General features: G+C 60.9%; 56 protein-coding genes (2 of these 56 cut by a window edge). 21 read left to right on the top strand and 35 right to left on the bottom strand.

What is annotated here, in order from left to right; translation table 11 throughout:
* The 14 genes from flgH to motA form a co-directional block, all read right to left on the bottom strand.
* Positions 1 to 441 carry the 5' portion of a flagellar basal body L-ring protein FlgH gene (gene flgH, locus CHC01_RS06590; protein WP_089263698.1) on the bottom strand. The gene continues 255 nt to the left of window position 1, outside the view, so the window shows 441 of its 696 coding nt (coding positions 1-441); its start codon is at positions 439 to 441; its stop codon lies beyond the left edge, outside the window.
* A 5-nt stretch (positions 442 to 446) separates the two neighbouring features.
* Positions 447 to 1,103: a MotE family protein gene (locus CHC01_RS06585; RefSeq protein ID WP_244558224.1), complete on the bottom strand. Its 657-nt coding sequence runs from the start codon at positions 1,101 to 1,103 to the stop codon at positions 447 to 449.
* A 66-nt stretch (positions 1,104 to 1,169) separates the two neighbouring features.
* Entirely contained in the window at positions 1,170 to 2,270 is a 1,101-nt protein-coding gene (gene flgI / locus CHC01_RS06580) for a flagellar basal body P-ring protein FlgI (RefSeq protein ID WP_176454519.1), read from the bottom strand.
* Positions 2,270 to 2,746 carry a flagellar basal body P-ring formation chaperone FlgA gene (flgA, locus tag CHC01_RS06575; RefSeq protein WP_089263433.1) on the bottom strand — a complete coding sequence of 159 codons (477 nt, stop codon included), beginning with the start codon at positions 2,744 to 2,746 and terminating at the stop codon, positions 2,270 to 2,272. The genes flgI and flgA overlap by 1 nt, the downstream gene beginning before the upstream one ends.
* Before the next feature lie 24 nt (positions 2,747 to 2,770).
* Positions 2,771 to 3,559: a flagellar basal-body rod protein FlgG gene (flgG, locus tag CHC01_RS06570; RefSeq protein ID WP_089263432.1), complete on the bottom strand. Its 789-nt coding sequence runs from the start codon at positions 3,557 to 3,559 to the stop codon at positions 2,771 to 2,773.
* 9 nt (positions 3,560 to 3,568) lie between these two features.
* A complete protein-coding gene (gene fliE, locus CHC01_RS06565; RefSeq protein ID WP_068729891.1) occupies positions 3,569 to 3,889 on the bottom strand; it encodes a flagellar hook-basal body complex protein FliE in 321 nt (106 codons plus the stop codon).
* Between the two features lie 2 nt (positions 3,890 to 3,891).
* Positions 3,892 to 4,308, bottom strand: coding sequence for a flagellar basal body rod protein FlgC (gene flgC, locus CHC01_RS06560; protein WP_089263697.1), 417 nt, complete (start codon positions 4,306 to 4,308; stop codon positions 3,892 to 3,894).
* Positions 4,309 to 4,319: 11 nt separating this feature from the next.
* On the bottom strand, positions 4,320 to 4,697 hold the full coding sequence (flgB, locus tag CHC01_RS06555; RefSeq protein WP_089263431.1) for a flagellar basal body rod protein FlgB: 378 nt from the start codon (positions 4,695 to 4,697) through the stop codon (positions 4,320 to 4,322).
* A gap of 93 nt (positions 4,698 to 4,790) precedes the next feature.
* Positions 4,791 to 5,867, bottom strand: coding sequence for a flagellar biosynthesis protein FlhB (flhB, locus tag CHC01_RS06550; protein WP_089263430.1), 1,077 nt, complete (start codon positions 5,865 to 5,867; stop codon positions 4,791 to 4,793).
* A 12-nt stretch (positions 5,868 to 5,879) separates the two neighbouring features.
* Entirely contained in the window at positions 5,880 to 6,917 is a 1,038-nt protein-coding gene (locus CHC01_RS06545; RefSeq protein ID WP_089263429.1) for a flagellar motor switch protein FliG, read from the bottom strand.
* Positions 6,918 to 6,929: 12 nt separating this feature from the next.
* Positions 6,930 to 7,328 (bottom strand): flagellar motor switch protein FliN, encoded by a 399-nt coding sequence (fliN, locus tag CHC01_RS06540; RefSeq protein WP_089263428.1) that lies wholly within the window; start codon positions 7,326 to 7,328, stop codon positions 6,930 to 6,932.
* Positions 7,329 to 7,361: 33 nt separating this feature from the next.
* Positions 7,362 to 7,646: a hypothetical protein gene (locus CHC01_RS06535; protein WP_089263427.1), complete on the bottom strand. Its 285-nt coding sequence runs from the start codon at positions 7,644 to 7,646 to the stop codon at positions 7,362 to 7,364.
* On the bottom strand, positions 7,627 to 8,562 hold the full coding sequence (locus CHC01_RS06530) for a FliM/FliN family flagellar motor switch protein (RefSeq protein ID WP_089263426.1): 936 nt from the start codon (positions 8,560 to 8,562) through the stop codon (positions 7,627 to 7,629). Before CHC01_RS06530 ends, CHC01_RS06535 begins: the two co-directional genes overlap by 20 nt.
* The gene (gene motA / locus CHC01_RS06525) at positions 8,562 to 9,467 is read right to left on the bottom strand and encodes a flagellar motor stator protein MotA (protein WP_256461226.1); all 906 of its coding nucleotides are present in this window, start codon (positions 9,465 to 9,467) and stop codon (positions 8,562 to 8,564) included. Before motA ends, CHC01_RS06530 begins: the two co-directional genes overlap by 1 nt.
* Positions 9,468 to 9,621: 154 nt before the next feature.
* On the opposite strand from motA, the gene CHC01_RS06520 reads away from it, so the two are divergent.
* From CHC01_RS06520 to fliI, 3 genes are read left to right on the top strand one after another with little or no spacing between them, the layout of a single operon-like run.
* Positions 9,622 to 10,404, top strand: coding sequence for a DUF1217 domain-containing protein (locus CHC01_RS06520; protein ID WP_089263696.1), 783 nt, complete (start codon positions 9,622 to 9,624; stop codon positions 10,402 to 10,404).
* A 1-nt stretch (position 10,405) separates the two neighbouring features.
* On the top strand, positions 10,406 to 11,176 hold the full coding sequence (gene flgF / locus CHC01_RS06515; RefSeq protein ID WP_089263424.1) for a flagellar basal-body rod protein FlgF: 771 nt from the start codon (positions 10,406 to 10,408) through the stop codon (positions 11,174 to 11,176).
* 28 nt (positions 11,177 to 11,204) lie between these two features.
* Positions 11,205 to 12,536, top strand: a complete 1,332-nt coding sequence (gene fliI, locus CHC01_RS06510; RefSeq protein ID WP_089263423.1) for a flagellar protein export ATPase FliI — start codon at positions 11,205 to 11,207, stop codon at positions 12,534 to 12,536.
* Between the two features lie 15 nt (positions 12,537 to 12,551).
* On the opposite strand, the gene hutH is transcribed toward fliI, so the two are convergent.
* Complete coding sequence (hutH, locus tag CHC01_RS06505) at positions 12,552 to 14,078, bottom strand: histidine ammonia-lyase (RefSeq protein WP_089263422.1); 1,527 nt, start codon at positions 14,076 to 14,078, stop codon at positions 12,552 to 12,554.
* Between the two features lie 160 nt (positions 14,079 to 14,238).
* Positions 14,239 to 14,568, bottom strand: coding sequence for a GCG_CRPN prefix-to-repeats domain-containing protein (locus tag CHC01_RS06500; protein ID WP_244558223.1), 330 nt, complete (start codon positions 14,566 to 14,568; stop codon positions 14,239 to 14,241).
* Between the two features lie 425 nt (positions 14,569 to 14,993).
* On the opposite strand from CHC01_RS06500, the gene CHC01_RS06495 reads away from it, so the two are divergent.
* On the top strand, positions 14,994 to 15,674 hold the full coding sequence (locus CHC01_RS06495; RefSeq protein WP_068729912.1) for a spermidine synthase: 681 nt from the start codon (positions 14,994 to 14,996) through the stop codon (positions 15,672 to 15,674).
* Positions 15,675 to 15,698: 24 nt separating this feature from the next.
* On the opposite strand, the gene CHC01_RS06490 is transcribed toward CHC01_RS06495, so the two are convergent.
* Together CHC01_RS06490 and CHC01_RS06485 are read right to left on the bottom strand one after the other, a co-directional pair.
* Positions 15,699 to 15,956: a DUF3551 domain-containing protein gene (locus CHC01_RS06490; RefSeq protein WP_089263421.1), complete on the bottom strand. Its 258-nt coding sequence runs from the start codon at positions 15,954 to 15,956 to the stop codon at positions 15,699 to 15,701.
* Positions 15,957 to 16,114: 158 nt separating this feature from the next.
* A complete protein-coding gene (locus CHC01_RS06485; RefSeq protein WP_089263420.1) occupies positions 16,115 to 17,104 on the bottom strand; it encodes a Bug family tripartite tricarboxylate transporter substrate binding protein in 990 nt (329 codons plus the stop codon).
* Between the two features lie 154 nt (positions 17,105 to 17,258).
* Between CHC01_RS06485 and CHC01_RS06480 the strand changes: the two genes are divergently transcribed.
* Together CHC01_RS06480 and CHC01_RS06475 are read left to right on the top strand one after the other, a co-directional pair.
* A complete protein-coding gene (locus CHC01_RS06480; protein WP_089263419.1) occupies positions 17,259 to 17,672 on the top strand; it encodes a VOC family protein in 414 nt (137 codons plus the stop codon).
* 122 nt (positions 17,673 to 17,794) lie between these two features.
* Positions 17,795 to 19,390 (top strand): AMP-binding protein, encoded by a 1,596-nt coding sequence (locus tag CHC01_RS06475; protein WP_089263418.1) that lies wholly within the window; start codon positions 17,795 to 17,797, stop codon positions 19,388 to 19,390.
* 12 nt (positions 19,391 to 19,402) lie between these two features.
* Here the strand turns inward: CHC01_RS06475 and CHC01_RS06470 are convergent, their stop codons facing one another.
* Positions 19,403 to 20,497: an HD-GYP domain-containing protein gene (locus tag CHC01_RS06470; RefSeq protein WP_089263417.1), complete on the bottom strand. Its 1,095-nt coding sequence runs from the start codon at positions 20,495 to 20,497 to the stop codon at positions 19,403 to 19,405.
* 214 nt (positions 20,498 to 20,711) lie between these two features.
* Between CHC01_RS06470 and CHC01_RS06465 the strand changes: the two genes are divergently transcribed.
* Together CHC01_RS06465 and CHC01_RS06460 are read left to right on the top strand one after the other, a co-directional pair.
* On the top strand, positions 20,712 to 21,053 hold the full coding sequence (locus tag CHC01_RS06465; protein ID WP_089263416.1) for a hypothetical protein: 342 nt from the start codon (positions 20,712 to 20,714) through the stop codon (positions 21,051 to 21,053).
* 75 nt (positions 21,054 to 21,128) lie between these two features.
* A complete protein-coding gene (locus CHC01_RS06460; protein WP_089263694.1) occupies positions 21,129 to 21,800 on the top strand; it encodes a dienelactone hydrolase family protein in 672 nt (223 codons plus the stop codon).
* 162 nt (positions 21,801 to 21,962) lie between these two features.
* On the opposite strand, the gene CHC01_RS06455 is transcribed toward CHC01_RS06460, so the two are convergent.
* The 4 genes from CHC01_RS06455 to CHC01_RS06440 all read right to left on the bottom strand — a co-directional run bounded on the left by CHC01_RS06455 (position 21,963) and on the right by CHC01_RS06440 (position 25,153).
* On the bottom strand, positions 21,963 to 22,961 hold the full coding sequence (locus CHC01_RS06455) for a Bug family tripartite tricarboxylate transporter substrate binding protein (protein ID WP_089263415.1): 999 nt from the start codon (positions 22,959 to 22,961) through the stop codon (positions 21,963 to 21,965).
* Positions 22,962 to 23,187: 226 nt separating this feature from the next.
* Positions 23,188 to 23,814: a polysaccharide biosynthesis/export family protein gene (locus CHC01_RS06450; protein ID WP_089263414.1), complete on the bottom strand. Its 627-nt coding sequence runs from the start codon at positions 23,812 to 23,814 to the stop codon at positions 23,188 to 23,190.
* 183 nt (positions 23,815 to 23,997) lie between these two features.
* Complete coding sequence (msrA, locus tag CHC01_RS06445; RefSeq protein ID WP_089263413.1) at positions 23,998 to 24,654, bottom strand: peptide-methionine (S)-S-oxide reductase MsrA; 657 nt, start codon at positions 24,652 to 24,654, stop codon at positions 23,998 to 24,000.
* Between the two features lie 184 nt (positions 24,655 to 24,838).
* Complete coding sequence (locus CHC01_RS06440; protein ID WP_068729932.1) at positions 24,839 to 25,153, bottom strand: hypothetical protein; 315 nt, start codon at positions 25,151 to 25,153, stop codon at positions 24,839 to 24,841.
* A gap of 355 nt (positions 25,154 to 25,508) precedes the next feature.
* On the opposite strand from CHC01_RS06440, the gene rpsT reads away from it, so the two are divergent.
* The 7 genes from rpsT (at position 25,509) to gyrB (ending at position 37,354) form a co-directional block, all read left to right on the top strand.
* Positions 25,509 to 25,775, top strand: coding sequence for a 30S ribosomal protein S20 (gene rpsT, locus CHC01_RS06435; RefSeq protein WP_068729934.1), 267 nt, complete (start codon positions 25,509 to 25,511; stop codon positions 25,773 to 25,775).
* Positions 25,776 to 27,000: 1,225 nt separating this feature from the next.
* Entirely contained in the window at positions 27,001 to 28,434 is a 1,434-nt protein-coding gene (gene dnaA, locus CHC01_RS06430; RefSeq protein ID WP_089263412.1) for a chromosomal replication initiator protein DnaA, read from the top strand.
* Between the two features lie 243 nt (positions 28,435 to 28,677).
* Positions 28,678 to 29,796 (top strand): DNA polymerase III subunit beta, encoded by a 1,119-nt coding sequence (gene dnaN / locus CHC01_RS06425; RefSeq protein ID WP_089263411.1) that lies wholly within the window; start codon positions 28,678 to 28,680, stop codon positions 29,794 to 29,796.
* 210 nt (positions 29,797 to 30,006) lie between these two features.
* Positions 30,007 to 31,155, top strand: coding sequence for a DNA replication/repair protein RecF (recF, locus tag CHC01_RS06420; RefSeq protein WP_089263410.1), 1,149 nt, complete (start codon positions 30,007 to 30,009; stop codon positions 31,153 to 31,155).
* A gap of 160 nt (positions 31,156 to 31,315) precedes the next feature.
* On the top strand, positions 31,316 to 33,433 hold the full coding sequence (locus CHC01_RS06415; RefSeq protein ID WP_089263409.1) for a hypothetical protein: 2,118 nt from the start codon (positions 31,316 to 31,318) through the stop codon (positions 33,431 to 33,433).
* Positions 33,434 to 33,591: 158 nt separating this feature from the next.
* A complete protein-coding gene (locus CHC01_RS06410; protein WP_210421649.1) occupies positions 33,592 to 34,686 on the top strand; it encodes an FUSC family protein in 1,095 nt (364 codons plus the stop codon).
* A gap of 226 nt (positions 34,687 to 34,912) precedes the next feature.
* Positions 34,913 to 37,354, top strand: coding sequence for a DNA topoisomerase (ATP-hydrolyzing) subunit B (gyrB, locus tag CHC01_RS06405; protein WP_089263407.1), 2,442 nt, complete (start codon positions 34,913 to 34,915; stop codon positions 37,352 to 37,354).
* Positions 37,355 to 37,420: 66 nt separating this feature from the next.
* On the opposite strand, the gene CHC01_RS06400 is transcribed toward gyrB, so the two are convergent.
* From CHC01_RS06400 to CHC01_RS06385, 4 genes are all read right to left on the bottom strand, one after another.
* Positions 37,421 to 38,647, bottom strand: a complete 1,227-nt coding sequence (locus CHC01_RS06400) for an ABC transporter substrate-binding protein (protein ID WP_089263406.1) — start codon at positions 38,645 to 38,647, stop codon at positions 37,421 to 37,423.
* A 76-nt stretch (positions 38,648 to 38,723) separates the two neighbouring features.
* Positions 38,724 to 39,482 (bottom strand): enoyl-CoA hydratase/isomerase family protein, encoded by a 759-nt coding sequence (locus tag CHC01_RS06395; RefSeq protein WP_089263405.1) that lies wholly within the window; start codon positions 39,480 to 39,482, stop codon positions 38,724 to 38,726.
* Positions 39,482 to 40,720, bottom strand: a complete 1,239-nt coding sequence (locus tag CHC01_RS06390; protein WP_244558221.1) for a CaiB/BaiF CoA transferase family protein — start codon at positions 40,718 to 40,720, stop codon at positions 39,482 to 39,484. Before CHC01_RS06390 ends, CHC01_RS06395 begins: the two co-directional genes overlap by 1 nt.
* Before the next feature lie 164 nt (positions 40,721 to 40,884).
* The gene (locus tag CHC01_RS06385; RefSeq protein ID WP_089263403.1) at positions 40,885 to 42,195 is read right to left on the bottom strand and encodes a hydroxymethylglutaryl-CoA reductase, degradative; all 1,311 of its coding nucleotides are present in this window, start codon (positions 42,193 to 42,195) and stop codon (positions 40,885 to 40,887) included.
* 273 nt (positions 42,196 to 42,468) lie between these two features.
* Between CHC01_RS06385 and CHC01_RS06380 the strand changes: the two genes are divergently transcribed.
* Positions 42,469 to 43,863: an aminotransferase-like domain-containing protein gene (locus tag CHC01_RS06380; RefSeq protein WP_089263402.1), complete on the top strand. Its 1,395-nt coding sequence runs from the start codon at positions 42,469 to 42,471 to the stop codon at positions 43,861 to 43,863.
* Positions 43,864 to 43,877: 14 nt separating this feature from the next.
* Here the strand turns inward: CHC01_RS06380 and CHC01_RS06375 are convergent, their stop codons facing one another.
* The gene (locus CHC01_RS06375) at positions 43,878 to 44,579 is read right to left on the bottom strand and encodes a GntR family transcriptional regulator (RefSeq protein ID WP_089263401.1); all 702 of its coding nucleotides are present in this window, start codon (positions 44,577 to 44,579) and stop codon (positions 43,878 to 43,880) included.
* A gap of 165 nt (positions 44,580 to 44,744) precedes the next feature.
* Here CHC01_RS06375 and CHC01_RS06370 point away from each other — a divergent pair, with 165 nt between their 5' ends.
* Genes CHC01_RS06370 through CHC01_RS06355 form a run of 4 tightly spaced genes read left to right on the top strand, consistent with a single transcriptional unit; the run spans position 44,745 to position 48,882 of the window.
* Positions 44,745 to 45,599 (top strand): ABC transporter ATP-binding protein, encoded by an 855-nt coding sequence (locus tag CHC01_RS06370; RefSeq protein ID WP_089263400.1) that lies wholly within the window; start codon positions 44,745 to 44,747, stop codon positions 45,597 to 45,599.
* Between the two features lie 3 nt (positions 45,600 to 45,602).
* Positions 45,603 to 46,376, top strand: coding sequence for an ABC transporter permease (locus CHC01_RS06365; RefSeq protein WP_089263399.1), 774 nt, complete (start codon positions 45,603 to 45,605; stop codon positions 46,374 to 46,376).
* Positions 46,377 to 46,403: 27 nt separating this feature from the next.
* Positions 46,404 to 47,429 (top strand): ABC transporter substrate-binding protein, encoded by a 1,026-nt coding sequence (locus tag CHC01_RS06360; protein WP_089263398.1) that lies wholly within the window; start codon positions 46,404 to 46,406, stop codon positions 47,427 to 47,429.
* Between the two features lie 13 nt (positions 47,430 to 47,442).
* Positions 47,443 to 48,882, top strand: coding sequence for an amidohydrolase family protein (locus CHC01_RS06355; protein WP_089263397.1), 1,440 nt, complete (start codon positions 47,443 to 47,445; stop codon positions 48,880 to 48,882).
* Positions 48,883 to 48,921: 39 nt separating this feature from the next.
* Here CHC01_RS06355 and CHC01_RS06350 read toward each other — a convergent pair whose 3' ends face one another.
* The 7 genes from CHC01_RS06350 to cyoA form a co-directional block, all read right to left on the bottom strand.
* Positions 48,922 to 49,455, bottom strand: a complete 534-nt coding sequence (locus CHC01_RS06350) for a response regulator transcription factor (RefSeq protein ID WP_089263395.1) — start codon at positions 49,453 to 49,455, stop codon at positions 48,922 to 48,924.
* Positions 49,445 to 50,818: an ATP-binding protein gene (locus CHC01_RS06345; protein WP_502695632.1), complete on the bottom strand. Its 1,374-nt coding sequence runs from the start codon at positions 50,816 to 50,818 to the stop codon at positions 49,445 to 49,447. Before CHC01_RS06345 ends, CHC01_RS06350 begins: the two co-directional genes overlap by 11 nt.
* Before the next feature lie 84 nt (positions 50,819 to 50,902).
* Complete coding sequence (locus CHC01_RS06340; RefSeq protein WP_502695631.1) at positions 50,903 to 51,724, bottom strand: SURF1 family protein; 822 nt, start codon at positions 51,722 to 51,724, stop codon at positions 50,903 to 50,905.
* Complete coding sequence (cyoD, locus tag CHC01_RS06335) at positions 51,724 to 52,113, bottom strand: cytochrome o ubiquinol oxidase subunit IV (protein ID WP_089263391.1); 390 nt, start codon at positions 52,111 to 52,113, stop codon at positions 51,724 to 51,726. Before cyoD ends, CHC01_RS06340 begins: the two co-directional genes overlap by 1 nt.
* Complete coding sequence (gene cyoC, locus CHC01_RS06330) at positions 52,110 to 52,742, bottom strand: cytochrome o ubiquinol oxidase subunit III (RefSeq protein ID WP_089263389.1); 633 nt, start codon at positions 52,740 to 52,742, stop codon at positions 52,110 to 52,112. The genes cyoD and cyoC overlap by 4 nt, the downstream gene beginning before the upstream one ends.
* Positions 52,739 to 54,763: a cytochrome o ubiquinol oxidase subunit I gene (gene cyoB, locus CHC01_RS06325; RefSeq protein ID WP_089263387.1), complete on the bottom strand. Its 2,025-nt coding sequence runs from the start codon at positions 54,761 to 54,763 to the stop codon at positions 52,739 to 52,741. Before cyoB ends, cyoC begins: the two co-directional genes overlap by 4 nt.
* A 14-nt stretch (positions 54,764 to 54,777) precedes the next feature.
* Positions 54,778 to 55,941 (bottom strand): ubiquinol oxidase subunit II, encoded by a 1,164-nt coding sequence (gene cyoA / locus CHC01_RS06320; RefSeq protein ID WP_176454518.1) that lies wholly within the window; start codon positions 55,939 to 55,941, stop codon positions 54,778 to 54,780.
* 178 nt (positions 55,942 to 56,119) lie between these two features.
* Between cyoA and CHC01_RS06315 the strand changes: the two genes are divergently transcribed.
* Positions 56,120 to 57,300, top strand: the 5' portion of a protein-coding gene (locus CHC01_RS06315) for an MFS transporter (RefSeq protein ID WP_089263383.1). The gene runs 154 nt beyond the window's last position; 1,181 of the gene's 1,335 nt are visible here — the first part of the coding sequence; it begins with the start codon at positions 56,120 to 56,122; its stop codon lies beyond the right edge, outside the window.

Below are 57,300 nucleotides of genomic sequence, written 5' to 3'. Positions count from 1 at the left end.
CACCGAGAAGCGCACTTCTTCATTGCGGTCGATCTTGCCAGCGCCCTTGTTCGATGATTGGGATTTGACGTTGGTGTCGAAATTTCCGGCCGATAGCCATTTGGCAATATTGGCCGAATAGTCGGACTCCACCTTGATCTGCGAGTCCCGCGACCGATCCGTCTTGTTGTCGAGAATCGCCTTGTCGTTCATCAGAATATTCACGGTCAGAAGATCGCCGACCCGCGTTGCCCGGGAATCGCGGTAGAGGTCCTTGCGGTCATTCCAGATCGAGTGAGGGCCCGCGCTACGATACGCGCGCCGCTCGATCGGAATTGCGCGCGCATCGACCTGCATACCGTTGCCGATCGGCGACATGTAGGGCGCCTGGCCAACCTCGGCGAGATTACTGGCGCAACCGGTCAGGCACGACAGTGCGACCGGAATCAGAATCACTCTCAACCACATCATTTCTTGGCTTTCCCGTCGTCGGTGCGACGCATCCCGGCAAGCGTGTCAGCGAGATGTGCGCCACGTGCCGGTTCCATTTCATTGAGGATCGCGCTGGCAACGCGAACGCGCAGCTTGGCGAGAACAGCAGCTGCCGTGTCATCAGCCATGCTGGCAATCTGCTGCGCCGCAGCTTCCGGATTCATGCGCGAGTAGATTTCGACGACGTTATCTTCCGCCTTTTTGAGGAATTCTTCGCGCAACTTCAGCCATTCCTCATATTCGGCACGCTTGGCCTCAAGTTCGGCAATGCGCAGCTTCAGCTTGGATTCCGTCGCTTCCAGCTCTTTCTGCTGCCACGCCACCCGGGCATCGAGTGCCTGGTCTGCGATATTGCTGCAAAAGCGCGCGACGTCGGATTCCTGGGAGTTCGCGGCTGCGCTATCCTTTTTGTCGATTGCGCCCGTGATCAGCGCCGAATCGGCTGGCGGACGCACCACCGGGTCCTGCTTGTTTGCAGCCGGGCGGGGGCGCGCAACTTGCGGCGTCTTTGCAAATTCACCAAGGTTCAGCGGCTTTGAGAGCTTCTGCTCGGGTTCGGCCGATGCTTGTGTGGACAGCACCATACCGACCAGCATGAGAAACTTGATCGATCGATTTGCGACGCGCGCCATTCGTGTTCTCGTGATTCAGCTAAGCGAGCGTTGCACGCTTTGGCTTGCGTGACGCTGACCCGCGCCTTACTGGATGACGAGTTCCGCCTGAAGCGCACCGGCCGCCTTGATCGCCTGCAAGATCGCGATGATCCCCTGCGGCTTCAGCCCGATCTGATTGAGACCACGCACCAGACGCTGCAAATCGGCGCCGCGCAGAATCGCGATTTTGGCGCCTGGCTCGTTAGCTTCGATGAAGGTCTGCGGCACCACCACGGTCTCGCCACGACGGGCAAACGGCGACGGTTGCGACACGATCGGCGCTTCGGTGATTCGCACCGACAGATTTCCGTGGGTGACCGCTACCGTCGAAATCTGTACATTCCGGCCGATGACCACCGTTCCCGTGCGTTCGTCGACCACCACTCGCGCCGGCGAATCCGGCTCGACCAGCAGCTCCTCGATTTCGGCGATAAACCGCACCGGCGCGGTCGAGCGTGGGCGCGACAGCACGATGGTGCGATAATCGCGCTCGAAGGCCACGACCTTCTGGTAACGGCCGCTACTATGCGCGTTGATCGCGTCCATGATACGCGTTGCGGTGACGAAATCCGGATTCTTTAGCTCAAGAATGAGCGATTCCATCTCGCTGAAACGCCCCTTGACTTCACGTTCGATCAGCGCGCCATTTGGGATACGGCCAGCTGTGGCCACGCCCTGGCTAAGCGTTTGTGCAGCGCCTTCGACGTTGTAACCGCCTACAGCGATAGCACCTTGCGCGACAGCATAGGTTTCGCCATCGGCGCCGCGTAACTGCGTCATCACCAACGTTCCACCAAGCAGGGATGATGCGTCGCCCAATGACGAGATCGCGACGTCGATTCGCGAACCACCCGCGACAAACGGCGGCAGATCGGCCGTCACAACGACGGCGGCAACGTTGCGCGTGCGCAACGAGGTGCCACGGATATTGATGCCCATATTGTCGAGCATCGATTGCAACGATTGTTCGGTGAACGGCGCGTTGCGCAACGTGTCACCGGTACCCTTGAGGCCGATCACAAGGCCATAGCCGAGGATTTGGTTCTCCCGCACGCCCTTGAGATTGGCGATGTCCTTCACACGCACAGCGGCATCTGCCGCCGAGATCGAAAGCGAAAGCAGGAGACCGCAAAGGAGACGCAGCATCATCCGTTCTGAATCCGTACTGATCCGTCCTGCTGGACGATGCCCCGAATCGTAACGCCGGTATCGAGGTTGCGAAGCTGCACCATCATGCCGGCACTGCCGGACTGCAGGGATGTTGCATAGGTGACGATAATGAGCCCGTCATCCTCGACGAGCACCTTCACCACAGCCCCGCGGGTGACGGCCTTCAAATCTTCGAGACCGTTGATCGGAATCAGGTGCCCCGCCAACAGTGTACGACGCGCAATGCGGCCAACGAGGGACGCACGGTCGTTGATGAATGCACTTGCGCCCTGAATATTGGGCGCAAAATTGCGATCCATGATCATCTCATCCCTGATGACGTCACCGGGATAGATCGCTGTAGCCGGCACCGGATAGCGGACAGACTCGTCCGCGGCCTGAGCGACGCTTGCAATGCCGGTCGCGAGCACGAGGCTCACGACCCAGCGGGTAACGATGGTAACTGCGCGCATCAGGCCGAGATCCCGTTCTGTGGATTACCGCATGCCCTTCGAAATGGTCGATGCCATCTCGTCAGCCGCCTGGATGACTTTTGAATTCATTTCATAAGAACGCTGCGCCGATATCAGCTCAGTGATTTCTTTCACCGGATCGACGTTCGAACTCTCCAGGTAGTGTTGATGCAGCTTGCCGTAGCCAATGTCGCCTGCGAAGCCCACAACGGGCACGCCGGATGAAACCGTCTCGCGATAGAGATTGCCGCCCAGTGGATCCAGACCGGCTTCATTGGAGAAGTTCGCGAGCGAGAGTTGCCCGAGCTGAACAGGCGCAACGGTCCCGTCGACCTTCGCGAAGACCTGGCCAGACTCGTTGACAGTGACATCCACGGCATTCTGCGGGACGATGATCGCAGGCGTCACCAGATAGCCGTCCGGCGTCACCAGCTGGCGGTTTTCATTCAGGTTGAATGCACCGGCGCGTGTGTAGAGCGTCTCACCATTCGGACCGGCGATCTGGAACCAGCCGCGGCCATTAATGGCCATGTCATAAGTGTTGCCAGTCTGCGCCATGGCGCCCTGCAGATGCAGTTTGCGCACAGCAGCCGAACGCACGCCGAGACCGAGCTTTGCGCCTTCAGGTACTGCGCCCTCACCGCTTCGGTTGGGAACGCCCTGCGCGCGGTCGATCTGATAGAACAGATCGGTGAATTCCGCGCGGGATCGCTTGTACGAGGTCGTATTGATATTCGCGATATTATTCGCGATCACTTCGACATTAAGCTGCTGCGCGCCCATACCGGTGGCAGCAATGGCCAGAGCTCTCATGATTAAACCTCAAATCGCCATTCGGCTGACTTCTTGATACGCCTGAACGACCTTGTCGCGGACGGCGACAGCCATCTGCAATGACCGTTCGGCAGACATGACCGCCTCAACCACCTTCTGTGCCGAGAGCTTGCCGTGGATGGACTGGATTGACGCGGCTTCGCCGGCCTTGATCGAACCGATGGCATCGGCTGCGACCTGTTCGAGGACGTTGTTGAAACCGACGGTGGCCGCACCGGGTTGCACCGCGGGTGTCGCGGAATTGATGACTTCGCTGGTTTTGGCGAGCTCACCAGCACTGCTGATGACTGAGGATACCGCTTCAAGCATGGTTAGCTCCTCAAGAGATCGATGGTCATCGACACCATGGATCTCACTTGTTTGATGACCTGTAGGTTGGCCTCGAAGGACCGGTTGGTTTCCCGCATGTCGCCCATTTCAATCAACGAGTTCACATTGGGCAGCTTCACGTAACCGGTTGGATCGGCAGCCGGGTGGCCTGGCTCATAGTCCACGCGGAACGGCGCCTGATCGGTTCCGACATCCTTCACCTTGACCATGCGCACACCAGCGGCACGGTCCATCTCGGCTGTGAAGGTCGTGGTCTTGCGGCGATACGGATCCGAGCCTGGCGTGCGCCCGGTTGAATTGGCGTTAGCAAGGTTCTCCGACACGACACGCAAGCGGGTCGACTGCGCTTCGAGGCCGGAACTTGCGATCTGAACAGATGCTTGCAACGGATCAATCATCGTCATTTCCCTCAGGTCTTCATGCTTGTCATGAACATGCGATGAAACGATTTGACGATCGCCGTATTCAGCGAATAATCGCGATTGATATCGCCAGCCTTCAGCATTTCCTGTTCAAGGCTGACAGAGTTGCCGGAGTGAACGGTCTCCCAGCTCTTTTCCTTGCGCATGCCCTGGGCCTCAACCGAAGAGCCGGTCGTGATGTGCGCCGGCGACGTCACCGTCACAGGCACGACTTTCGAATCGAGAATCTTGTTGAACGGTTCAATGTCCTGCGCGCGATAGCCCGGCGTGTTCGCATTGGCGACATTCGCCGAGATTGCGGACTGCCGCAGCGACAGCCATCGCTCATGCGATGAGGCAACATCGAAGAGATAGACGGGTCCCACTTATCCCCCAGGCAAACATGATTCCTTCATCATGGTTTACAAATGGAAACTTGTCCGAGGCTGGAGATGCGCATCACGACATGCGCGGAACGCTTACGCATTCGTCTTCTGCTTTCGCGAATGCAGGAAGTAGATGATTTCTGCGACAGGGCGGAAGAACTCCGACGGAATCATCTTGTCGATGTATGCGACATCGTACATCGAGCGCGCCAGCATCTTGTCTTCCACCACCGGAACACCATTCTTCTCGGCTATTTCCCTGATCTTCAGCGCGATCAGGTCCTGCCCCTTTGCAAGCACCGTCGGCGCAGCGTCTTCGCCCTGCTTGTACTTCAGCGCAATCGCGTAATGCGTGGGATTCGCGATCACCAGCGTGGCGCGCGGAACGGCCGCCAGCATCGACTTGCGAGCGCGATCGCGTGCCAACGAACGCAACCGCGATTTGACGATCGGATCGCCTTCGGCCTGCTTGAACTCGTCCTTGATCTCCTGCTTCGTCATGCGCAGTTCGCGGCGCCAATGGAAGCGTGCCCAGACGAGATCGAGCGACACCAGGACAATGGTCGCAATGCTGATGGCGGAGACAAGCCGCATTGCGGTAGTCAGCACCAATTCCGGAACGGCCGCCGGATCGCTAAACAATGCATTCACGGCCACGGCCTCCTCAGCCCGCAGGACGATCATCACGACCAGACTGATAGCGACGAACTTGAAAACCGACTTTCCGAATTCCACACGTCCCTGCGCACCGAAGATTCTGCCCCAACCTTTCGCTATTGAGATGCGCGAGGCTTCCGGCTGGATGCGATCGAACACAATTCGCGGTGCGTTCTGCAGGAAAGATGACGCCAGCCCGGCCAGCATCAGGACGATAACAATCGGAATAACCAGTCCCGCCGCACTCATACCGACCGCCGAGAGCAACTCGATAGCATCCGTTCCATTACGGATGCGGATGCCCGACGGATCGTCGATCAATCGGGCTAAAGTGAATGTCAGCTTTCTCACGTTGTCGGTGGTCAGAAAGCTTTGAATAATTAATAGCGCGAGCATCGAGGCGAAAATCGGCGCTTCGCGCGAGACCGGGATTTGGCCCTTCTCGACGGAATCACGAACCTTCTTCTCTGTCGCCTCTTCGGTTTTACTGTCCTTATCGGGTTCGTCAGACACAATGCTCTATCTTTAGGTGAATACCGGCTGATCTTCTTGATCGGGATTGAGTTCGATTTCGCCGCGTCCGGCCATATCGAGCGCAAGGTCGGTAATGGCGCGCCGCGCGTCCAGGATCTCACGCTGATTCGCAGGAATACCGTTTGCCAGTTCGTGGTCCACCAGACGGCGGGTGCGCGAGGCGAGCGACGACAGAATGAGCTCGCGGAATGTTGTATCCGATCCCTTGAGCGCCATCACCACGCGATCGGTCGGCACCTGATCGAAGATCAGCATGCGTGCCTTGGCCGTGAGGTTGACGATATCGTCGAAGGTAAACAGCATGCCCTTCAGAATTTCGGCGGACTTCGGTCGCGATTCGGTGAGGTTCTTCAGCGATTCCTCCATCTGCGTCCGCTCCATCTTGTTGATGATGTCAGCCATGCGCGGATAGGTGTCGGACGCCAGGTTTCGAGCGAAATTGATCATGAAGTCTTCGTGCATCGTTTTCTCGATAATGCCCATGGCATCCTCGACAACAGGCTTGAGGCTGAGCATGCGCCGCATCAGGTCGTGCCGGATATCCGGCGGAAGATGACTCATCACGCGGGCAGCACATGCCGGCTTCACCCGCGAGAGAATGAGTGCAGCGGTTTGCGGATGCTCCTTGAGAAGATAGTTGGCAAGCAGGCTTTCCGAGACGAGAGAGATGCGCTCCCAAACTGACTTGGTCTTGTTGCCCAGAACTTCGGAAATGATGTCAGTGATCTGGTCCGGCGGCAGCACGCCATTCAGCAGCTTCTCCAGCTCGCCGACAGTGCCAAAGATATTCGGACCTTCCGAGAAATTCTGAGCGAATTCCTCGATGATCGCTTCGAGCTCAGGCCCTGAGATGGGCTTGAGCTCAGCCGCAGCCCGCGTGACCAGTTTGATCTCTTCGGGATCGAACTCCCGAAGCAGGCCGCCCGAGAGCTCACGCCCCATTGCCAGCAAAAGAGCCGCCGCCTTCTCGGTGCCACCCAGCGGTTTGATGCTGGTGCCGGCGCGCTTAGCAGGTGCATTGAATGCCATGGGAAAATCTCTTTAAGCGTCCGGATCCCCGGCCGCTCCTCCGACGATTTCCGTCAGCGATACACCGAAACGCGAATTTTCATCTTCCACGACAACGACCGCGCCGCGCGCGACGATGCGTCCGTTGACGACGACCTCGACAGGTTCGCCCACACGGTGATCAAGCGGGATCACCGCGCCGCGGCCAAGCTTCATCAGATCCGCGACCGGCATGGTCGCTGAGCCGAGCAGCACCTGCACCGTGACCGGGATGCGCAGGATAGGTTCAAGATTTGTCAGCCGGCTGGTTTCCTCGGCAGCGCGAGCTGCAAGATCTGCCAGTTTTCCGAACGACGCGCCGTCAGCCTTGAGCGGGTCGGCGCCTGTAGCGGTCGCTGCGCTTACCGGATCGATATCGAATGGTTGCTTCATATCCCCTGCCTTCTTGAAAACTCAGATCGTGGCCTAAGCCGGATTTTGTGCCGCAGTGCGCGTATCGATTTCCGCGATGGCCTTGCGCGCCTCATCTATTTTGTCGCCAAGCGCCTGAACCATTTGCCGTCCGTCCGAACTGAATTCGCGTACCATCACTACCATGTCGTCCACCGTCTCGTTGGTCTTGCCGACCACCGCAGTGAACTCCCCCTGATGTGCGCGCAACTTCACGAGTTCACGATGCATCTTGGTAACGCGGATGCTCGTGAAGAGCAGAGCCGCAAAAAGGATGATGTCAACGAGCGAGGATACCATCGATAAATTCCCGTTTTTGGTCGGCCGATTCCTTGACCTGCAGTGAATAGACGCCATTCATCTGGCCGAGCTGGCACCAGAACAAGCGTTGATCATTGCATTCGAGGCGAACCATTGTGTCCGGCGTGGCGTTGAGCTTGAGCACCTGGCCGACGTGAAATTTCGCGACCTCGCCGAGAGTAAACTGTCGCTCTTCGAGAACCGCCTTCAGCACCACTTCGGTCCGCTTGATCTCGCTGTGCAACTGACGGCTCCAGTTCGGATCGGTGGATGCCGACTCACCGGATACGATCTGCGACAGCGACTGCCGGATCGGATTAAGCGCTGCGTGCGGAATGACGATGAACATCTCGCCGCCGCGATCGAGACCCTGCAGCAGGATCTTCGCACACACGGCCATGTTGTTGAGGCGGCCGATCGCAAGATAGTCCATGCGCGTCTCGACACGTTCCAGGTTGAACGTCACGTCGGAAGCGCGGTCGAATGACGCCTGCAACGCCTTGCCAAAGCGCTCGAACAGCGATTGCGCGACATGCAACTCCACATTCGAGAATACCCGCGGCATATCCAGCGGCGGCTCCGCACCATCGGCGCCGAACAGGAGCTCGATCATGGTGTAGACGAAATCGCGATCGAAACCAATCAGGATGCGCGCATCCCATGCTTGCGCATAGAACACCGCGGCAATGGCTTCGCCCTCATAGCGATCGAGGATATCGGAGAGGCGATCGCTGCCCACGCTGCTTAGCGAGAAATACGACTGCGAGGGCGACATGGATCGCAGGCTTTCGGCACAAAGATTCGTCATCTGGTCGAAAATCACATGCAGCATCGGCATGCGTTCGACGGAAATTCCGGCAGCCCCTAAAAGTTGATCTGATCCTTGATCTACGCGGCCTGACTTTACTTCTGACATCAGGCCCGCGCTCCCGCTTTCGCCGAGGATTCAGCAGGTGCCGCCTTCGCGGGACCGCCGGAGATGGTTTCGCTTTCGACGACATCAATCGACGGGCGTTCACCGGGGCCGATCATCTTGCGGCCGTGTTCGATCGCGATCTGCGGCAGGGCCCCGTTCATGAAGGCGAGCAGTGACTGCTTGACGATTACATACATCCGCGCGCGCTGCTCGCGCACCAGCTTGATCTTGTGGGCCAGCGGCGCGACAAGACCGTAGGACAAGAAGATGCCGGCAAATGTGCCGACCAGAGCTGCGCCGATGAAGCCGCCGAGCAATTTCGGGGATTGGTCGAGAGCGCCCATCGCCTTGATGACGCCGAGTACCGCGGCGACGATACCGAGCGCCGGCAGTCCTTCGGCCACCATCATCAGCGAGCCATATGGTTTCATCTTGCTGCGAATGATGGTTTCGATTTCCTCGTCCATCAGCGCTTCGATCTCATGCGGCCGCGCGCTGCCCATGATGATCAGGCGGAAGTAGTCGCAGATGAAGTGCAGAAGCGGCTCATTGGCGAGAACGGTCGGGAAGGCAGTGAATATTTCTGACGATGATGGATCGTCGATATGAGCTTCCACCTCGTTGCGACCCTTGTTTCGTACCTCGCGCATCAGAGAATGCAGAAGCCCGAGCAGATCGAGGTAATGGCGTTGCTTCGGCACTGCGACCGTCAACGCCTGCACGGTGGCGCGGCCGGTGTCGACCACGGTTTTCCAGGGATTCGCAATGACATAGGTGCCCAGCGACATCCCCATGATGATGACGAACTCCCAGGGCTGCCATATCACGCTGAGATGCCCGCCCATCGCGGTGAAGCCGCCGATCAGACTGGCGAGTGTGATAATGACGCCAAAGAGAATGCTCAAGCGCACCGCTCCAAATTGAGGATACGATTCACTTAGGCAACGATGCTTGCACGAGGCTGACATCGGCCTGCGCCGGCCAGCCCCGCGCAAGCTTGTGCGGGGAGTTTGAGGCCAGTCTCGCCGCATGCGCCCGCAGACTGGGAACCCACTGCCGATGGTCTCGACAATCGCAAGCTACCAGCTGATCTCCAAGAATATCGTCAAATCGTTGCAGCAGACGATGGAGAAGCCGGACGTGTCGAAGGACACAGAATACTACCTGTCACACATCCGCGATGTGAATACGATCGACGAATTCATCGGCGACTATCGGTTGTTCAGCTATGCCATGAAGGCGTACGGGTTGAGCGACATGACCTATGCCAAGGCGTTCATGCGCAAGGTTCTTACGGAAGGTGTTGCCAGCTCGACCACATTCGCCAACAAGCTTTCCGACGCCCGCTACCGCGAATTCGCCACCGCATTCGACTTCGCCAAGCTGGGTGACCAGGCGACGAGCACGACCGCCGCGCAGGTCGGCACCGTCGAGAAATACGTTCGGCAGCAACTCGAGGAAGACGCCGGATCGCAAAATGAAGGCGTTCGTCTGGCACTCTATTTCGAGCGCAAGGCGCCCAAGATCACCAGCATCTATCAGATTCTCGCTGATCCGGCGTTGATCAAGGTCGCCCAGATCGCGCTTGGCATCTCACCGATGACCTCGATGGCGGATGTCGACAAACAGGCGAATATGCTCAGCGCGAAAGTCGGCATCGCGGATTTCCAGACCCCCGAAAAGCTGCAGTCGTTCCTGCAGCGTTTTTCGGTGATGTGGGAGATGGAGAACGGAACGTCCACCGCCCAATCGGCTTCAAGCACCCTTATCACGCAGCCGCTCGAAATGGGCCTCAGCACGGACGTGCTGACCACCCTGCAGAACCTGAAAATCGGACGATAAAATGCAATCAGCGCTCTATGTCAGCCTCTCGGCCCAGGTCTCGCTTGAGAAGCGACTCGAAACCATTGCCAACAACATGGCCAATATGAAAACCGCCGCGTTCCGTGCCGACGCGGTGAAGTTCGAGACTGCAATGTCGCGCGCAGCAACGCAGGCGGTCGCGTTCTCCTCGCCCGGCGAAAACTTTATCTCGCGCAAGGAAGGCGCTATTACCCAGACTGGCAATACCCTGGACGTGGCGATCACCGGAAATAGCATGGCCGCGTACCCCGGCGGCCCCGATCCCGGCCACACGACGTGGATGGCGTTTGCTGGGCCGAACGGCACCGTCTATACGCGCGATGGCCGCATGCAGATCGACATCAACGGGCAGCTTCAGACCCTCACCGGCTATCCAATCCTCGATTCTGGCGGCACGCCGATCATCGTCGATCCCGATGCTGGCCCGCTAACGATTGTGCGCGATGGCACCATTTCGCAGGGTCGCATCCAGGTCGGTCAGCTCGGCCTGTTCGATATCGCCCCGGACGCAAAGCTGGAACGATTCGGAACGTCGGGCGTGATTCCGAGCAAGCCGGCGACCACCGCGCTCGATTTCGTCACGGTCGGCTTTCAGCAGGGCTACGTCGAAGGATCAAATGTCGATCCTCTGACAGAACTCACACAGATGATGACCGCACAGCGCACCTTCCAGAGCGTCAGCTCATTGATCGACAATTCCGAAAGTACCATGCAGAACGCCATTCGCACGCTGGGCGATCCAAAAGCCTGATGCCTGATGTGACCGGCGGGAGAGCTCGATGAACGCGCTTGAAAAACTCGAATCGACCATCGCAACCTTGCGCCGGGACGTGCCCACGGTTCGTGTCGGTGGCATGGTGTCCGAGGTGACGCCGACGCATTTTCGCGTCTCCGGCCTGTCGCGCTATGTCAGGCTCGGTGAATTGATCGGACTGGAAATCGACAAGCAGGTTCATCTCGGTGAGGTCGTGCGGATCGATACTGACGGCGTAACGGCCAAACCGTTCGATTCCCACTTTGCTGCCGGCCTCGGCGTTCCCGCCTTCCGAATGCCTCCCAAGACGCTGTCTCCACATCCGGCCTGGAAAGGTCGCGTCATCAATGCCCTTGGTGAGCCACTGGATGGCGCCGGCGACATGCCGGTCGGCGAGCGCGAGATGCAAACGGATGCCAATCCCCCACCGGCGATGAGCCGCTCCCGCGTGAGCAAGCCGCTCCGTACCGGCGTCCGCGTCGTGGATCTCTTCACACCGCTCTGTATCGGCCAGCGCATCGGCATTTTCGCCGGTTCCGGCGTCGGCAAGACCACCCTTCTTTCGATGCTGGCACGCAGCGCCGGCTTCGACACGGTAGTCACTGCACTGGTCGGCGAGCGTGGACGAGAAGTACGTGAATTTCTCGAAGAATCGCTGGTCCATCACAAGACCCGCGCGATCACAGTCGTCTCGACGAGCGACGAAAGCCCGATGATGCGTCGACTGGCGCCGAAGACAGCGATGACCATCGCCGAATATTTCCGCGATCGCGGTGAATCGGTGCTGTTGATCGTCGATTCGGTAACGCGCTTCGCCCACGCATCCCGTGAAGTCGCGCTCGCTACCGGCGAGCCGGCGATCGCACGCGGCTATGCGCCGAGTGTCTTCAGCGAACTTCCGCGACTGCTGGAGCGTTCAGGACCGGGCCTCGAAGGCCAGGGTTCCATTACCGGCGTCTTTGCCGTGCTGGTCGATGGCGACGATCACAACGAGCCCGTAGCGGATACAGTGCGCGGTACGCTGGACGGACACATCATGCTGGATCGTGACGTTGCCGATCAGGGCCGCTATCCGGCCGTCAATGTGCTGTCATCGGTCTCGCGCCTCGGCCAGCATGTGTGGTCGCCGGAGGAAGCTAATCTGGTGCGTAAGCTGCGCGCCATGATCGCCCGCTTTGAGGACACCCGCGACCTTCGCCTGATGGGCGGCTATCAGCCCGGCCGCGACAGTGAACTCGATCAGGCCGTCCAGCTCGTGCCCAAGATCTACGACGTGCTGCAACAGCACCCGACCGACCCGTCCTGCGCCGAGCCGTTCCAGGAATTGCTCAGCGTGATCAAGACCGCAATCGGGTAACTGCGCTCCCGCGTTCTAGACACCCGGGATCGTATCGAGATTCGCTGCCGCGACGATCGCACCGGATCGCACAAGGCGCAGCGACTTCTGAATGTCGTCGTGAAAATATCGATCCTCGTCGAGATGGGCGACGTCTGCCCGGATCCGTGCTCGAACGTTTTCCAGACGATCGCTGGACTTGAGCGGCGCATGGAAATCACAGCCTTGCGCGCCCGCCAGCAGCTCGATGGCAATGACGGCCATCGCATTCTCGATCATCGGCAACAGCCGCCGTGCCGCATGCGCCGCCATCGAAACATGATCTTCCTGATTGGCCGATGTCGGAATCGAATCGACGCTGGCCGGATAGGCCCGCTGCTTGTTCTCAGATACCAGCGCCGCGGCCGTCACTTGCGCGATCATGAAACCGGAATTAAGCCCCGGCTTCGGCGTCAGGAACGCGGGCACACCGGATAACACCGGATCCACCAGCATGGCGATCCGGCGCTCTGAGATCGATCCGATCTCACAGATCGCAAGCGCCATCATATCCGCCGCAAAGGCAACCGGCGCTGCATGGAAATTGCCACCGGAGATCGCGATATCGTCCTCGGCAAAGACCAGAGGATTGTCCGAAACGCCATTCGCTTCGGTGAGAAGTGTGGTGGCCACCTGTCGCAAAACGTCCAGCGCAGCGCCCATCACCTGCGGCTGACAGCGGAGGCAATAAGGATCCTGAACGCGGACGTCGCCAGTGCGGTGCGACTCGCGAATCGCGCTGCCGGCGAGAAGTTCCTTCAATGCCTGGGCCGATACGATCTGCCCTTCATGCTTGCGCAGTTGATGGATGCGCGGATCGAACGGCGTATCCGAGCCACGCGCCGCATCGGTGGACAAGGCACCACTGACGAGTGCGGTCCTGAACAGAATTTCAGATTCGAACAATCCCGCAAGTGCATAGGCTGTCGAGAACTGTGTGCCGTTCAGCAGCGCCAGTCCCTCCTTGGCCTGCAGCTCGATCGGCTGCAGACCCGCACTGGCGAGCGCCTCCGTCGCCGGCAATCGCCCAGACGTCGTCAGCGCCTCGCCGACGCCGATCATGACCGACGCCATATGCGCGAGCGGGGCCAGATCGCCGGAAGCACCGACCGATCCCTGCGCGGGCACGATGGGCGTGATGTCATGCGCAATCATGGCACTGAGCAACTGGACCGTCTCCATGCGGACGCCGGAGAAACCCTGTGCCAGGCTCGCAAGCTTGAGACACATCATCAGCCGCACCACCGGCGCTGGCGCCGGGTCGCCGACGCCCACGCAATGTGACAGCACGATGTTTTTCTGGAGGGCCGTGATGCTTTCGGCTGCTATGCCGACATGAGCAAGCTTTCCGAAGCCTGTATTGATGCCATAGACGGGTTCGCCCTTGGCGACGATCCGGGCAACTGCCTCAACACTGGCATTGATGTGGGGAATACAGCTCTCATCGAGAACCGGTACTGCCCCCCGATAGATCGACCGCCAGTCCGCCAGCGTCACCGTACCCGGTGTGAAACGCATCGTCATTAAAGTGTCTCCAGGCCATCCGTAGATGGCCCAAGGCAACACATTCAACGCTGCGCTTCAATGTTTGCGCGCAACAAAAAGGCCAGCCTTGCGGCTGGCCTTTCAGCTGATCGACAGTCAGATCGTGCGCTGCGACGTGCGACGCAGCGTCACGTTTGCCTTATGGCTTCCAGCCGCCGCCCGGCAGATTGCCGTGATAGGGCGTGTTGCGGCAGTGGCCCCACGGACCGCGCCAGTAACCGGGAGGGCACCCGTTCCCCATTACGGGAGCTTCCTGATAGTAGCCGCCCGGGAGCGGGCCGTAATAAGGTGTATAGCGGCAGCCACCATAAGGACCGCGCCAGCCGTTCGGACCGCAGCCACCCGCAACCGGGATCACGTGCGCTTTGACAGCGATGCTCTGGCCCATCATCGGCGCAGCACTTGCCTGCGTCGAGACGATGAACATGGCGACGAGACATGCCGCCATCATGTGCAGAATTTTGGTCATTCTATTCCTCTCGATGAGTTGAAGATCACTCGGCCCCGACGAAAGCGTCTTCGCCTTGCCGCGCGATGCGCAACCCGAAGATGCATTGGTCTTCATTCTGCTTAGAGGCACCAGATACCGTTGGCAATTCCGTTCTATCAATGCACCGGCACAACCCGTTCGGTTAGTTATCCGCCCGTTAAGAACGGCGAACGGAGCTGCCGCGCGAAGTACTGCATCAATGTAGTTCCCTTTAAACGAAGATGCAGCGACGTGTTGGAGCTATTCCAGAGACCGGAACCCTGCATCCGATCCCGCTGCGATCGAAGTCCTGCGACACGAGCGACTTCAATTGCCGCAAGGCCTTTGCATGATAGCTGAGTTGCGTGGAGCTCGGTTCTCGCGCTACCACGGGCCGCCGCGCAATTGCTTGATGAAAGACACCCGTGCTTCCCTGGAAACTGATCGATACGACCGAAGTCCCCGGCGGCGGCGTGCCGCTGCGCCTGATGCAGCGCGGGCAAGAGTTCACCATCAAGCTCGGCCAGAACGAGTTAATGAGCAGTCGGCTGTTCGGCTCCGAGGAAGCGCTGGCGACACTCACCTGCTTTCGCCTCAAGGACATGAAAGCTCCGCGGCTTTTGATCGGCGGCTATGGCATGGGCTTTACATTGCGCGCTGCGCTAAAGGTGCTCGGCCCGAAGGCGAAGATCACCGTGGTCGAACTGGTGCCCGCAATCGTCGCCTGGGCGCGTGGCCCAATGGCCGAGCTGTCTGGCGACAGCCTGAGTGATGAGCGCGTGGAGATTGTCGAGGGCGATGTCGTTAAAGCCATCGCTGGTGCACGCGGCAAATATGATGCGATCCTGCTCGACGTCGATAACGGGCCCGAAGGCCTGACGCGAAAATCGAATGATGCGCTCTATGACCTGAAAGGGTTGCGCGCGGCCCAGGCCGCGCTCAGTCCGGGCGGCGTGCTGGCCGTCTGGTCGTCATTTCCATATGACAAATTCACGGCACTCCTCGGCAAGGCAGGCTTCAACGCCGAGGAAATCAAGATCCGCGCCACCGGCACACGCGGTGGCGCCCGTCATGTCATCTGGCTGGCGACGAAGCCAAAAATATAGCCGTCGCCGCCGTGAAGATGGGTTTTAATAGGCAATCGAACGCCGACTGCGGCGAGGTTCGGCATAAGGCTGCGGGCTGAACGCCAGACGCGGATTGACGATGCAGTCGACGCCGCGACCCGATGCAGTGGCCTGGCACGCTTCATAACTCGGATAGGAGCAATCGGTCCCGAAGGCCTGCGACTGGATACAATAGGGATAGGTCGGGGCGGCAGCTGCAGGGCTGGAAGCCATGGCCGAAACACCACCAACAGCCAACACGGCAAGCATCAGATTGCGCATCACGTCTTCTCCTCCGCGGCAGCGGTCCTGTGACATCTCCAGAAAGCAACAGAGCCTGCGGATGAACGTTCCCGCAAGCTCCGATACATCCCGGTCTTGTGATTACGCGCTTACGCTGGCGTCATCACAAGGGTTAGACACCATAGTGCCGCATGGGTTCATTCGACCTTAAGGCCCGCGGCTTTGACCACTTTCTCCCACTTCTCGGTCTCCGCGACGATCATCTTACCGAACGCTTCTGGCGGTCCGATCAGCGGTTCGCCGCCGAGATCGATCAGCTTGGCCTTGACGGCCGGATCCGCCAGCACCGCATTAACGTCCGCGTTGAGCTTGGCGATAATCTCCGGCGGCGTCTTCTTCGGCGCACCCATGCCGAACAAAGCGCTGGCCTCATAACCCGGCACGGTTTCCGCGACGGTCGGCACATCGGGCAACAGCGACGACTTCTCGGTGGTCGTCACCGCCAGCGCACGAAGGCTGCCCGAGCGGATATGCTGGATGATTGACGGCATGTTGTCGAAGATCACCTGGACCTGACCGCCGAGCATGTCGGTGATCGCCGGCGCAGCACCGCGATAGGGCACATGCTGCATCTTGGCGCCCGACAGCATCATGAACATCTCACCGGATAGATGCACCGAGGTGCCGTTACCCGACGACGCCATGTTCACCTTGCCCGGATTGGCCTTCACATAGGCGATGAATTCCCCGACGGTCTTCGCCGTGATGTCCTTGTTGACGGTCATCACATTGGCAGTGCGATGGAAGGCGGCGACAGGCGCGATATCACGCACGAAATTGAAGCTCAGCTTCCCATAAAGCGTCGCGTTGATGTAGTTCGCCGGATTGACCAACAGGATGGTGTAGCCGTCGGGTTCTGCATTCACGACAGATTCGGTGCCGATATTGTTGCCGGCGCCCGGCTTGTTCTCGACGACGAATTGCTGGCCGGTTCGCTCGGATAGCTTCTGCCCGATCAGGCGAGCCAGAATATCGGTTGCACCGCCAGCAGGATAGCCGACGACAAAGCGAACCGGCCGCGTCGGATAATCCACGGCCAGCGCCGAGCTGACGGGAACGAGAGCGGTTGCAGTAAAAGCAGAAAAGCCAAGCGCAATCAGACCGATCGCGGCACGACGTGACGTCATATTTTATTCCCTCCGGCTGCCGCAACTTTGCGCGCGGTCAGCGTGTGTTGAATTGACAACGGCCGTATCTACCAAACAATTCAACTATCGGCCAGTGCGACACTACTGCGGCACCAGCCCAAAGAAACGTCAAGGCAACGCCAAGGACCATTTCATGTCCCTCACCGTCACGGCCCTCGATCATCTCGTCCTGAATGTCACTGACGTCCAGCGCTCAGCCACCTGGTATCAACGCGTCCTGGGCATGGAGGTGAAGGTGTTCGATCCCGGTCCGGGCAAGTTGCCGCGCACATCGGTGAGTTTTGGCGTGCAAAAGATCAATCTGCGGCCGATCGGCGCCGATAAGGTCGAGTGGTTCACGGCGGATCATGAGATGGCCGGCAGCGACGATCTCTGTTTTCTCACCGCATCACCGCCCGACGCCGTGGTCGCGCATCTCGGCGCTTGCGATGTTGCTATCGAGGAAGGCCCGGTGGCCAAACAGGGCGCGCGCGGCACCTTGCGCTCGGTCTATTGCCGGGATCCCGATGGCAGCCTGATTGAAATTTCGTCTTACGAAATAGGCTGATCCTGCACGCGTTGCGGTTTGCGCACTGCCGCCGCTGATGGCACAACATCTTCCGTAAAAACAAGAATAAGAAAGCCGCACCCGCGTAAGCGGTCGCTCCGGCGGCTTTCGACGGAGGATGCATGCCCCACCCCGCGACGAATCCCGCCATGATTCCCGGTTCGATCGGCCCGTTCGACGGCATGGACGTGCCGTGGCTACTGCGCATGCACGCCGAGACGCGTCGCGATCACCCTTTCATCATCTGGTCGCCATTCGATGCACCGGCGCGGCCATGGACCTATGGCGAATTCTACGATCGCGTCGGCGCACTTGCCGCAGGCCTTGCCCAACGCGGCATCGTCCAAGGCGACTATGTGCTGATCCATCTCGACAATTGCGTCGAGATGTTGCTGGCCTGGTTCGCCTGTGTCGAACTCGGCGCCATCGCGGTCACCACGAATACCCGTTCGTCGGCTGCGGAGATCGAATATTTTGCGGATCACTGCGGCGCGGTCGCGGCCATCACCCAGCCATCCTATGCCGAACTCGTCGCCGCCAATTGCCGCAAACTGCGCTGGATCGCGGTGACGTCGCACAACGCCGGCGCGTCGGCCGACGGCCATGCAGTGGGCAAGGCTGAGCGGTTCGAATCCCTGTTCGCTGACAGCGCCGATCGTCCGCGCCGCCCGGTCGACCCGTGGGCGCATTGTAGCGTCCAATATACGTCAGGCACCACATCGCGGCCCAAAGCGGTGCTGTGGACCCATGCCAATGCGCTGTGGGGCGGCAAGGTGAATGCTGCGCATCAGGACCTGCATGCGTTTGATACGCATATGACTTATCTGCCGCTGTTTCATACCAATGCACTGGCCTATTCGATGCTGGCGACGTTGTGGGTCGGTGCCTCCCTCGTGCTTCAGCCGCGTTTTTCCGCGCGCCGGTTCTGGAACGTGGCGCTCGAACATCGCGCGACCTGGCTGTCGACGATCCCGTTCTGCATGAAGGCGCTGCTGGAGCACGACGTGCCGAAGCATCATCACTTCCGTCTGTGGGGAGCCTCGTTCTGCGATCCGCCCGCCTTCGCGAAATTTAACGTCAAGATCATCGGCTGGTGGGGCATGACCGAGACCATCACCCACGGCATTATTGGCGAGGTCGACCAGCCCAATACGCCGATGGCCATCGGCCGCGCCGCAACCGAATATGGCATCCGCGTCACCAATGACGACGGCACGCCGACCGCCGTGGGCGAGACTGGCAATCTCGCGATCAAGGGCATTCCCGGCCTGTCGCTGTTCAAGGAGTATCTGCACAACGAAGCTGCGACCTCAGACAGTTTCGACACCAACGGCTTCTTCATCACTGGCGACCGCGTCACGCTACTCGAGCGCGGCTATATCAAGTTTGGTGACCGTGCGAAGGACATGCTGAAAGTTGGCGGGGAGAACGTTGCCGCATCGGAGATCGAACAGGTCGTCATCACCGTGCCCGGCGTGCGCGAAGCCGCCGTCGTCGGCAAAAAACATCCGATGCTGGATGAAGTGCCGGTGGTTTTCATCATCCCGCATGCCGGCGTCGCGCAGGCACCACCAGCGCTGCATGAGAGTGTCATGGCAGCTTGCAAGCGCGGGCTGGCGGATTTCAAGGTGCCGCGCGAAATCCACTTCGTGGACGAGATGCCGCGTTCGACGCTTGAAAAAGTGGCCAAGGCGGAATTGCGCAAGCTGCTGGCCTGAGGCGAACGGCGCTTACGCGCCGAGCGCCACCGGGCGGAACACCTGTAGCAGTTGCTGGTCGATCTTGTCGCCCATCTGCTCCATGATCTCGAACGCCTTGGCATGCGTGAAGGCCATGCGATACGCACGCCGCTCCACCAGAGCCGCGTGGATGTCGACGATGGTCATCAGGCGAACGATGTCGCTGATCTGGTCGCCGGCCAGCGCATCGGGGTAGCCGCTGCCATCCAGGAATTCGTGGTGATGCAGCACCACGTCGAGCATCTCGCGCGGAAAACTGCCCTGCGCCACCAGCGCTTCGAAGCCGAGACGCGGATGTTTGCGCATCTCGAGCGTCTCGTCCTCGGTGAGCTTGCCCGGCTTGTCCAGGATCGAGACCGGGATGAAGGCCTTGCCCACATCATGGACGAGGGCCGCGCGCGTGAGGCGGCGCTGATCTTCGTCGCGCATGCCGAGATGCTGCGCAAAGGCCACCGCGAACCCCGTCACGAATAGGCAGTGACGATAGCTGTGATTATGATGACGGCCGACGGCGGCCAACCATTCGCGCAGCGATGTGCGCTTGATGGCCTTCAGAATCTGGTTCTCGGCTTGCATCACGTCGTTGAAGGTGAGCGGAACGCCAGCGGGCAGCTTCTCGAAGATCTTGACCATTACCGCATGCGCCGCCTCGACGCCGCGATTCAGCGCCTTGCCGCGGGCGGAGAAGTCCTCGTCATGCGGGTTCGGAAACGCGGCGCGGATACGCTGCATGATGCCACGTGCATCGAACGGCCGCGCGATCGTATCGGTGGCGCCGAGCGCCCAGGCCTGCATGGATCCGTGATGCAGCGAGTCGGCCAGTACGAACAGGCGCGGTATCGCTTCATAGGATTTGTGGCGCAACTTGTTGCGCACGCGCTGCACGGCCTCTGCCGAACGCAGATTGATATCGACCACGATACCCGACAGCTCGCTGGGCGGTGTCTCCGGAATGGCTGACGTTGGGACAACATCGACTTCGCCGACCTTCTGCAGGATATCGACGAGTTCGCTGCTGTGATCGCTGCGGTCCGATGCCAGAAGCAGTCGGCGGCGCGCCGGCGATTGGTTGACTGAAGCGGTCATATGCCCTCGATCTATTGCGGCGAACGGGCCGCAAGCAGGACATACATACCTTGGAACAGGGTTCTTGAAGCTTAATGGGTATTGTTAATGCTTCCTGATCGCCCCCCGGAAGGTTTCATTCCGGCGGATAGCACTATCAGTCGGTTAGGGCTTTCGCGAAAACTTTAAGCAATGCCGCCTTGCGCCGGAATCCGATCCGGAAAACAATCGCGCCATGAAGACCATCAGGTTCATCCTCGGCGTCGCGACCGCCCTCACCGTCATGGTTCCAGCCCACGGGCAGCCCGCCGGGACGAGGCCCGATCTGCCATTCACGGCAACCCTTTCGAACGCCACCCCGCTGGCTTTTGGGATGGCGGCGGATGACGCCGCCCGTATCTTGGGCACCCCGCTAACCTATGTCAGCGGCCGACCGGGCGATGAGATCTATCTGGCGATCCGCACCTTCGGCGGCAGCGGCTTCTTCGACCGCCGCGACCGCCTCTATCTCCAGTTTCGCAAGGGACGCCTGACCGGCTGGAAGGGCGACTGGGGCCGGCATTGGATGTGGCAGTAGCCGCTTTGTGAGTAGACCCGTGCTGTCGTCCGCGCCAAACATACCTCACCCCTTAACAACGATATGGAATACCTCGTGGGACAAGACATCACGCTGACTGCATCTGACGGCTTCAAACTCGGCGCCTACCGCACCCAGCCTGAGGGCAAGCCCAAGGGCGCCGTGGTGGTGATCCAGGAGATCTTCGGCGTAAACGACCACATCCGCACGGTCTGCGATCGCTTCGCTGTGCAAGGCTATGTGGCGGTGGCGCCGTCGATCTTCGATCGCACCGAACCCAACTTCCAGTCCGGTTATTCGCCCGAGGAAATCGCCATCGCGCGCAAGTTCGTTGCTAATCCGGATTGGCCCGCGATGCTGCGCGATACCCAGGCCGCGATCGATTCCGTTGGGGATGTCGGCAATGTCGGCATCATCGGCTTCTGCCTTGGCGGCAGCGTTGCTTTCGCCGCAGCCACGAAGCTGACCGGCCTCAGCGCCGCCATTGGCTATTACGGCGGCGCCGTGGTGCGCTTTGCCGACGACAAGCCGACCGTACCGACGCAGCTGCATTTCGGTGAAAAGGATCACGGCATTCCGCTGTCGGACGTCGAGACCATCCGCGCCAAGCGGCCGGATGTGGAGATCTTCGTCTATGACGGGGCCGAACACGGCTTTAATTGCGATCAGCGCGCCAGCTACAACAAGGCCAGCGCGGACATCGCAAGGGAGCGCAGCCTCGCGTTCCTCGCGAAGCATCTGAAGTAAGCCGCCGCCCTCTCCACGTCATTGCCGGGCTTGACCCGGCAATCCACCTTTGCGGCACCAACAAGCGTTTGGGCAAAGCTGGATACCCGGGTCAAGCCCGGGTATGACGACTGAGAGGGAGCAGCCTCGATCTTTCCCTGCCAGTCGGGAGAGATTGGAACATCACTCGCCCTTCACGCCCGCTGTCTTTGCCACCGTCGCCCAGCGATCGAAATCGCGGCGCAGGCTCTTCTCGAAAGATTCGGGGCTGTCTCCGACCGGAACGAGATTGACCGCCTGCAGGCCGGCGGTCCCCTCCGGCGAATTGATGATGCGACCGAGCTCGGCCGACAGCTTGCTCACAATGTCCTTCGGCGTCGCTGCTGGCACGAAGACGCCGACCCAGCCTTCAGCCTCGAAACCGGGATAGCCGAGTTCGGCCATGGTCTGCACGTTCGGCAGCTTGGGCTTGCGTTTCTCGCCGCCCACTGCGAGCGGACGGATCTTGCCGGCTTCGAGCTGCGGACCGGCCGTGGTGAAGTCGAGGAAGGCCGCCGTGACCTGATTGCCGAGCAGATCGTTCAGGAGCGGTGCGGCGCCACGATACGGCACATGGGTCATATCAATGCCGGTGTTCTTCTTCAGAAGCTCGCCATAAAGATGCGACGTGGTGGCGTTGCCAAAAGTGCCGTACGGATATTTTCCGGGACTGGATTTGGCAAGATCGACCAGTTCCTTCACCGACTTCATCGGCTGCGCTTCGGGTACGACGAGCACGATCGGCGAGATCGCGACCTGCGTCACCGGCGCGAGATCCTTGAACGCGTCGTAAGGCAGTTTCGACATCAGGCTCGGCGCCTGGATGATCTGCGTGATTGCGATCAGCACCGTGTAGCCATCGCCCGGAGCCTTGGCAGCGAAATCGTTGCCGATCACGCCACCGGCGCCCGGCTTGTTCTCCACGGTGACGGTCTGCTTCCAGGATTCTTGCAGCTTCTGTGCTAGCAGCCGCGCAGCGACGTCAGTGGCACCGCCGGGCGCATAGGGCACGACGAAGGTAATGCGCCGATCAGGATAGGATTGCGCGGTCTGCGCAGATGCCTCCGACGACACCGCTCCCAGCGCCACGATGGCTGCCAGAGTGACGCCGCGGATCACGTTGACCGACGGACTGGTCTTCATCTCTTCTCCCCCTGATATCCATATGTGCCGGCATGGCGGCGCATTTCAGCGAGTTGGCCTCGCTTGATCATTGCTACAGGGCGGGAGACGATTCTGATACAGAGCAACGCGTATCCTGACGCCAATGCGCCGATACATCGCAGCCAATTTCATCGCGGGAAAGCGCGTCTATTCCGTGAAGCGGAGAAAATCGCGTGTGAGTGATGACCGCGATCGATGCGTGCGATCAGAACCAGCGCTCGCTGACCAGCACCGTATCACCGGGATTGATCGGCGTGCCCAATGGCACCACGGCGCGGTACGAGCCCTCGACGGTGGTATGGGTCAGCGTGACTTCATCACGCTTGGCGCGTGGCGAGAAGCCGCCGGCAATGGCGATCGCGCTCTCGACGCTCATATTGGGCACGTAGGGATACTGTCCAGGAGCGGCAACTTCACCGAGGATGAAGAACGGACGGTAGGCTTCGATTTCGACAGCCACCGACGGCTCGCGAATGAAGCCATTGCGCAGGCGGCCGGTGATGCTCGCAGCCAGCCCAGCGGGCGTCATGCCGCGCGCCGGCACGCGGCCGATCAGCGGCATGGTGATCGCGCCACCGGCATCGATGGCGTAGGAATTGGTGAGACCTTCCTGGCCGTAAACCACGACGCGCAGCTTGTCGCCGGCATCGAGCTTGTACTGCGCATCATAGGTCGAGACCGGGGGAGCATAAGCAACCGGCACTGCTGCCGGCCCGTAACCCGGGCGACCGTAAGCGAGCGTGTCGAGATCGGCAGCCGGCGCAACCACTGCAACAGGACCGGGTCTGCGCATGCAACCGGACAAAGCCAGCGCGGCAACCGCGACAATCATGGGCAGACGAAACGCGCGGGCAGACGACACTGGACATATCCCTCATAGAGGCAGCCTCGGTTTTGGCCTCTTATGGTTAAAATTCCGTTGTCATGGCCTTCCATCAGGCAGCAAAAAACCCGCCTTCGGGAGCTCCGAAAGCGGGCTTTTGACGTTGTTTATCTACACTTAGCCGTGGTCAGCTCAGGCAGTGACGCCGACCCCGATCGGGCACGACACACCGGTGCCGCCGAGACCGCAATAGCCGCCAGGATTCTTTGCCAGATACTGCTGGTGATAGTCCTCGGCGAAGTAGAACTTCCCGGCCGGCGCAATCTCGGTGGTGATGGCGCCGAGGCCCTTCGCGGACAGTGCCTTCTGATACGCCGCCTTCGACGCTGCGACGGCATCGCGCTGTGCATCGCTGAAGGTGTAGATCGCGGAACGATACTGCGAGCCGATGTCGTTGCCCTGACGCATGCCCTGGGTCGGATCGTGACTCTCCCAGAACGTCTTCAGCAACTGCTCGTAAGAAATCTTCTTCGGATCGAACGCCACCAGCACCGCTTCGGTGTGACCGGTACGGCCCGAGCAGGTCTCTTCATAGGTCGGGTTCGGCGTGAAGCCGCCGGCGTAGCCGACCGCGGTCGTATAGATGCCGTCGCCGAGCTCCCAGAACTTGCGCTCAGCACCCCAGAAGCAACCGAGCCCGAACACCGCCCGCTCAACTCCTTCTGGATAGGGCGGCTGGATGTTGCTGCCATTGACGAAGTGATGCTTGGCAGTGGGGATCGGCGTATCGCGACCGGGCAGTGCTTCGGCGGCGGTCGGCAATGCAGCGGTCTTGCGCATGAAAAGCATGGATCATCTCCCGGCGCGCTCGCGAACGAAGTGGACTCCGGTTCGCTGGACGAACGCGCAGATCTGGGGGCCAACAGCACCCGCGAGGCAGAACCGGATTCACTCCTGCCGCGCGGCGTATCTCAGGTGGCAATATAGGTATCTACGAGGGAAACGGCAGGTGTGTTACGTCGTCGAGCGCCGTTCAATTCCGCGAATAACCGATCAGCGGCTTGCTTGGCCGGAACAGCAGCATCAGCACGATGCCGAGCACACCCATGACGGCCCAAGCCGGCTGGTTGAGCAGCAGCTTAAGAAGCCCACTGAGAAAAGGCGCATTGGCATCGACCATTGCCTGGAAGGAACGCTGGCTGGCCTGGTTGATGTCGTTCCAGAACTCCCCGAGCCGGGTCAGCCGCAGCGCCTGATCGGCAATCGAGCGCGCCCCATCATAGACCAGGAACACGAACCCACCGGCCAGCAATAACAGCCCTATCAGGCGGAAAAACCCGCGGATCATCCGAATCCCCTCATCGCTCTCACCCCCGGCAATACCGGGCAAAACCGAGAAATTCAACCTCATCAGCAACTTAACCGCCACTCTGCGGCTGTTTTTCGTCTAAAGGCGCAGCCGGAAGGCGTTGACGGTGGAAATCGGGCACTCTATAAGGAGCGCCAATGGCGGTGGGCGCAATCCCGCCGCCGCTGTTCTTTGAGCGGCGCGCCCCGTGAGTTTCGAAACGCGTGAGCTTTGCCGCTCCGGGGATAGCATTTTCAGGAACACCCCGGAAACAGATCAGCGTTGGCCGCAGTCGAGCGGCAGACGTCAATCAGCCCGGCGCCCGAGACGGGACGCTGCTGAAGGATAGTGAGATATGGCCAATACGACCTCCGCCAAGAAGGCGACGCGCAAGATTGCCCGCCGCACCATCGTCAACAAGTCCCGCCGCACCCAGATGCGCGGTGCAGTCCGCACCGTCGAGGCGGCGATCAAGAGCGGCGACCGCGAAGCGGCGCTGAAGGCGATGAAGCTCGCCGAGCCCGAGCTGATGAAGGCTGCTCAGCGCAACCTCGTTCACAAGAATCTCGCAAGCCGCAAGGTCTCGCGTCTCGTCCATCAGATCGCGAAGCTCGCGCAGTAATCTGACGACAACATTCTTTCCAAAAAGCCCGGCTTCACGCCGGGCTTTTTTTATGCCGCAATGCGTTCGCGCTATCGCGTCACAAATTCTGATGAAGCGCAAAGACCGCCGCGCGCTTGCGCGATGCGCGTCTCGTCATGTCTCTTCAACGGCACAGCCGGAACGCACAACGCATCACACCGAGTGCCAATCCGCGTTATCGCTTGCGTCAGCGTGATTCTGAAAAAGCAACAGCGCCACGCCGCCAGCACGAGTCCGATGTCTAGGGTTACCCTGACTCAACGCACAGAAAAAAACGCGCGGCTCTAATCACTTATCGGCATAGCGAAGCGGACCAGTTTGAAAACGCGGACTCGGCCCCTTCATTCGTAAATGAATTATGAATTTCTTTTTTCGCTGGATCGAATCTGCAACGGCACTGTCACATTACGATTCAGCGCGTTGATTCAAAACCTTGACGCATCGTCAAAAAAATCACGACGTGTTCCGGGCTGCGCAAGTGAGGCTTTTGCGGGGCACCTGAAAAATGATTCCGTTGCGAGAAACCGGGCGTGCTGTATTTCTTTAATCACTCGCGGCGCCCGCGGTTCTTCAGATCAGAGCGATTTAAGAACCAGGACGGACCTTAGGATCAGCGACGGTCTTCAGGTTAGCGACACCTTCCAAGCTTTGATCGGATCGCAGCCCATAGCAATATGGGAAGGGTTGTTCTGTGTCGAAATTTCTCGGGTATCCATTCGGATGCTTTGAAAAGAAATGCGCACCGGCCAATCGCAACCAGCAAAGCTGACGGTGCGGAAGTAAGCGGGCAGGCGAGCGGGCAAGACGACGATACGGGAATGCGACTGAACGAGTTTCGATGTTCAGCGTTGCGGACTGACTTTGAACCACATGTGAACTGACATCTTGCCGCGAGCGACCGCGGTGAGCGGGGGAGGCTTTATGCGCAAATCGACCACGACAGCATTCCAGCGACCGCGATCTGCGTCTCGTTCAGATACGGCGATCCACACCTCCGCCCACGTTCCCGACAGACCCTCCAGTACGCGCTGACCTCGCGACGAGGTCCTCTTCGACATCACTGATCTGACCTCGGCCGGATGGCCGTTGGCGGAGCTGTGCCCGAAGACGACGCGTCACACGAGGTCGCACCGCGTCTCCATACGCGGACATTCATCGGCAGCGTTGTGCCGGACACTCACTCTATCTGAAAAGTTCTCTGACAATGGCTAATATGGAACAGGATCACTGGTCTCGCGTAAAAGGTCGGCTGCGGTCGACGGTTGGCGAAGACGTTTACTCCAGCTGGTTCGCGCGGATGGATCTCGAAAGCGTGCAGGACGACAGCGTCCATCTTTCGGTACCCACCCGATTCCTGAAGAGCTGGATCCAGGCCCACTACGCCGAGCGCGTGCTGAACGCCTGGCAGGCCGAGATGCCGCAAGTTCATCGCGTCGATCTCACCGTGCGTTCGGCGATGCGCAACGTTGCGCCCGCCAACAAGGAAGCCGCAGCGCCGACCGAAGCGCGCCGCACCGAGACGTTCAACAACCGTCCCGCGCCCGAACTCCGCGCCACGGCCACCGCGCCGGTGTCCGCAAGCCATGAAGCACTCGGCGGCTCGCCGCTCGATCCGCGCCTGACTTTTGCGAGCTTCGTGCTCGGCCGCGCCAACACGCTGGCCCATGCTGCCGCGCGTCAGGTCGCCGAAGGTCGCCGCGGCGATCCGGTGATGTTCAACCCGCTTTACATCCATGCCGGCGTGGGCCTCGGCAAAACCCATCTGTTGCAGGCCGTGACCTGGGCTGGCAATTCCGGCCCCGACCGCAAGGTGCTGTATCTCACCGCCGAGAAGTTCATGTACGGCTTCGTCGCTGCGCTGAAGACGCAGACGGCGCTCGCCTTCAAGGAAGCGCTACGCGGCATCGACGTGCTGGTGATCGACGACATGCAGTTCCTGCAGGGCAAGACCACGCAGGCCGAATTCTGTCACACACTGAATGCGCTGATCGATGCCGGCCGCCAGGTGGTGATCGCCGCTGATCGTCCGCCGTCGGATCTGGAAAGCCTCGACGAACGCGTGCGTTCGCGCCTCGCCGGCGGTCTCGTCGTCGAAATGAGCTCGCTCGGCGAAGAGCTGCGCCTGGGCATTCTGAAGTCGCGCGTTGCCGCCGCTCGCGCGCATCACGCCTCGTTCGACGTGCCGGAACCGGTGCTCGACTATCTGGCCCGCACCATTACCCATAATGGCCGCGATCTCGAAGGCGCAATCAACCGCCTGCTGGCGCACTCGAAGCTGAACGCCACGCCGGTGACGTTGGAAATGGCCGAACGCGAAGTGCGCGACCTGATCCGCCCGCAGGAGCCGAAGCGGATCAAGATCGAGGACATCCAGCGTGTCGTCGCGCGTCAGTACAATGTCAGCCGGTCCGACCTCCTGTCGTCGCGCCGCACCGCCAATGTCGTGCGCCCCCGTCAGGTTGCGATGTATCTGGCCAAGACCCTGACGCTGCGCTCGCTGCCCGAAATCGGCCGCCGCTTCGGTGGCCGCGATCACACCACGGTTCTGCATGCCGTACGCAAGATCGAGGCGCTGGTCGGCAAGGACGTGGCCCTGCAGGATGAGGTCGAGACGCTGAAGCGCCAACTGCAGGAGTAAAGCGTCCCCGCCCCCGACGCGCCAAAGCGTGCGCCGGGGCAGGACGAGGGTGTTAACCGTCAAAACATTGGGGGCCGGAAGCGCATCTCTCTTGCGCTTCCCGGCCATCCACGCCACCTTGCGGTCCCCCGCGGGATTGAGCAAAATCCATTTGATCGAGCTTGCGGGTGTCATCGCCGCGGCGCCCATTCGGGCCGCCAGGCATTTCCACACGACACCGGATTGAATCGGGCGGGTTTTGTTATGAAGGTCACCGTCGAACGCGCGCAACTCCTGAAGTCGCTGAGCCACGTGCATCGCGTGGTCGAGCGCCGCAACACGATTCCGATCCTGGGCAACGTGCTGATCCGCGCCGAAAATGCCCGGCTGTCGCTAAAGGCCACCGACCTCGACCTTGAAGTCACGGAAACCCTGGCCGCCGAAGTCGGCACCGCCGGTTCCACCACCGTGCCCGCGCATATGTTCTACGACATCGTCCGCAAACTGCCGGATGGCTCGCAGATTGTGCTCGAAGCCGATGGCGACCGCTCGGTAATGGCGATCCGCGCCGGCCGGTCGCGCTTCACGCTGCAGACGCTGCCGGAGAATGATTTCCCGGATCTCGCCGCCGGCGAAATGACGCACTCGTTTGCGCTACCGGCCTCCGACGTCAAGCGCCTGATCGACCGCACGCAGTTTGCGATCTCCACCGAAGAGACCCGCTATTATCTCAACGGCATCTATCTCCACGCCGCCGGCACCGCGACCGCGGCGACCCTGCGTGCCGTCGCCACCGACGGTCATCGTCTGGCACAGATCGACCTCAAGCTGCCCAAGGGCGCCGACGGCATGCCGGGCGTCATCGTGCCGCGCAAGACGGTCGGTGAAGTGCAGCGCCTGATCGAGGATCTGGAAGCCGAGATCACCATCGAGCTGTCGCAGGGCAAGATCCGCTTCACGCTTGGCAATGTGGTTCTGACCTCGAAACTGATCGACGGCACCTTCCCCGACTATGGCCGCGTGATCCCGCAGAACAACGACAAGGAACTGGTGATCGACAAGAAGGACTTCGAGAACGCAGTCGACCGCGTCTCGACGATCTCCAGCGAGCGCGGCCGCGCCGTGAAACTCGCGCTGTCGGCGGGCAAGCTCGTGCTGTCGGTGACAAATCCGGATTCCGGCAGCGCGACGGAAGAGCTTGAGGTCGAATACGCCTCCGACGCGCTCGATATCGGCTTCAACTCGCGCTATCTGCTCGACATCGCTGCCCAGATCGAAGGCGAAGTCGCCGTGCTGCGCCTCGCCGATCCCGGTTCGCCGACGCTGGTACAGGACAAGGACGCCAAGGGCGCCCTCTATGTGCTGATGCCGATGCGGGTGTGAGTTCCTTCAGGTGTCGTCCCCACGAAAGCGGGGAGCCATAGCCTCCGAAGAATTAGTTGCAGCTAGGTAGCCACGACTCTGCCGTTTTAATTGTGCCGGCCGTGGTCATGGATCCCCGCCCCGCATGCGCCTTCGGCGCACTAGGCGGGGATGACGACGGAGATTGGCGCGGAGCGTTGCGACGACTTTAGCTGAGTCCCATATTCACGAATGACCGCCTCCCGCATCCATCGCCTGTCGCTCACCAATTTCCGCAGCTATCGCGCGGCGTCGCTGGAGACGTCGGCGGATATGGTCGCCCTCGTCGGTCCGAACGGCGCCGGCAAGACCAATTGCATCGAAGCGATCTCGTTTCTGTCGCCCGGCCGCGGCCTGCGCCGCGCGACGCTCGAAGACGTTGCGAATAACGAAGGCGACGGTTCCTGGGCAGTCTCGGCGACAGTCGAGGGTGAGGTTGGTCTCGCCACACTCGGCACCGGCATCGATGCCCCCGCGGCAGAAGGTGCGTCCACCAGCCGTCGCTGTCGTATCGACCGTGAGCCGGTAGGCTCGGCCACCGCATTCGGCGATCACCTGCGCATGGTGTGGCTGACGCCAGCCATGGACCAGCTGTTCATGGGCGCCGCCTCCGAACGCCGACGCTTCTTCGACCGCCTCGTACTGGCCATTGACAAGGATCACTCCGGTCGCGTCTCTGCACTCGAGCGTAGCCTGCGTTCGCGCAACCGCTTGCTCGAAGACCGGAACGGCGACGCCCACTGGCTCGATGCCATCGAGCGCGAGACCGCTGAACTCGCGGTCGCCGTTGCCGCGACACGCGGCCAGACTGCAATGCGGCTCGCAGAGATGCTGCGCGTGCGCGGCGAAGCATCGGCCTTTCCATCCGCACTCATCATGCTCGACGGCTGGATGGAGAATGCGCTGGTCAATGAACCGGCCACAGCGGTCGAAGATCGCTATCGCCAGATCTTGCGCGATGGTCGCCCGCGTGATGCCGCCGCCGGCCGCACGCTCGACGGCCCGCATCTCACCGATCTGCAGGTGATCTATGCGCCGAAAAACATGCCGGCGCGCGATGCCTCCACCGGCGAACAGAAGGCCCTGTTGATCGGGCTCATCCTCGCCCACGCCACGCTGGTCGCGGAGATGACCGGTATCACGCCGCTCCTGTTACTTGACGAAGTTGTCGCCCATCTCGACCCTGATCGGCGCAAGTCGCTGTTCGGCGAACTCTCGAAATTGGGCGCCCAGGTTTGGATGACCGGCGCCGATCCTGTTGCTTTCGCAGATATCGGCCCATCCGGCGAGATTTTCGACGTCGCCAATGGGCATATCGCGCGGCGCCAGCCGGCCGGTTGAACCAAAGCAACACCTCCTACAACTCACTCTAAGTGCCCCGCGCAAATAATGTCGCTGCCCTTGTGGGCAGCGCTTTTGCATGCACGCAAGCAAACGCCGGAGGCTTTCAGTGATGTTTTCAAGCAAGCGCGGGATACAGCTCCCGGCCAGACACTGCCTGTTGGCCCTGCTCGTCAGCACCGCCATCGCCGGCGGCTCGCTGGCCTGCCGTGCCGAAGACGGCCTGGTGGATGTGAGAACGCTGCCGCATATCGAAGGCGCGATGGCCCGGCCTGAAGCCACCAAATACCCCAATCTCAGCGCCAGCTATTTCGGCGCAGGCAACGTCGCGGACACCATTGCCAACACCGGAAAATTACTCGCAGCCGATGGCTGGATCGCCTACACGCCGCCACTCGAGGGATCAGATCGCAGTCGCTGGTACAAGAAGGGTGCGCAGGGTGTGTCGGCCTCTTTTATGAGCGACGGCAGTAGAACCGATCGGTCGGGGGTCAGCTACAGCTCGCAGCGCCTGGAAGTGAACCTGCCTTTCCCCGATCGCGCGACCGATATCGTCTATGACGAACGGCGGCCGTATCTTGGATGCACGACGGCTGAAACCGTTGATGCGACGCTCGCCTTCTTTCAGAAAGAACTCGCTACATTGGGCTGGTCGCCGCTGTCCGCGGCCGCAGCCGAGGCGCGTTGGCCGAATGCGAAGATCGCCGAGACGATCGCGAATGGCGTGCGCGTCTATTTTTCTCGTGACGGCAACACGCGGCAATTGCCGGTGATGCTGACCTTGCAGCGGAGCGCCGATAACAAGACCAGTGTCGAAATTCGCGTCGCGCCCTTCGCGCTTCCGCAAGATCTCGCTGCGGGCCCTGAATCCGCAGGCCTGCCGCGACCGGAACGCATTAAATCCGCAGGAACCACGGGCAGCGCGGATTCCATCAAGCGTGAAGCGCATGCGCTGATCCCGGCTGAACTTGGCCCGGTGCTGGCCTTCTATCGCCGCGAACTCGGCAAGAAGGGCTGGGTCGAACAGAGCAAGGACACCGTCGTCACCGCCGATCGCGCCTCGCTCGCATTCACATCGCCGGAAGAGACGGCAACGATGCAGATCGGTCGCAAATACGATCTGACCATCGTGCAGATCGACGTCCAGGTTCTGCCATCGGTGATCACTGCGCGCGCCAAGGCCAAGAAGGAAGCAGACGACCGCTTTGTCAAGGATGCACTCGCGTTCGGGCAAGCGGCTATTGCCGAAGCGGATGCGAAGCGCGCAGCGGCACAAGCCGCGCGTGGGCCGGAAACTGCGTTGCGCGCCATGGACGGTTCGAGCACACCGATTCCCGTCCCCGACACCGCCAGCGAGATCGACTTCGACGGCGCCGATGGCAGGCTCGCATTCACCAGCTCATCAAGCGTCAGCGCGCTGGCGGATTTTTACCGCAGCGGAATGAAGACGCTCGGCTGGAAGAGCACGCCGTCAGTCATCAACAATCCCAATATGGTGGTGTTGAATTTCAGCAAGGCCAAGCAGAGCATCTCAATGACGGCGATGCAGATGGGCCCGAAGGTCAATGTCACGGCGACAGGCTCGGGCCTGAAGGGCGTGCCAGTCGCGGCCGTTGCCACCACCACCACCACGGGCAACGCCAAGAGCGCCGAACAGGTTCTCGAGTCCGATGGCGACAGCGATTATCCCACGCCGAAGCAGCGGACTTTGCGATCGCTGGGTACTTCAGGGCTGCCAGGCGGCGCGCCGTTCAGACATGAGTTAAGTGCATCTGTGCCTGCGGGACTGGACTCGGTTCTGGCGTTCTACCGACGCGAACTCACGCAGCGACAGTGGCAGGAAGACACGAAGAGCGCTGTCATCAAGCCGGACAGCGCCACGCTCGCCTTCAAGGCCCCCGATGGGCCGGCCATGCTGAAGCTGGAACGCCGCAACGACGAGACCACGGTCAGTCTGGTGGTGCGCCATCCCGCAGAAGCGACGAAGGCGGGCATCCTGCCTGCACTGGGCAAGGTTCGGCTGCTGTTCGGCAATATGGGTGACGCGGAAGTGTCGGTCAGCGTCAATAACAAGACGATCAAGGTCGCGCCCGGCGTGGGCGGACCGCAAAACCCGAACGGGCCGACGATGGAACTGCCGCCCGGCGCCTACAAGGTCACGATCAAGGCCGCGGGCAAGCCCGCGCATGACAGTACGATCAAGGTGGCGGCCAACGACAGCTGGGGCCTGATGGTTGGCCCTGACGGTCGGGATATCCTCCCGCTGCAGCTCTACTAAGGACAAAGCGTGCAAGCGCGCCAGCGCGCGCGTCCGCCACTGCATTGGGCCATGAGAAATCGTCTGTTGTAGACCACGTTCGACAGCATAAATATCTGGCCATGCTGGTATTTTTGGCCATTCATCTGTCGTGGATTGCGCGCGCGTTCGGAACCGAAATGCGTTCGCTTCCGATTCCCGGACCGCGCATGATCGATGAGGCCGAATGCATCTGTTCGGTGCTGCTGGCGATCGTCTTGTCGCACGCCATCGGCGCTGAGAATGTCGGCTGGGCCGCATTCTCCGGCTACATGGTGATGCGCTCGCACGTCACCGAAAGCTTCACCCGCGGGCTGCTCCGTGTGATCGGGACGCTCGCAGGTGCAGGGCTCGCGCTTGCCGCGGCGCCGTTCGTGCTCAAGCAGCCATTGTTGCTGAGTCTCGGTCTTCTGATCGGCGGCGGCGTCACGCTCTATTTCGCCATCGTCGGCCGCCGCGCCTATGCGTGGCTGTTCACCGGCCTCACCTTCCTGATGGTACTCATCGAAGGCATGGAACATGCGCGGGAGCCGATCCTGCGTTTTGCCTCGACGCGCGTGCTCGAAGTGCTGGCCGGTACCACCGCTTGCGTCATCGTCAGTGCGATCTCGACCTGGACAGTGCGGCGCGCGCTACCGAATCCGGACAACAATCTGCGCGCCAAGCCGATCGACCAGCCGACGCGGCAATGGCACGCCACGGTAGCGCGTCACGCTCTGGTCGGCGGCATTGCATTGGCGCTGATCCCGTGGGCCTGGCAGTGGCTCGGCATCCCGTCGCTCAGCCAATCCAGCATCACGATCTTCGCGGTCATGCTGGTGCCCGCCGCCTCGCTGGCGGAAGGCATGCTCAGCCCGGTTTCCTCGCGCATGATGAACCGGCTGGTTGGCTGTCTCGCGGGCGGCCTGCTGGCCAGTGCAATCCTGCTGGTCAGCCAACATTCGCCCGTCGTGATGACCATCGGACTCGTGCTCGGCGTCATGATCGGCCGTCACATCGAAAATGGCCCGCCCTCTATGAGTTATGCGGGCCTGCAATTCACTTTGGCCTTCCTCGTGATGCTGGTGCCTGACAACTACGCCAATGCCGCCCTGGTGCCCGGCTATGACCGCCTGTTTGGCATTCTGTTCGGAATGGTTCTGCTGGAGCCGGTCGTGCTGGCAGCGCATTTGATCGCCCGGCGCGGCCTGAAGGGGACCCCCGCCAAACCGGCTGCGGGATTGGCCGAAAAATAGCCCCTCGGATGCACGCAAGCCGGGCATTTCGACGCCCGGAACAGGCGCGAAATCAGGCTACGAAAACGGCCTCAAATCGGCTTGAAATGACGCCAAAAAAACCTATTTATTCAATAGCTTGCTGCGCGTTACTTTGCGCTAGGCGCAATGCGCCTTTCGTGGCACAAATAGAGCGATTCAGACGCCGTTTTCCGCGCTGATTCGGCACACCTTCGAAGGCCCCTACATGACTGAACCAGCCCGGCAACCCATCGCCGACACTGAGCATGCCATTCCCATCGAATACGGTGCGGAATCGATCCGGGTCCTGAAGGGACTCGACGCCGTCCGCAAGCGCCCGGGCATGTATATCGGCGATACGGACGATGGTTCGGGCCTGCATCACATGGTCTACGAAGTCGTCGACAACGCGATCGACGAAGCGCTTGCGGGTCACGCCAGCGCCGTCGAAGTTATTCTGAATGCCGATGGCTCGGTGACGGTGCGCGACGACGGTCGCGGCATTCCCGTGGACATTCACAAGGGCGAAGGCATTTCGGCAGCCGAGGTCATCATGACCCAGCTCCATGCCGGCGGAAAATTCGACCAGAACTCCTACAAGGTATCCGGCGGTCTGCACGGCGTCGGCGTGTCCGTCGTCAACGCGCTGTCGAGCAAGCTGATCCTTCGCGTCTGGCGCAACGACAAAGAGCACCGCATCGAATTCGCCCATGGCGACGCGGTGGCGCCGCTCTCGGTGGTCGGCGATGCCAATGGCAGGCGCGGCACCGAAGTGACATTCTATGCCTCGGCGGAAACATTCACGACACTCGAATATGATTTCGCGACACTCGAACATCGTCTGCGCGAGCTCGCCTTCCTGAATTCCGGCGTCAACATCAGATTGTCGGATCTGCGTCATCCGGTCGAGAAGACCGAGAACATGATGTATGAGGGCGGCGTCGAGGAATTCGTCAAATATCTCGACCGCAACAAGAAGGCGATGGTGCCGACGCCGATCGTAATGCGCGCCGAACAGAGCGGCATCAGTGTCGAAGTCGCGATGTGGTGGAACGACAGCTACCACGAGAACGTGCTGTGTTTTACCAACAACATCCCGCAGCGCGACGGTGGCACCCATCTGGCCGGTTTCCGTGGCGCGCTGACGCGTCAGGTCAACGGCTATGCCGAAGTTGTCGCCAAGAAGGAAAAGATCGCCCTGACCGGCGACGATTGCCGCGAAGGTCTCACTGCCGTGCTGTCGGTGAAAGTGCCCGATCCGAAATTCTCGTCGCAGACCAAGGACAAGCTGGTGTCCTCGGAAGTGCGTCCAGTGGTCGAGAACGTTCTCAACGAAGCCCTCGCCTCGTGGTTCGAGGAACATCCGACCGAAGCCAAGATCATCGTCAGCAAGGTGATCGAGGCCGGCGCCGCCCGCGAAGCCGCCCGCAAGGCCCGCGAACTGACCCGGCGCAAGGGCGCGCTGGATATCGCCTCCCTGCCCGGCAAGCTGGCTGACTGCCAAGAGCGCGATCCCGCCAAGTCCGAACTGTTCATCGTCGAGGGTGACTCGGCAGGCGGCTCCGCGAAACAGGGCCGCAACCGCGAATTCCAGGCCGTGCTGCCGCTGCGCGGCAAGATCCTCAATGTCGAGCGCGCGCGCTTCGACAAGATGCTCGGCTCCGAACAGATTGGCACGCTGATCACGGCGCTCGGCACCGGCATCGGCCGCGACGACTTCGACCTGTCGAAACTGCGTTATCACAAGATCATCCTGATGACGGACGCCGACGTCGATGGCGCGCATATCCGCACGCTGCTGCTGACGTTCTTCTTCCGCCAGATGCCGACGCTGATCGAAGGCGGCTATCTCTACATCGCGCAGCCGCCGCTTTACAAAGTGACGCGCGGCAAGTCCGAGCAATACCTCAAGGACGAGCGGGCGCTGGAAGATTACCTGATCGATACCGGTCTCGACGACTGCATCTTCAAGCTCGCTTCGGGCGAGGATCGCACAGGCCGCGATCTACTGGCGCTGGTGGAAGATGCCCGCATCATCCGCGGCACGCTCAACAATCTGCACTCGCGCTATAATCGCAAAGTCGTCGAGCAGGCTGCAATCGCCGGCGTGCTCAATCCGCGGGTCACCGCTGATCTCGCCACCGCCAATGCCGCTGCCGACTACATCGCCAAGCGGCTGGACGCGCTGGCCGACGAAGTCGAGCGTGGCTGGATCGGTGAATTCCGCGAAGGCCAGGGCTTCTTCTTCGAACGCACGATTCGCGGTGTGAAGGACGTCTCCTTCATCGACGACGCCCTGCTCGGCTCCGCCGATGCGCGCAAGCTCGACGAATATGCCGGCAGCCTACAGGAAGCCTATCCAAAATCCGGCGTCCTGCGCCGCAAGGACATCGAATTCCCGATCCACGGCCCCGTCTCGCTGTTCGAGGCCGTGACCGACGCCGGCCGCAAGGGCGTGGCCCTGCAGCGCTACAAAGGTCTGGGCGAGATGAACCCCGGCCAGCTCTGGGAAACCACGCTCGACACCAATGAGCGTTCGCTGCTGCAAGTCCGGGTCAAGGAAGTCGACGAGGCCGACGACATCTTCACCAAACTGATGGGCGACGTCGTCGAACCGCGCCGCGAATTCATCCAGGACAATTCGCTCAGCGCGAATGTGGACGTGTAAGCGGATCGCGCCCCGGAGATAAACTTGAAAAGGCCCGCCATTCTGGTGGGCCTTTTTGCGTTTATCCTACTTCTTCACCAGCGGGCAGCGCGACTGCGCCAACGGCTGAAACGCCTGATCGGCGGGTACCGTGGCGAGCAGCTTGTAGTAATCCCACGGCGCCTTCGACTCGGCGGGCTTCTTCACTTCGAACAGATACATGTCGTGGACCATACGACCGTCTTCGCGGATCTTGCCGTTCTTGTAGAACACGTCATCGACGGGCAGTTCGCGCATCTTGTTCATCACCGCCTCGGTTTCGTCGGTACCCGCTGCCTGGACGGCCTTCAGATAGTGAAGCACTGACGAATAGGTGCCGGTCTGAAGCATGTTCGGCATGGCGTTCACCTTCCCGTAGAAGCGCTTCGACCACTTCCGCGTCTCGTCGTTCATGTCCCAATACGACGCCTCGGTGATCGTCAGCCCCTGGGCCTCCTTCAGCCCTAGACCGTGAACGTCGTTGATAAATCCGGCCAGTGCCGAGAGCTTCTGGCCGCCTGCTGTCAAGCCGAACTCTGCCGCCTGCTTGATCGAATTAATGGTGTCGCCACCGGCATTGGCGAGAGCCACCACCTTGGCCTTGGACGACTGCGCCTGCAGTAGGACGGAGGCGAAGTCCGCGGTCCCGACCGGGTGTTTCGTCGCACCGGCGACCTTGCCGCCCGATGCCTTGACGACATCGCCAGTGTCCTTCTCGAGGCCTTGACCGAACGCATAGTCCGCCGTCACGAAATACCAGGTATCGAAACCTTGGCTGACTAGCGCCTTACCTGTGCTGTTCGCGATCGCGAATGTGTCATAGGCCCAATGAACCACATAGGGTCCACACACCTCGTTCGTGATCCGGGTCGATCCCGGCGAGCTCAGCGTGATGATCTTCTTCTCCTTGGCGATCTCGAGCACGGCCAAGGCAGGCGATGACGACGCAACGTCGAGAATGGCATCGACCTTGTCGGTATCGAACCATTTGCGTGCAGCGTTGGCGGCAATGTCCGGCTTGTTCTGGTGATCTGCGAATACGACTTCGACCGGCATGCCGAGGACCTTGCCGCCGAAATCCTCCACGGCCATCTGCGCCGCAGTCACGGCACCCTTGCCGGTAATGTCGGCATAGACGCCCGACATATCCTCGATCACGCCGACACGGACGACGCCATCCGAGACCTGTGCGTTCTGCGCCAAAGCAGAGACGGTGCAAAGAAAAACGCTGGCAATCGCCGTCGTAAAGCACGCACCCAGTTCAGATCGTCTCATATCCTCCACCCCTTTTACGTTTTTGATTTTTCAATATGCCTGCAACGCGCGATCTCTCCAGGGACCTATCGCATCGTCACTTCCCGTTTCCTCTGTTCGCAAACGCAGCCAGGCCACGCTTGGCATCCGCACTCGTGAAGGTGCGCTGACCGAGCGCGGCCTCCGCGCGAAATGTTTCTGCGAGCGGCAGGTCCTGAAGCGTGAGCGCCGCTTCCTTGATGGTCTGGATGGCGATCGGACTCAGTGCCGCGATCTTGGCTGCCATCTCATAGGCCAGCGGTTCGACTTGATCGGAATCGACAACCCAGTTGACGACGCCTTTGGCAAGCATGTCATCCGCGGAAAAGCGCGCTGCCGTCAGCATGATCTCCATGGCATGCGCGTAGCCAATCTGCCGGACCAGGCGCACGAGCGTGCCTCCTGCCGGCACGAAACCATGCTTCGGTTCGGGCAGTTGAAAGACAGCGTCGCGCGCCGCGATCCGGATGTCCGTCGCCAGCATGATCTCGAACCCGCCGCCCATGCACATGCCGCGAATGGCGCTGATGACCGGCTTATAGAATCCGGGAAACTTGATGTGCGCCGGATCCCAGGCAGAGATGTCGATCGTGTCCGCCGCAAGTGCAGGAATAGACTCCCGGAGGTCAGCACCGACGCAGAAGGCGCGATCGCCCGCACCGGTCAGCACCACGGCCCGGATCTCATCGTCATCCTTGATGGCGTGGAATGCGCGGCCAAGGTCGTCATACATGGCGAGCGTCAGCGCATTCATCTTGTCCGGCCGGTTGATCCGGACCGTTGCCACGTGACTGTCCTTGGTGAAATCAATCGCCATCAGATCGCTCCCGACGCCTTGAGACGCGCCAGTTCGGCCGCCGTGACATCCGCCAACCGGGAGAGAACCTCTGCATTGTCCTCGCCAGGCAGCGGCGCTTTTTCGAACGACATCTGTCCCGCACCGGATAGCTTGATCGGCAGACCGAACATGCCGATCAGCTTTCCGGCGATCGGAACGTCGACGATCATGTTACGCGCAGCGATGTGCGGGTCTTCCACCACTTCGGCGATGGTCTTGATGGCGCTGAGCGGTATCTTGTCGCCGGCCATCTCCTCGAGTTCGGCCTTGGTGTAGTTCGCGAACCAGCGTTCCAGCAGCGGCTTGACCCTGGTCTCTGCCACCGCGTGATCGAACCGCTTCTCCATCGTATCGATGGCAGGATCTTTGGCCTGTTCCGGCTCGCCGAACAGCGTGCAGGTAATCGCCCAGAACTTGTCGGTGTAGCCGCCGAAGAAAACGTAACCGTCCTTGCAGGGAAACTGGCCATAGGGCCGAACGAACGGATGATCGTTGCCCAGTGGCGAGGCGACCTCTTTCTGCGCGGTGTAACGGACCACGGCGTTCTCGGTCAGAGTCAGCACGGAGTCTTGCTGAGACACATCGACCACCTGACCGACGCCGGTCTTCTCCGCCTCTCGCAATGCTGCGAGCGTTCCGATAGCCGCACAGAGGGAAGCGGCGAGGTCCCCGATGATCGTGCCGACGCGAACGGGCGGCATGTCGGCATAGCCATTCATCGACCACAGCCCGCCGGCCGCCTGCCCCGTATTGTCATAGGCCGGCTTGGATGAATTTGGACCTGTGCGACCGAAGCCACTGATAGCGGTATAGACGAGCCTGGGATTGAGTTCGCGCAGCACCTCGTAGCTGAGGCCAAGCTTGTCCATGGTGCCGGGACGGAAGTTCTCGACGAGGATGTCGGCCTTCTGCACCAGCTTCTTCAGCAGGGCCTTGCCATCATCGGATTTCAGATTGAGCGTAATGCCCCTCTTGTTGCGGTTGAACTGTGTGAAGAAGGCGCTGAGTTGCTCATCGTCGTTGCCGACGAAGGGTGGAAAGGTCCGCGCATAATCCGGCTCTCCGGGATGCTCCACCTTGATCACGGTGGCACCCAGGTCTGCGAACAACATCGAGCAGAATGGACCTGCGACAACACGCGTGATGTCAAGCACCGTCACGCCCTTGAGAGGACCGTTGCGCTCCTTGAGCCCATCTATCTTTTCTGCAGTGTTCACATCATCCTCCCAGTCCATACGAATATCCGCCGACAACATCGGCACGCGTGGTTTTCGTACAAGAGCGTGAGTATCGAAGATACATTTTCATACCCGCCGGCCGTGCAGGCGTGATGCCTGCACGAAGTTGCGTTGCACAAAGTGGCGTTAGAAGGCCTCCACTTCTACGAACGCAGCTTCTCGAGAACTTCCTTGGCGCGATCAACACGCACGTCGTGATTGGCGGCGAGCGCGACGGCGACCACCTCGATCTCGTCACCGGTGGCACCGGCGACGATGGCAATGTTGCGCGCATGCAGTGCCATGTGCCCCTTCTGGATGCCTTCGGTGGCCAGCGCACGAAGCGCGCCCATGTTCTGCGCCAGACCGACGGCAACGGCGACTTCCGCCAGTTCCTGCGCACTCTGCACGCCAAGTATCTTCAGGGCCGCTCGCGCGGCGGGATGGGTCTTGGTGGCACCGCCGACGAGGCCGAGCGCCATCGGCATCTCAATGGTGCCGACGAGATTGCCCTTGCCATCGATTTCCCAATTGGAGAGCGAGGTGTAGCGGCCGGAGCGCGAGGCCCAGACATGGGCGCCGGCCTCGATGGCGCGCCAGTCATTGCCGGTGGCGACCACGACGGGATCGATACCGTTCATAATGCCCTTGTTGTGAGTCGCCGCGCGGTAGGGATCGACGATCGCAAACGCACAGGCCTCGACGATGCCGCGGGCGATCCGCTCGCCATCATATTCCTCGGTCTTCAACGCCTCCGGCGTCACTGACACCATTGCGCGGGCGATGCGCAGATCGGCATAGTTCGACAGGATGCGCAGACGCACGGTTCCGCCTGTGATCTTCTCGATCAGCGGCGCGACCGTCTCCGCCATCGTGTTGACGGTGTTGGCGCCCATGGCATCGCGCACGTCGACGATGAGATGCACGGCCATCATCGGCCCCACCGGTGTGTCTTCGAACACATGCACCTCGACGTCGCGGCAGCCGCCGCCGAGCGAGATCAGCACCTTGTCTTTGGTATTGGCCGCCTCAAGGATGGCATCGCGCTCGCGTAGCACGCGCGCACGGGCGCCGTGCACGTCGGTCACGCCTAACACCTGCACCTGCGCACGCATGATCGGCGCGGAGCTTGAGGTCTGGAAACCGCCGCATTTGCGAACGATGCGCGCCATATAGGACGCCGCGGCCACCACCGACGGCTCCTCGACCGCCATCGGAATCAGATAATCACGGCCGTTCACGGTGAAATTGGTGGCGATACCCACCGGCAGTTCGAAAGTGCCGATGACATTCTCGATCATGCCATTGGCGAGTTCGAGCGGCAGCGCGCCGGGGCCGAAGGCCGCGCGCTCGGTATCACCGAGCGAGGTCGCGTCGATCACACGGCCCAGCCTTTCGGCAGGCGCGAGATTACGCAGATTTTCCAAACGCGAATTGATCTTTCCGGGCTGTTCGCCCGACTTCGAACCGGCCATTGCGGCGCCTCCCACACAGGGTCTTCTGTTGGCGGCACGTTAGGCATCCGCGGATGAGGTCCGAAAGAGACAGTTTTGAAATATTGTCCTAGACTGTACCCATTGCGATATGACCTCTCTATTCGCGGATGCAGTATTCTTCCGTGCAAATGGAGCGCAGACTAGGTCCATCTGCGCGAAGACATGAGACTGGACGATTGAATTCAATCTTGTCGCTCTTGGAGAAAGGTACGGTTCTGATGGATCGTCCAGCACTGCACCTGGAGGCATTGCTTGACTGCTTCTCGTGAGCCGTCCGACCACGGCACAACGTTGGCCGAGACTTTGGCCGGCCGGTTGCGTGTGCAAATCCTCTCCGGCGCATTGTCGGAAGGCAACCGCCTGCCCTCGATCAGAAAAGCCGCCGGGGAATTTGGCGTGTCGAAGAACACCGTGGTCGAAGCCTATGACCGACTGGTGCTTGGCAATCTCGTCGCAGCAAAGGCAGGCTCCGGTTTCGTGGTCATCTATCGCGGCGATGATGGCGGGCGACCGAAACACGTGAGCGAAGCCGTCGACATCGCATCGCTGCTAAGTGCCCAGCTCTCGCAGAATTTCGAGATCCGCGTCGGCGACGGACGGCCGCCGGCGTCGTGGACGGAGCAATCGGAGATCAAGCGCCATCTGAGCGGCACCGGACGGATCCTGCCGGCCGCCGCTGACGCCTATGGCTCCGCGCTCGGATTCCTGCCGCTCCGACAACAGATCGCATTGCGGCTGCAAGCCCAGCAAATCGCGGTGAAGGAAGACGGGCTTCTGCTCACATTCGGAGCCAATCACGCGCTCGACCTGATCATCCGCGCGATGCTGTCGCCTGGCGATACGGTGCTGGCGGACGAGCCCGGCTATTATCCTCTGTTCGCAAAGCTCACGCTGGCGCAGGTTCGCATCGTCGGCGTTCGCCGCCTGGCGGATGGGCCGGATGTCGACGACCTCGCCGCAAAGATCCAGTCGGAGCGGCCGAAGCTGTTTTTCACGCAGTCGCTTGGCCACAATCCGACCGGAGGATCGATCACGCTGCCCGTAGCGCATGCGGTGCTTCAGACGGCGATGCGATCGAACCTCGTAATCGTCGAGGACGACCCGTTTGCCGATCTGCCGATGGCGACGAACAGCCGGCTGGCGACGCTCGATCAGCTGAACAATGTGATCTCGATCGGGACCTTCTCGAAGACGCTGTCGGCGAGCCTACGATCGGGCTTCATCGCGGCCCGCAGCGACCGCATCGCGACGCTGGCCGAACTGAAGATGCTCACCACGGTCAACAGTTCGGGACATGTGGAGCGGCTGCTGCACCGGCTGCTCGCGGGCGGCCACTATGAACGGCACCTGAAGCGGCTGGGACAGCGGAGTGAAGCCGCCATGGGCCAGGTGCGCGCCAATCTCGTGCGCGGCGGACATCGGCTCTATGCCGACACACGCACGGGCTATTACCTGTATCTGCTGCTGCCGGACGGAATCGACGATATGGCGCTGGCGCGCGAAGGCGCGAAGGACAGCATCTTCATCGCGCCGGGAAGCCTGTTCTGCCTCGACAAGAACAGTCCGCTAGCACGGGCGATCAGGATCAATGTGTCGCGGGCGGACAATCCGAAATTCTACGAATTTCTACTGCGCCGGCTGCAATAGACGCCGCGACGCCTTCAGGTCGCTTCCTCGGTATAGGGGGCCAGTACGTCGAGCAGATCCCGGCCCCGCGCCGGGGTCGGCTCCACCAGCGCGCGGTTGGCGACCGAGTCCAGATGCGAATGCATCAGCGACATCGCCTTGTTGGCGTCGCCATCCTGCAGCGCTTCGATGATCGCGATGTGCTCGCTGATGCCGCATTCCGACGAATGCGGCCTGCTGAACAGCGACAATGTCAGACAACAGCGATAGGCGATCTCGCTGACATAGCGGACCAGCACCGGGCTGTTGGTCATCGACGCCAGCATGATGTGAAATTCAGTCGCTAAGCGAATGGACACGGCGTTCGGCCCGTCATGCGCTTCGCGCTCCGCTTCGACATGCGCCTTGAGGCGCGCGATCTGGCTGCTGCTGAGCTTGCCGGCGATCTTGCGGACGATCAGCCGTTCGAGATCCATCCGGATATCGAAGATGTCGCGCGCGTCCTGCCAGCTCGGCGTCACGACCACGGCGATGCGGTTACGTCGCAGCTCCACAAGCCCCTCGGACGCCAGTTGCCCGAGTGCATAGCGCGCAATGGTGCGGCTGACACCAAAGCGCTCACCCAGGGAGTCCTCGGGAAGCTTGGCGCCGGGTTCCAGGGCCTGCTCGATGATTGCCCGCCGCAGCGCACGGCAGATCACCCCAACCTTGTCTTTTGAATTCGGCGCTTCTGGCATTCAGATCGAACCTGTCGCGATTTTGGCATTCCGGGCCGTGCCCGAAGTGCATGCAATCGAGGAGAGTGACTGCCCAATAATTCCTCAGGGAATGGCGAGCGAACGTAAAATGACAACGTTTCGCTCCGGACTCAAGTGGCACCCCAATTGCATGCACTTATCGCCATGACAAGTATGCAAGAAAATGGGCCCACCGAGGGCCAACGCAGACCGACCGCCGTTGAACTGTCAGCGACCTCGGTAACGTTCGGCCGCGGCCCGACCGCCACGCCGGCGCTTGCGGAGACGAACCTTATCATCCCCGACGGCGAATTCCTTGCCCTTGTCGGCCCCTCCGGCTGCGGAAAGTCGACGATCCTCAAGCTCGTCAGCAATCTGCTCCGCCCCACCACCGGCGTCGTCATCGTCGGCGGGCGTGAGGTCGCCGCCAAGGCGCTGCGGATTGGCATGGCGTTCCAGAACCCGACCATGCTGCCCTGGTTGACCATCGAGCAGAACATCATGCTGCCGCTCAAGATCGTCGAGCCGTTCCGGTCGCAATACCGACAGCAACGCAAAGGCGCGTTTCTCGACAAGGCACACGCGCTTCTGGCGCAAGTGGGCCTCAAGGATTTCGGCAAGAAGTATCCGTGGCAGCTTTCCGGCGGCATGCTGCAGCGGGCCAATCTGTGCCGCGCGCTGATCCATGAGCCGCGCATGTTGCTGCTCGACGAGCCATTCGGCGCGCTCGACCAGTTCACCAAGGAAGAACTCTGGTCGATCCTGCAGAGCCTCTGGCTGCAACACAAACCGACGGTGCTGCTGGTCACGCATGACCTCCGCGAAGCCGGCTTCCTGGCCAGCCGCATCTGCGTGATGAGCGCACGACCGGGCCGCATCCTCGACGACAGCCCGGTGGACTTCCCGCGCCCGCGCACCATCCCCATGACTTTCGAGCCTGATTTCGTCGCGCTCAACCAGCGCCTGCGGGAACTCATCGTCAATGCCCGGAGCAACGCTCCCGAAGCGCAGGAGGCATAGGTCATGAGTGTAGGCCTGCGTCAAAAACTCTGGTCGTTCGGACTGATCGTCATCTTCTTCGTCGGATGGCAATTATTTTGCGCCATATCGGGCGTGTCGGATCTGGTTCTTCCGCGTCCGACGGAAATCATTGCGACGCTGATCGCGCGCTTCCCGATCCTGTGGCCGCATATTCTGCAGACCCTCGGCACGACCATGGCCGGCTTCGTCCTTGGCGTCGGCCTCGGCGTAGTGCTGGGCGCGGTCATCGGCGTCTCGAAAGTCGCCTATGACACCGCCTATCCGCTGCTGGTCGGCTTCTCGTCGATTCCAAAAGTCGCCGTCGTGCCAATCTTCGTGTTGTGGTTCGGCTCGGGCTCCGTGCCTGCGATTCTCACCGCGCTGTCGATCTGCTTCTTCCCCATCGTCGTCAATATCGCGACCGGCCTCGCGACCACCGAACCGGAGCTGGAAGACGTGTTGAAGGCACTCGGCGCGAGCAAGATGGACATTCTCTGGAATGTCGGCCTGCCGCGCACCATGCCGTTCTTCTTTGCCTCGCTGAAAGTCGCGGTCAGCTACGCCTTTGTCGGTGCCGTTCTGGCCGAGACCGTCGCGTCCAATCGCGGCATCGGCAATGTGATGATGAGCGCATCGTCGAATTTCAACGTCCCGCTGGTGTTCGCCTGCCTGTTCATTCTCGCGATCCTCGGCGTGGCGCTCTACGTCATTTTCTCTCTGATCGAGGCGCGCGTGACCGGTTGGGCCACACGCAAGAATGATCTCGTTGCGACCTAATCCACCCACATCAACCAGGAGAACGTCATGTTGAAAAGATTGACCGCCCTCGCAGTCGGCAGTGTCCTGCTTACAGGCTCCGCCTTCGCTCAGGAGACGACCATCAAGTTCACGCTGGGCTGGAAAACCCAGGGCAGTGACGCGGCGTTCTTCTATGCGAAAGACAAAGGCTACTTCAAGGAAGAGGGCCTGAACGTTGTCATCGATCAGGGCGAAGGCTCCGGCGCGACCGTGACCCGCATCATGTCCGGCGCCTGGGATGCCGGCTTCGGCGACGTCAATGCCATCATCCAGAACTCATCGACGCGTCCGCAGGATGCGCCGGTGATGGTCTATATGATGTGGAACCAGCCGCCCTTCTCGATCGTCACCAAAAACACCAGTGGCATCAAGACGATCAAGGATTTCGAAGGCCATACGCTGGGCGGCGCGCAGGGCACGCCGACGACGCGGCTGCTGCCCGTCTTCATCCAGAAGAACGGTCTTGCGGCCGACAAGATCAAGGTCACCAATATGGCTCCCAATCTGCAGGAGCCGATGCTGATCAAGGGCGATATCGACGCCGCGCTGGTGTTCAACATTACCAGCTATTTCAATCTCGTCCTGAACCGCCAGGATCCCGAGAAGGATTATAAGTGGTTCTCCTTCGGTGAATTCGGCCTCGACCTGTATTCCAACGGCGTGATGGTATCGCAGAAGCTATTGGCTTCGAATCCCAAGGCTGTTGCCGGTCTGGTCCGCGCGATCAACAAGGCTAACATCGCCGTCGCCAAGGATCAGAACGCCGGCATGGCGTCGGTCATCGCCTTCGACAATCTCGTCGATGTTCCCGTCGAAAAGCGCCGCCTGCAATATTCCTTCGACAAGCTGATGGTCTCGCCCGAGATGAAGGAAATCGGCGTCGGCGATATCAAGGATGACCGCATGACCCGCGCCATCGGCATGGTCGTCGAAGGTTACGATCTGAAGCGCACGCCGACCCCGAAGGAAATCTTCTCGCGCGAGTTCCTGCCGGAACGCAAGGACCGCGAACTGGTCTACACCGCGAACTAAACGGGCGCGTGGCATGACCCAGGTTGCGTCTGCGACGAATGTCTTCACCGGCACAGATCGCGGTCTCGTGCCTCAGGCCAGCATCCATTATACGGATGGCCTGATCACGAAGGTCTCAGCCGGCGCAAGCATTTCGCCGCAGACGAACCATCTGGTCATCCCGGCGCTGGTCAATGCCCACGACCACGCGCGTCCATCGATGACATCCTTCGGCGCATCGAACATGCCGCTGGAATCGTGGATCGCACGTTCGGCCTTCGGCACGCCGCCCGATCCCTATCTCGTCGCCGCTGTCTCGCTCGCCCGTTCGGCGCGCGCAGGCTGTGGCGGCGCGATGATTCATTACACTCGCCCCAGCGGCAAGATGCCGATTCTCGATGAGTCGATCGCCATCGCAAACGCCGCAAACGATGTCGGCATCCGGCTGGCCTTCGCGCTGGCCGTACGCGACCAGAATCCGATCGTCTATGGCGATAGCGACGACGTGCTTGCCGCATTGCCCGAAGACGACCGCAGCACGATCCAGGACATGTTCATTCGTCCGAGCCCGACACCATCCGAATATCTCGACCGCGTCGACGCTATTCATGCCGCTATTGCCGGGCCGATGATCGACGTGCAATTCGGGCCGGCCGGCGTCCAGTGGTGCTCGCCTGCGCTGCTCGAAGCCATCGCCGAGCACTCCGCGGCGACCGGCCGGCGCGTGCACATGCATCTGCTCGAGACGATTTATCAGCGGCAATGGGCCGACCGCGCTTTTCCGAGCGGCATTGTGAGCTACCTTAAAGATATCGGCCTGCTGTCCAACCGCCTGACACTGGCGCATTGCATCCATGCCCGGCCGGACGAACTCGACATGATCTCCGAGTCCGGCGCGACCATCGTGACGAATTTCAGCTCCAATCTGCATCTGCATTCCGGTCTTGCACCCATTGCCGATGCACATCGCCGCGGCTGCCGGATCGCCGTGGGCATCGACGGCGTTGCCCTCGACGAGGACGATGATGCGATCCGCGAAATGCGTCTCGTGCAGATGGCGCATGACGGCCTCGGCTTCGACCGCACATGGGGCCGTGCGGAGTTTCTCGCGCTTGCCATCCGCAATGGCCGCAGATCGATCGGCGCCCCCGGCCCGGGCACGCTCGCCGCCGGAGAAGCCGCAGATTTCGTGACACTCGATATCGGCCAGCTCGACCGCGATGCCATCATGCCGGTCGATCCGATCGACATGCTGTTTGCCCGCGGCAACAGCAGCTGCATTCGCGATGTCGTGGTCGACGGGCGTACCATCAGCCGCGATGGCAAGCCGACCGGCGTCGACCTGGAGGCCATGGAGACCGAGTTGCGCGGGCTCTATCGCAAGAGCGCGCCCCAGTTCAAGGCGTTTGAACGCGCTTGGGCACCGTTCGAAAGCGCCGTGTCGCACTGGTTCCGGCAACAGGGGTGTTGCTAGCAGCGGGGCCGCTGCTAGCTCACCAAACCTTCAGCGGCTTCAGTTCACCTGACGTTTTTCCAGCTTTCGTGCCAACGTGCGGCGATGCATGCCGAGGCGGCGCGCCGTCTCCGAAATGTTGAAATCGCTCTCCACCAGCGTCTGATGGATGCGTTCCCATTCCAGCGTCTTGATCGAGGTCGGACGTTCCGTGAGCGCCACTTGCACGTCGCCGGTCGCCTTCTGGAACGCTTCCTCGATATCGTCGGTGTTCGAAGGTTTGGCGAGGTAATGACACGCGCCGAGCTTGATCGCCTCCACCGCCGTGGCAATGCTGGCATAGCCGGTGAGCACTACGATCAGCATCTCAGGGCTCAGCGCATGCAACGCCTCGACACAAGCCAGGCCCGAGGCTCCGCCGAGCTTGAGATCGACCACCGCATAGCCCGGCACCTTGTCGCCGAGCACCTCGGTCAAGGTCTCGAAGCCCTCGGAATGCAGCACGGTGTAACCGCGACGCTCGAACGATCGCTTCAGCGTGCGCGCGAAACCCTCGTCATCCTCGACAATGATCAGCAGACGTTCATCCGACATGTTTGCGCGCTCCAATCGCGAGGGCGGATAGTGGTAGCGACAACATCACGAGGGCACCGCCCACAGGACGATTCTCCGCCACCACTGCGCCGCCCAGCTTGCGGACGGCATTGACCACCAGAAACAGACCGAGCCCGCGCCCGGACTGGCCCTTGCTTGAATTATAGGGCTTGCCGAAATTCGCCAGCATCTCCTTGGCGAAACCCGGCCCCATGTCGCTGACCTTCAGCACCAGCGAATCGCCATCGCGCTCGATAGCGAGGCGCACCCAGAGCGGCGATACCTCGTTGGCGTTATCGAGCACGTTGAAAATCATCTGCTTCAACGCCGAGTCCGACACGATCGGCATGTCCTCGCCGAACCGGTTCTCATAGACCAGCGTGTTGATCGAGCGCGCGCCGCGCCAGTCCTCGACCAGTTCGCCGAAGAAGCCGTTGACGGTCGTCACAACCGGCGCCTCGCCGCGCATGTCGCCCGCTGACATGAGAATTCCAGTGACGATCGACTTGCAGCGCTGCACATCGGCCTGCATCTCGCTGATCTCTTCCATAAGCTCTGGGTTGCCTGCAAGTTCCGGCATCCGGCGCCAGTCACTGAGGATCACCGACAGTGAGGCCAGCGGCGTACCGAGTTCATGCGCGGCGCCGGAAGCGAGCAGGCCCATGCGCACAATATGATCTTCCTCTGCAGCCTGTTGACGCAGCGCCGCCAGACCCTCGTCACGCTCGCGCAGGTTTTGTGCGATGCGCGTCATGAAAACAACGATCAGCGCCGCGTCCAGCACGAAGCAGATCAACATGCCGATAATGTGCAACTGGAACAGATCGTCGCGCAGCGCGTCCGGTAGCGCCAGCGGACGATGAAATACAATCAGCCCGGCGAAGCACAGACAGGCAACAACAACAACGACCCAGGTCGAGCGGCCGTTCAGTAGCATAGCCCCGAGCGTAACCTGCAGGAGATAGAGCGATATGAATGGATTTGTGGCGCCGCCGCTCAGATAAAGCTGGGCGGTCAGCGCCGCGACGTCGAGCAGCAAAAGCAGGAGCAGTTCGCGGTCACGCGCGTCGGTCTGCTGGCGCAGCCACTCCTGGCTGATGACGTTCAGGAATACTGAGCCGCACAGCACCATGACCATGGCCATCAGCGGTAGCGAAATGCCCATCACCAGATGCACGAAGCCGATGGTCAGAACCTGCCCGACCACTGCGATCCAGCGCAACTGGATCAGCAGATTGATGTTCTTGATATTGGTGGTCTCGTCGAGCGGCAGAGCCGTGACTGCAACGGGCGTGGTGGCACCTGTCGCGTCGACCGGTGACGCGGCAACCGCACTGACGCCAGTGACGTCTGGTGTGCCCACCTTGCTCTCTGCTCCCAAACCCGGCATCTCGCCCCGTCAGCTTGATCGGCCGGGCTCGATCGGACCGGCGTATCATCCAAGACGTCATACGCGAGGTAGTGATTTTTTCCGAATCCGCCACTCGTCGCGGGCGACGAACAGCGCAGCGCCGGCCAGCATCAAAGCGAGGCCGAACCAGGTGATGGCATAGACCACGTGGTTGTTCGGGAAGGCGATCACGGTCAGGCCGCCATGGGGCTGCCCCGGCGCGTCCAGCGCGGCATTGGCATCGATGAAATAGGGCGCGACAGCGCCGAGCGTCTGGCTGGCGGCAATCGCCTCGACATCGCGGGAATACCAGCGCTGGGTAGCGGGATCATTTGAGCGCAGGAACCCACCCTTCGGTTCGGTGACGCGCAGCAGCCCGGTTACCGACACCTGCGTCGCGGGCGCCGCGAATGCGCCGGCTTTGCGCTCATCCGGGCTGACGAACCCCCGGTTCACCAGCACGGTGTAGCCGGCCTCGGCGCGCAGCGGCGTCAGCACCCAGAAGCCGGCGCCGAGATCCGAGACAGCCTGCACCAGAGTATCGGCGCCCGGCACAAACCGCCCGGTGACGCTGACGCGACGATATTCATCGTCATTGCGATTGATCGCAGGCCACGCCGCAGGCCCGGGTGCAGCTTCGGGCGCGGCGTGGCTGCGCTGATCGACACGTGCGATCAGATCCAGTTTCCAGGCGCGGCGTTCGACCTGCCAGATGCCCAGCGCGGTCAATCCCGCGATACCGAGCAGTGCCAGCAGGCCCAGCACCGTGAGGGTTGTCGCGCTACGTGGCGACCGCCCGGATTTCATTTTCGATTCAGACGACTCCTGTCTGGCCGGGCGGTCTACGACGATCCCGTCGTTGGCGCGCGCCGTGGCCATCAGGGCATATTCCTCATGTCGTGAACCGGCATCATGTTGACGTTGAGGTGGTACATCACCCAGAGCGAACCGCTCAGCGCAATCACGACGATGATGATCGTGAAGATCAGCGCCATCATGGTCCAGCCGGCATCCGACGTCGTGTTCATGTGCAGGAAGTAGACCATGTGAACCACGATCTGCACCACAGCGAACGCAACGACGATCGCGATGGTCCAGTTCTTGTTCTCGATCGCGCCCGTCATCACCAGCCAGAATGGAATGGCGGTAAGGATGACCGAGAGGACGAAGCCAGTCATATACGACTTGAACGAACCATGGTCGCGGCCGTCATCGTGACCGTGGTCATCGTGACCATGTCCGTGCGCGACATGTGCATCGGCGCTCATCGCAGCACTCCCAGCAGATAAACAAAGGTGAAGACGCCGATCCAGACGACGTCGAGGAAATGCCAGAACATGCTCAGGCACATCAGCCGCCGCTGGTTCGCCTCGATCAGGCCGAAACGGGCGACCTGCACCATCAGCGTCACCAGCCAGATGATGCCGAAGGTGACGTGCAGGCCGTGGGTGCCTACCAGCGTGAAGAAGGACGACAGGAAGGCGCTCCGCCAGGGGCCAGCACCTTCGTGGATCATGTGATGGAACTCATAGAGTTCGATGCAGAGGAACGCGAGGCCGAACAGGCCGGTGATGCCGAGCCACATCTGGGTCGACTTCACTCTACCCTTCATCATCTCCAGCATCGCAAAGCCATAGGTGATCGACGAGAACAGCAGCATCGCGGTGTTGAGCGCGACCAGCTTGAGGTCAAACAGATCCTTCGGCCCCGGCCCCGCGGCATAGCTGCCGCCGAGCACGCCGAAGGTGGCGAAGAGCATCGCGAAGATGAGGCAATCGCTCATCAGGTAGAGCCAGAAGCCCAGCATGGTGCTGGAACCGGCCGGATGATCGTGTTCATCGACGACGTAGAAGACCGGGACTTCAGTGCCGTTTATCGTTTGGGTCGGTACGTTCATGACGCGGCCTGTACTGCGAGAAGTTTCGTACGCTCGCCTTCGGTACGGATGACGTCCTCCACCGGAATGTGGAAGTCACGGTTGTAGTTGAAGGTATGGAAGATCGCGACGCCGACGATGGCAACGAAGCTCAGGGCCGCGAGCCACCACATGTACCAGATCAGGGCGAAGCCCATCGCCGTGGCCAAGATCGAGAGGATCACGCCGGTGCCGGTGTTCTTCGGCATATGGATCGGCCTGAAGCCCTCCAGCGGACGCGTATAACCGCGGCGCTTCATGTCCCACCATGAGTCATTGTCGTGAATGACCGGGGTGAAAGCGAAGTTGTAATCCGGCGGCGGCGACGACGTTGCCCATTCCAGCGTGCGCCCGTTCCAGGGATCGCCCGTGGTATCCCGCAGCTTCTCGCGATTCCAGATGCTGACCGCGATCTGCACGAGGAAAGCACCGATGCCAATGGCGATCAAAACCGCACCAAAAGCAGCGATGACGAACCAGATCTGCAGCGACGGATCGTCGAAGGTGCGCAGGCGGCGGGTGACGCCCATCAGACCAAGCACATAGAGCGGCATGAAGGCGAAGTAGAAGCCGAGGACCCAGCCCCAGAACGATACCTTGCCCCAGAACTGATCGAGCTTGAAGCCGAAGGCCTTCGGGAACCAGAAATTGATAGCCGCGAAGATGCCGAACACCACGCCGCCGATAATCACGTTGTGGAAATGGGCGATCAGAAACAGGCTGTTATGCAGCACGAAGTCGGCCGGCGGTACTGCGAGCAGAACGCCGGTCATGCCGCCGATCACGAAGGTCAGCATGAAGGCAATCGTCCACATCATCGGCAGTTCGAACCGGATGCGGCCGCGATACATTGTGAACAGCCAGTTGAATATCTTCGCGCCCGTCGGGATCGAGATGATCATCGTCGTGATGCCGAAGAAGGAATTTACGCTGGCGCCCGAGCCCATGGTGAAGAAGTGATGCAGCCAGACGAGATAGGACAGGATCGTGATGACCAGCGTGGCGTAGACCATCGAGGTGTAGCCGAACAGCTTCTTGCCCGAGAAGGTCGAGGTCACTTCCGAGAACACGCCGAACAGCGGCAGGATCAGGATGTAAACCTCCGGATGGCCCCAGATCCAGATCAGGTTCACATACATCATCGGGTTGCCGCCGAGATCGTTCGTGAAGAAGTTGGTGCCGACATAGCGATCCAGCGACAACAGCGCGAGTACGGCGGTCAGGATCGGGAAGGACGCGACGATCAGGACGTTGGTGCAGAGCGAGGTCCAGGTGAAGATCGGCATCTTCATCATGGTCATGCCCGGCGCACGCATCTTCACGATGGTCGCAATCAGGTTGATGCCCGACAGCGTCGTGCCGACGCCGGCCACCTGCAGCGCCCAGATATAGTAGTCGACGCCGACATCCGGACTGTAGCCGATGTTCGATAGCGGCGGATAAGCCAGCCAGCCGGTCTTGGCGAACTCACCGACGAACAGCGACATCATGACAAGGATGGCGCCACCGGTGGTCATCCAGAAGCTGAAATTGTTCAGGAACGGGAACGACACGTCGCGCGCACCGATCTGCAGCGGCACGATGTAGTTCATCAGGCCGGTGACCAGCGGCATCGCGACGAAGAAGATCATGATCACGCCATGCGCCGTGAACACCTGATCATAGTGATGGGCGGGCAAGAAACCTTCGGAGCCGTTGAAGGCCATGGCCTGCTGGGCGCGCATCATGATCGCGTCGGCGAAACCGCGCAGCAGCATGACGATGCCCAGCACCATATACATGATGCCAATCTTCTTGTGGTCCACGCTGGTGAACCACTCCTTCCAGAGATAGCCCCACAACTTGAAATAGGTCAGCGCGCCGAGCAGCACGATGCCGCCGAGCGCGACCATCGCGAAAGTCGCGACCAGAATCGGCTCATGATAGGGAAACGACTCAAGCGTCAGGCGGCCGAAGATGAACTTCGCAAGCCCTGTATTTGCCAGTGCGGCTGTATCAGACATTTAGATCGACCCGATCAGGTGTTGGAAGCGCGCCGCTCGGCAGGCGGCGGCGCAGGCGTGAAATTGAACGGCGCGGGGGCGGCACCCGGGCGCGCGAGACCAGCACCGGTAACCGGCGTCGGGTCGAGTGTAGTCGTCGAGCGGTGATCGGCTGCTTCGCGTGCGGCCTCGGCAAGGGTGCAGACGCTAGCAACGTAGTTCTTCGTCGAGCTGGAGCCGTCGAGCATCGAGATATTGTATTTCAGCGGCAGGATATTGCGAGCGCTGGCGAGACCAAGCCCACCCTTCGCATCCATCGCCATCATCTCGCTCATGCACATCTTGCCGGGCTGGGCGCACATGTTGAGAATCGCCTTGTAGAGATCAGGCGCGACTTCCTTATAGAGACGAACCGGCACATTCTCGCTGGGCTTTTCGAGATCCAGATAGGCCTCGCGGCTCAGCGTCTCGTTGCTCACCTTGGCCTTGGCGATCCAGGCATCGAAGCCGGCCTGATCGACGCCATGGAACTTGAAGCGCATGCCGGAGAAGCCGGCGCCGCTATAGTTCGCCGAAAAGCCGTCATAAACGCCGGCCTTGTTGATGACCGCGTGCAGCTTGGTTTCCATGCCGGGCATCGCATAGATCTGGCCGGCGAGCGCGGGGATATAGAAAGAGTTCATCACCGACGAGGCAGTGATCTTGAAGCGCACCGGACGATCGACCGGCGCGGCCAGTTCATTGACCGTAGCAATGCCGTAGTCCGGGTAGAAGAACAGCCACTTCCAGTCGAGCGCGACGACTTCGACCTGCAGCGGCTCAAGAAGGCTCGCAGCATTGCCGGGCGCAATCCGGTCGAGCCGACGATACGGGTCTAACAGATGCGTGCTGGACCAGGTCACGGCGCCGAGACAGATGATGATGAGGAGGGGCATCGACCAGATGACGAGCTCGAGATGGGTCGAGTGATCCCAGTCCGGCTCGTATTTCGCGTCAGCATTCGACTGCCGGTACTTCCAGGCGAAGAACACGATCAGGGCCATCACCGGCACGATGATCAGCAGCATCAACACCGTGGAAATGACCACGAGATCGCGTTGCTGCACTGCGATGTCACCCGCAGGATTCATCACGACGAAATTGCATCCGCCCAGCAAGGCAACCAAGGGCAGCAAAAGGAGTATCCGTAGGCGGCTCAAGGTGTTACCCATTCGATAATGTCCGTACGCGCGCACGGTTAGGCGTATTTGCTGCAGGGCAACATTGGACAATTTGTCCAATGGTCCGAAGACGCGGTTCGCGACAAATCGTCAACCTCGCGTCGCCCTTTGGGCGTCGATTGCATGACCTTCAACACAGCACCGACGGATAGAAAAAATGGCGCAGACGTCATCGACGATTGAACGGGACGCACGCCTTCTGCACGCGGATGGCCACGGAGCCGTGAATCCGGGCGAGATCGCCATTGGCGTCATCATCGGCCGGACCTCCGAGTTCTTTGACTTCTTCGTCTATGCGATCGCTTCGGTGCTGGTGTTTCCGAAGCTCGTCTTCCCCTATCTCGATCCGCTGACCGGCACTCTCTATTCCTTTGCGATCTTTTCGCTGGCATTCATCGCCCGCCCGATCGGCACGATGATCTTCACGGCCATCGATCGCAGCCAGGGCAAAGGCGCCAAACTGACCATCGCGCTGTTCCTGCTCGGCGTTGCCACCGTCGCCATCGCCTTCCTGCCCGGCCACGAATCCATCGGCGTCGCATCGGCCTGGCTGCTGGCTGCTGCACGTATTGGCCAGGGTATTTCCTGGGGTGGCACCTGGGACGGCCTTGCTTCGCTGCTGGCGCTCAATGCGCCGGAAGGCAAGAAGGGCTGGTACGCCATGATCCCGCAGCTCGGCGCGCCGATTGGCCTTCTGGTGGCGAGCGCGCTGTTCGCCTTCTTCGTCGACACTCTGTCCGCTGACGACTTTCTCGACTGGGGCTGGCGCTATCCGTTCTTCGTTGCTTTCGCCATCAACGTCGTCGCCCTGTTTGCGCGCCTGCGCATGGTGGTGACGCCCGGCTACACCGAACTGTTCGAAGCCCGTGAACTCGAGCCGTCCTCGATCACCGAGACGATCGCCCAGCAGGGCCGCACCGTGGTGATCGGCGCATTCGCACCACTGGCGAGCTTCGCACTGTTCCACATGGTCACAGTGTTCCCGCTCTCATGGGTGTTCCTGTTCACCCGCGAAGCACCCGGCCGCTTCCTGATCGTCGAATGTATCGGCGCCGTGTTCGGCATCATCGCCATGATCGTGTCGGGCTATGTCGCCGACAAGGTCGGTCGCCGCACGCTGCTGACCGGTTCGGCGATTGCCATCGCGGTATTCAGCGGCTTCGCACCGCAGATGCTGGACGGCGGCATCGTCGGCGAACTCGCCTTCATGGTGACCGGCTTCATCCTGCTCGGCCTGTCGCTCGGTCAGTCGTCGGGCTCGGTCGCCTCGAGCTTCTCGAAGCGCTTCCGCTACACCGGTTCGGCGCTCACCACCGACCTTGCCTGGCTGTTCGGTGC

It is taken from the genome of Tardiphaga sp. OK246 (assembly GCF_900188215.1).
Classification (GTDB): Bacteria; Pseudomonadota; Alphaproteobacteria; order Rhizobiales; family Xanthobacteraceae; genus Tardiphaga; species Tardiphaga robiniae.
The sequence above is the reverse complement of the archived record's forward strand: the minus strand, read 5'-3'. Positions and strand labels throughout refer to the sequence as shown.

Bases quoted from the DNA above. Each gene is read 5' to 3' on its own strand.
- CHC01_RS06450 (WP_089263414.1), bottom strand. From the start codon at position 23,814: ATGATTGTCGCGGTTGCCGCGCTGGCTTTGTCCGGTTGCATGCGCAGA.
- flgF (WP_089263424.1), top strand. From the start codon at position 10,406: ATGCAATCAGCGCTCTATGTCAGCCTCTCGGCCCAGGTCTCGCTTGAG.
- CHC01_RS06355 (WP_089263397.1), top strand. From the start codon at position 47,443: ATGACCCAGGTTGCGTCTGCGACGAATGTCTTCACCGGCACAGATCGC.
- CHC01_RS06410 (WP_210421649.1), top strand. From the start codon at position 33,592: ATGCGTTCGCTTCCGATTCCCGGACCGCGCATGATCGATGAGGCCGAA.
- gyrB (WP_089263407.1), top strand. From the start codon at position 34,913: ATGACTGAACCAGCCCGGCAACCCATCGCCGACACTGAGCATGCCATT.
- CHC01_RS06395 (WP_089263405.1), bottom strand. From the start codon at position 39,482: ATGGCGATTGATTTCACCAAGGACAGTCACGTGGCAACGGTCCGGATC.
- flgG (WP_089263432.1), bottom strand. From the start codon at position 3,559: ATGAGAGCTCTGGCCATTGCTGCCACCGGTATGGGCGCGCAGCAGCTT.
- CHC01_RS06350 (WP_089263395.1), bottom strand. From the start codon at position 49,455: ATGTCGGATGAACGTCTGCTGATCATTGTCGAGGATGACGAGGGTTTC.
- msrA (WP_089263413.1), bottom strand. From the start codon at position 24,654: ATGCTTTTCATGCGCAAGACCGCTGCATTGCCGACCGCCGCCGAAGCA.
- CHC01_RS06585 (WP_244558224.1), bottom strand. From the start codon at position 1,103: ATGGCGCGCGTCGCAAATCGATCGATCAAGTTTCTCATGCTGGTCGGT.
- CHC01_RS06365 (WP_089263399.1), top strand. From the start codon at position 45,603: ATGAGTGTAGGCCTGCGTCAAAAACTCTGGTCGTTCGGACTGATCGTC.
- CHC01_RS06360 (WP_089263398.1), top strand. From the start codon at position 46,404: ATGTTGAAAAGATTGACCGCCCTCGCAGTCGGCAGTGTCCTGCTTACA.
- CHC01_RS06475 (WP_089263418.1), top strand. From the start codon at position 17,795: ATGCCCCACCCCGCGACGAATCCCGCCATGATTCCCGGTTCGATCGGC.
- fliE (WP_068729891.1), bottom strand. From the start codon at position 3,889: ATGCTTGAAGCGGTATCCTCAGTCATCAGCAGTGCTGGTGAGCTCGCC.
- fliN (WP_089263428.1), bottom strand. From the start codon at position 7,328: ATGAAGCAACCATTCGATATCGATCCGGTAAGCGCAGCGACCGCTACA.
- CHC01_RS06455 (WP_089263415.1), bottom strand. From the start codon at position 22,961: ATGAAGACCAGTCCGTCGGTCAACGTGATCCGCGGCGTCACTCTGGCA.
- CHC01_RS06465 (WP_089263416.1), top strand. From the start codon at position 20,712: ATGAAGACCATCAGGTTCATCCTCGGCGTCGCGACCGCCCTCACCGTC.
- CHC01_RS06340 (WP_502695631.1), bottom strand. From the start codon at position 51,724: ATGGCCACGGCGCGCGCCAACGACGGGATCGTCGTAGACCGCCCGGCC.
- CHC01_RS06530 (WP_089263426.1), bottom strand. From the start codon at position 8,562: ATGTCAGAAGTAAAGTCAGGCCGCGTAGATCAAGGATCAGATCAACTT.
- CHC01_RS06400 (WP_089263406.1), bottom strand. From the start codon at position 38,647: ATGAGACGATCTGAACTGGGTGCGTGCTTTACGACGGCGATTGCCAGC.
- hutH (WP_089263422.1), bottom strand. From the start codon at position 14,078: ATGACGATGCGTTTCACACCGGGTACGGTGACGCTGGCGGACTGGCGG.
- dnaA (WP_089263412.1), top strand. From the start codon at position 27,001: ATGGCTAATATGGAACAGGATCACTGGTCTCGCGTAAAAGGTCGGCTG.
- CHC01_RS06470 (WP_089263417.1), bottom strand. From the start codon at position 20,497: ATGACCGCTTCAGTCAACCAATCGCCGGCGCGCCGCCGACTGCTTCTG.
- cyoD (WP_089263391.1), bottom strand. From the start codon at position 52,113: ATGAGCGCCGATGCACATGTCGCGCACGGACATGGTCACGATGACCAC.
- cyoB (WP_089263387.1), bottom strand. From the start codon at position 54,763: ATGTCTGATACAGCCGCACTGGCAAATACAGGGCTTGCGAAGTTCATC.
- flgA (WP_089263433.1), bottom strand. From the start codon at position 2,746: ATGCGCGCAGTTACCATCGTTACCCGCTGGGTCGTGAGCCTCGTGCTC.
- CHC01_RS06375 (WP_089263401.1), bottom strand. From the start codon at position 44,579: ATGCCAGAAGCGCCGAATTCAAAAGACAAGGTTGGGGTGATCTGCCGT.
- CHC01_RS06480 (WP_089263419.1), top strand. From the start codon at position 17,259: ATGTCCCTCACCGTCACGGCCCTCGATCATCTCGTCCTGAATGTCACT.
- CHC01_RS06490 (WP_089263421.1), bottom strand. From the start codon at position 15,956: ATGCGCAATCTGATGCTTGCCGTGTTGGCTGTTGGTGGTGTTTCGGCC.
- CHC01_RS06520 (WP_089263696.1), top strand. From the start codon at position 9,622: ATGGTCTCGACAATCGCAAGCTACCAGCTGATCTCCAAGAATATCGTC.
- flgI (WP_176454519.1), bottom strand. From the start codon at position 2,270: ATGCTGCGTCTCCTTTGCGGTCTCCTGCTTTCGCTTTCGATCTCGGCG.
- CHC01_RS06545 (WP_089263429.1), bottom strand. From the start codon at position 6,917: ATGGCATTCAATGCACCTGCTAAGCGCGCCGGCACCAGCATCAAACCG.
- CHC01_RS06440 (WP_068729932.1), bottom strand. From the start codon at position 25,153: ATGATCCGCGGGTTTTTCCGCCTGATAGGGCTGTTATTGCTGGCCGGT.
- rpsT (WP_068729934.1), top strand. From the start codon at position 25,509: ATGGCCAATACGACCTCCGCCAAGAAGGCGACGCGCAAGATTGCCCGC.
- dnaN (WP_089263411.1), top strand. From the start codon at position 28,678: ATGAAGGTCACCGTCGAACGCGCGCAACTCCTGAAGTCGCTGAGCCAC.
- CHC01_RS06385 (WP_089263403.1), bottom strand. From the start codon at position 42,195: ATGGCCGGTTCGAAGTCGGGCGAACAGCCCGGAAAGATCAATTCGCGT.
- cyoC (WP_089263389.1), bottom strand. From the start codon at position 52,742: ATGAACGTACCGACCCAAACGATAAACGGCACTGAAGTCCCGGTCTTC.
- CHC01_RS06535 (WP_089263427.1), bottom strand. From the start codon at position 7,646: ATGGTATCCTCGCTCGTTGACATCATCCTTTTTGCGGCTCTGCTCTTC.
- recF (WP_089263410.1), top strand. From the start codon at position 30,007: ATGACCGCCTCCCGCATCCATCGCCTGTCGCTCACCAATTTCCGCAGC.
- CHC01_RS06370 (WP_089263400.1), top strand. From the start codon at position 44,745: ATGACAAGTATGCAAGAAAATGGGCCCACCGAGGGCCAACGCAGACCG.
- fliI (WP_089263423.1), top strand. From the start codon at position 11,205: ATGAACGCGCTTGAAAAACTCGAATCGACCATCGCAACCTTGCGCCGG.
- CHC01_RS06485 (WP_089263420.1), bottom strand. From the start codon at position 17,104: ATGACGTCACGTCGTGCCGCGATCGGTCTGATTGCGCTTGGCTTTTCT.
- flgC (WP_089263697.1), bottom strand. From the start codon at position 4,308: ATGATTGATCCGTTGCAAGCATCTGTTCAGATCGCAAGTTCCGGCCTC.
- CHC01_RS06500 (WP_244558223.1), bottom strand. From the start codon at position 14,568: ATGACCAAAATTCTGCACATGATGGCGGCATGTCTCGTCGCCATGTTC.